This window comes from Yoonia sp. F2084L (assembly GCF_023015625.1).
GTDB lineage: Bacteria > Pseudomonadota > Alphaproteobacteria > Rhodobacterales > Rhodobacteraceae > Yoonia.
The window spans coordinates 342073-399743 of sequence record NZ_JALKAH010000005.1 but is presented as its reverse complement, the minus strand read 5'-3'; the positions used below and the strand labels follow the sequence as shown (position 1 = coordinate 399743).

Genomic DNA, 57671 nt, shown 5'->3' with positions numbered 1-57671 from the left:
CAAATTATCACTCACCGCTGCTATGGCGCTTGCCCTGACTGCAGGGCAGGCAACAGCCGCAGAGCTTGAGATTGAAGTCACTGACTATGATTTCTCTTTCGAGGGGCCATTCGGCAGCTTTGACCAAATGCAACTTCAGCGTGGCCTGCAGGTCTACACTGAGATTTGTGCAGCGTGTCACGGACTAGAGCTTGTCGCGTTCCGCAACTTGTCTGACGAAGGCGGCCCCGCGCTGCCAGAAGATCAGATGCGGGCGTATTCAGAGTTCTATGAAATCTTCGATCAGTCGTTGTTCGATGGTGAAGGCGACTTTCGGACTGCTACGCCAGCAGACAAGTTCCCGAGTTCAAGCCTGTCAAATGCACCTGACCTCAGCCTAATGGCCAAGGCGCGTGCAGGCTTTAGCGGCCCTTACGGCACGGGTATCAGCCAATTCGTGAACGGCATGGGCGGCGCGGAATATATCGCGTCCCTGATGACCGGCTACCACGAAGAGCCCGAATGCGCGCTGGAAGGCGAGCCGATGGACGGTTTCTACAACGTAGCTTTCGCTGCGGGCGGTTTTCCCGAAAGCTGTAAGGACGAACACGGCAAACACAAAGTGCCGGGGTCTTGGATCGCAATGTCACAACCGCTTTGGGGCGATGATGTGGACTATGCTGATGGATCTTCAACTGAGCTTGAAGCCGTTTCGCAGGACGTCGCTGCCTTCCTGATGTGGACAGCCGAGCCTAAGTTGATGGCACGCAAACAGGCTGGCCTGACCGGTGTGCTGTTTCTGACAGTACTGTCCGTATTGCTGTATCTGACCAATAAGCGTCTTTGGGCACCGCATAAGCACAAAGACTAGGATCAACAGATCAAACAAACAAAGGCCCGCTGTTGCAGCGGGCCTTTTGCGTTACGCCAGACGGTGCGCGACTCCTAGCCCAGATAGGCCGCCAGTGCGGGTGGTGGGTTGTCCAGCAAGCTGTCTGTCGCCACCGGCTGTGCGACCGTGCCGTCGGCGACCAGCGCTGCTTGATCCGCGATGCGCCGCGCATCGCTCGGGTCGTGTGTGACCATAATGATCGTTTTGCCTGCTGTCTTCAGCTTGGATCGCACAAGATCCAACATCTCATCCTTCAAGGCGGGACCGAGTGCGGCAAAGGGTTCATCCAGCAGCACAATCGGGCGATCGGCCACCAGCACACGGGCCAAGGCAACGCGACTTTGCTGCCCGCCCGACAACGCGCTGGGCTTGCGATCTGCAAAGCCGTCCAATCCGACGTCGGCCAATGCCGCCCCAACCTGTGAGTGCTGGGCACCGTCCAGCTTTAGATCAGGTCGCAGCCCAAGACCCACATTCTGTGCTGTACTGAGGTGGGGAAACAGGTTGTTGTCCTGAAATAGCACACTGACCGGCCGCGCGCCGGGTGCTGCGTCAGTCAGATTAGTGCCGTCCCAAAGCAACCGCCCAGAACTTGGCTGCAAGAACCCGGCAATCGCAGCCAAAAGTGTTGATTTCCCCGCTCCCGAAGGACCGATGAGCGCTGTCACCAGACCAACCTCAAACCCAACATTTGCTGTCAGCGAAAACAATCCCTGCTGCAAAACCAGCCTATCACATGTCAGCATTTGTGCGTCCTCCGCGGTCACATATCCAAAACAAGGCCAAGCTGAGCGTGACCAAAAGCAGCGCCGCACTTGCCGCTGTTTCCATCTGGTAGGCTCCCATTAAACGGTACATCGCAAGCGGCAGCGTTTCTTCGGCCTGTCCGGCAAAAAGCGCGATCACGCCCAGGTCTCCCATGGATAGCGCTGCGGCCAACCCCGTCGCAAACCCCAAGGGACGGCGGATGCGCGGCAAGACCACCAAACGCAGCCATGACCAGCCGGTCATATTCAGCGATGCCCCCAATCGCCCGTAATCCGTCTGCACCTGCGCCACCGCAGGCGCGATTGAACGCAGCGCGAAAGGCAGCGCCAAGGTTGCGTTCACCAGCATTGTAACAAGCAGGGCCACGTCAGATGGGCGCACAAATGGAAAGACGATCAAAAACGCGCCTGTTCCCACAACAAGCCCCGAAGCCGCCAAGGGCAAAACCCCGATCACGGCAACCATCGCACCTCCGCGCAAGGCCAGCGCCAGTGCCATCGCGATGCACAGGGCCGCTGATCCGATTGCAACGACAATGGATCGCGAGGCCGCCAGCCAGATTGTTGTCGGCATCTCAAAAAGGCCGGGTAACCCGCGCCACACCACCATCGCCAAAGGAAGAAGCAAGAAGAGGGCCGCACAGGTGATCATCGCGTAGTCGATGCTGGGTCGCCTCAGGTCCCAACGCTGCACAACCCGGTCCAGCCCGGCACCCATCATGTCTTCGCCAGTGACGCGCCACGCCAGAAAGGCAGCGGCGACGCAAAGGGCAAACTGAACACAGGCCAGCAGCGCGGCACGTCCCAGATCAAAGTCAAAGCGCACCGCTTGATAGATCGCCAACTCCACAGTCGTCGCCCTTGGCCCGCCGCCCATTGTCAGGGCGACGGCGAAACTGGTCAGACAAATCAGAAAAATCACCAGGAAGGTGCTGGGCACGACACTGCGCAACATCGGCCACTCCAACAGCCGCCCGACAGGTGCGTTCAAAGAGGCGGCGAGCCGAAAACGTTCAGCCGGAATAGCCAGCCAACCCTGAAGGAGAAAACGGATCGCCAATGGCATGTTAAAAAAGACATGGGCCAGGACAACGCCATGCAGCCCAAAGATCGAGATCGGCTCCAGCCCAAGGGCAGTGACAGCATCGTTGACGATCCCGCCGCGTCCAAAGACGGCAAGAAGTCCGAGGACGGCAACGATAACTGGTAAAAGGAAAGGTGCACCCAGAAGCGTGATCAATACCTGTCGCCCACGAAATTGGCGGCGTGCCAGAGCGCGCGCAACCGGAATGGCAAGCACGATGCTGATCAGTGCAGACAGTAGGGCTTGGATCACTGTAAACCGGATCGCGGCCCAATCCGCGGGGGCCAGGCCACCGCCCCATTCGGCACGCCAGGCAACAGCAACCAGCGTGCCAAGGGTCAGCACAAGCACCAGCGCCGCTGCCGCGGCGCTGGGCCAGCGCGCTGTTACTGGGACAGCGCTGTGCGCCATTCATCCAGCGCCGCGTCACGCTTTGCTGCGGCATCTTCGGGTGACAGCAGCAATGATTTTGCCGGTGTGACCAATGTCTCGAACCCCTCAGGCAAGCCGCCAGCGGGTGTCACAGCCGGATACATCCAGTTTGTCGTCGGGATCACGCTTTGGAACCCTTCGGACACCATGAAGGCAAGGAATTGGTCCGCAAGCTCTGGCTGGTCGGTGCCCGCTACTTTGCCTGCGACCTCGACCTGCATGTAATGGCCTTCGTCAAAGGCCCATGCGACCTTGCTGTCGTCCTCTTCGGCGATCAGGTGATAGGCCGGGGATGTGGTGTAGGAGAGAACGGCGTCAGCTTCGCCCTCAAGGAACATACCGTATGCTTCGGACCAACCAGATGTCACCGTGACGACGTTGTCGGACAGGTCCGCCCAAAGCGCAGGTGCTTCATCAGCATAGGCCGTCTTGACCCACATAAGCAGGCCCAAGCCCGGCGTGGAGGAACGCGGGTCCTGAATCACGATCTTGATGTTGCTATCGGCCAGCGCGCGCAATGATGCAGGCGCATCAGCGCCAGCATTGCCCACAAATGCGAAATAGCCCCAGTCAAATGGCAGGAAGTCTGCGTCTGTCCATGCGATTGGAAGATCAAGATCAGCGTCAACACCATGCGGTGCGAACAGCCCTGTTTCGCGTGCAGCAGCCGTCAGATTGGTATCCAGACCCAGCACGATATCTGCTTCGGTCCGTGGCCCTTCCAACTGCAACCGCGCCAGCAGGGCAGCACCGTCACCCGTGCCGACAAATTGCAGATCACAGGCACATTCAGCCTCGAACGCTGCCTCAATCGCCGGGCCGGGGCCCCATTCGGTGACAAAACTGTCGTAGGTCATAACTTGCAGCACCGGGGTCTCGGCCATTGCGCCTGTGGCACAAAGGGCAAGTCCCGCGACAGCTGGCAGATAGGTGGTGTTTCGCATCGTATCCTCCAAATGCGACGGGCGGATTGGGGGATAGCGGGGATGCTAAACCTTCCCTCCGCCGGTCTTAACCGGTTCAGGTTCTACGGGTCCGTGCGCAGCACATCTCAGCCAATGAATGGCCCCCCGAGGTACGCTTTAGCTATGCCGGATCGGGCAGGGACGCAAGGGAAAGCACTTGAGCCTGATTGTCACCCCCGCTAGACCCGTCTGGCAGAGGGGATTTTCATGTCGATCAACAGCTTCGGTCATTTGTTTCGCTACACCACTTGGGGTGAGAGCCATGGGCCTGCATTGGGTGCGACCGTGGATGGCTGCCCGCCCGGTGTTCCTTTGGAAGCGCCGATGATCCAGCAATGGATGGACAAACGCCGCCCCGGTCTGAACAAGAACACAACCCAGCGGAATGAACCTGATGCGGTGAAAATTCTGTCAGGTGTTTATGAGGGCAAAACGACCGGCACCCCGATCCAACTGATGATTGAGAATACGGACCAGCGGTCAAAGGACTACGGCGATATTCTGAATACCTTCCGGCCCGGACATGCGGATATTACCTACCACCAGAAATACGGGCTGCGTGATCCGCGTGGCGGCGGACGGTCATCGGCGCGTGAAACGGCGTCACGGGTCGCAGCCGGAGGAGTGGCACGTGAGGCAATCAAGGCGATTGCCCCCGGTGTGCAGATCAAAGGCTATATGACCCAGATGGGGACCAAGCAAATCGACCGGGCACGCGTTGATTGGGATCAGATCGACCAAAACGACTTCTTTTGCCCCGATGCAGAGGCGGCAGCCGAATGGAACGACTATCTGGCATGGCTGCGCAAGGATGATCACAACTCTGTCGGGGCGATCATTGAGGTCGTGGCGCGCGGCGTTCCCGCAGGTATTGGTGCCCCCGTCTATGCCAAGTTAGATACTGATTTGGCAGCAGCGATGATGTCCATCAACGCCGTGAAAGGTGTTGAGATCGGTGAGGGCATGGCCGCCGCAGCGCTCACAGGGCGCGATAATGCCGATGAGATTTTCATGGGACCGAACGGGCCAGAGTATTCGTCTAACCACGCCGGCGGCATTCTTGGCGGGATCAGCACGGGGCAGGATATCGTCGTGCGCTTCGCTGTGAAACCAACCTCGTCGATCCTGAGCCCGCGCAAATCCATCCGCATGGATGGCAGCCCGACCGAGGTGATCACCAAAGGACGGCACGACCCTTGCGTGGGTATCCGGGCCGTGCCGGTGGGTGAGGCGATGATGGCCTGCGTGATCCTTGATCACTTATTGCTGGATCGTGGTCAAACGGGTGGGGTGCGCGGGTCTATCGGCTAGGTTGGCTATTGCTTCGATAACTGCACCGCCAGAATACCGCCTGCGATAATTGCGACTCCGATCACGTCCAGTACGCCAATCGCTTCGCCCAAAAGTGCCGCTGCAATCGCGACACCCAGAAAAGGGTTGAGAAAGTGGAAGGTGGACGCCTTGACCGCCCCTATGCGCCCAACCAGCAAGAACCAGACCAAGGTCGCCGCAAGGCCCGGCACCAAGGTGGTGTAGATAAAGGCCACCACCAACTGCCAGTTCCAAGTGACGTCCCACACCTCCAGCGTCAGCGCAGGCACCCACAGCAATGCGCTGCCGACCAGCATCTGAAGGCCAACAATCATCAGCACATTGCCACCCGAGGATGCGCCCAGAACAGCCAGCGTCGCGATGGTCAGTGAGACAACGCCGATCACACATAAGATCAGCCCATAAATATCAACGCCGCCTTGCAGGCGCGCGCCCATGATCAGCACGACGCCAACAAGACCGGCAATCAGCCCTGCAATCCCTAACGGCCTGACCCGATTTCCAAAGATCAGCCACCCCGCAAGCGCGACCAAAAGCGGCATGGTGGACGCAATGATCGCCGCCAAAGATGCGGGGATCGTTTGCATCGCGACAAAATTCAGCCCAAGATATAGCGCGTTCTGACAGACCCCAAAAATCACGACACCAAGCCACTGTTTGCGGCTCAGCCGTGCGGTTTGTCCCAGCATCCACGCAATCGCAACGCCGATCAGTCCTGAAATCAGAAACCGCAGCGCCAGCGCGCTTAGCGGCGGGGCGTATTCGACAATGACCCGGGCCGAGGTAAAGGCCGAGGACCACATGAACGCGAACGCCAGCCCCATCGCGATTGCTTTGATATCCATGCCTGTTCCCCTTCGGATCAGCCATTACCCAATGCCAAGGGGGAAGCGCAACCAGCACCCGCGCATTGAAGAAATTGGTAGGCAACACGGATCATCGCCTTTAGGTTGTGAATACCTCAGAAGGCCCAATTGCATGACCCCAAAATTCGGAACCAGCGGCCTGCGCGGATTGGTGACAGAGCTGACACCAGCCCTTATCGCGGACTATGTCAGGGCGTTCTTGTCGGCTTGTCCGGTTGGGGCATCTGTCTTTATCGGCCATGACTTGCGCCCATCCTCGGGACCCATTGCAAGGATGGTGCTGGATGCGGTGACAGCGCATGGTATCGACGTCACCTGGTGTGATGCGGTCCCGGTTCCTGCCCTGGCTCTTGCCGCGTCACGGGCCCAAGCGGGTGCCATTATGGTCACAGGCAGTCATATTCCTGCGGATCGTAATGGGCTGAAGTTCTACACCACCCGTGGTGAGATCACCAAAGCGGATGAGGCGCAGATCATGGCGTCATTAGGTCAGGTCCCGGCGACTGACGCATCGCATGGCGTGATGCAGCGTATGGATGTTGGGCTGGCCTATGCGCAGCGCATGCTTGGGGCTTATGCAGATGCGCTGCGTGGCAAAAGGATTGGTCTTTATGAGCATAGCGCCGTTGGGCGCGACTTGATGGCGGATATCATAACTGATCTGGGGGCCGAGGTGATCCGCCTTGGGCGTTCTGATGTGTTCATACCGATTGATACAGAGGCTGTTTCACCCGTTTTACGTAAACAGTTGCAGGATTGGGCGCGGGCGCATGACTGCGATGCAATAATCTCAACCGACGCTGACGGGGACCGCCCTTTGCTGACGGATGAAACAGGCGTTGTCATTCCCGGTGATATCCTTGGGCAAATCACGGCTGCCAGCCTGAAAGCAGCCCATGTTGTCACGCCTGTATCGTCAAACACAGGTGTGGAAGCGCTGGAGTGCTTTGATCGGGTCACGCGCACCAAAATCGGCTCGCCTTTCGTGATTGCCGCGATGTCGGACGCTGGCAAAGATACCGTGGGGTACGAGGCGAACGGCGGTTTTTTGTTGGGATATGCAGCACAAGGTCCGGCGGCCAAGATCGCACCGCTGATGACTCGTGACGCGGTGCTGCCCATTCTAGCGGTGTTGTATGCAGCACGAGACGTTGGTGTCGCGGAGCTGGTCGCACAGCAGCCCGCACGCTTTACAGCGACGGACCGGTTGGAGGGTGTGGACCCAGCACAAGCAAAGCGCTTCGTCGAAACGATTGCCAGCGATGCGCAGGCGCGGTCGGCATTTTTGAGTGCGCTTTCCGATAAACCCGTGTCGGTGGATCGCACGGATGGAATACGTATCGCCCTCGCATCTGGCCGCATCGTGCATATGCGTCCATCGGGAAATGCGCCTGAGTTCAGACTGTATATTGAGGCTGAAAGCAAAGCTGCGGCGCAGGATGTGCTTGCACGCGGATTGGACGCCTTGCGTGGTGCACTCAGCGATGGCTGTTCACACCAAATTAAAAGCTAATCGCAATAGTGCAGATCATTGTGCAACTGCGGCGATCTGTCCTCTGCATTGCAGCGTGAAGCGACTTATCTGGTCAGCAAATAAAGGAATAGTTATGAGCTTTATCGACCCAGAAATGCTTCGCCCGCATACGGCTGCTTTGAAAGAAACGTTGCAGGACCTAAAAGGTCGCGTGTACCCGCTTGGTACGGAAGCAAAGATCGTTTTGTTGATCCTTGCAGTCGTCGCTATCTGGGGTTTTGCAATCGTCACATTTGGTGTGCCCGCTTTGGTCTGGCCGATGAAACTGATTGTACCGGGCTTGATCCTAAGCCTCGTTTTGCTGACATGGGGCATGTAAGCGTCAAATATCGCGACTGAGCCGATCAAACGTTGGGTCATTCCACTAACCTGACGCGCGCAAGCACTTCACAAAGCGATCAGACAGGCTAATCTCTTCCAAATGCTTTTGGGAGGAAGTCAGTGCAAGATCAGTCACACCCGTGGACGGCTTTTTATGGTCCGTCTGTCCGTAAGACCATTGATGCCCCCCAATATCGCACCATAGGTGATTTTATCAGCGCGATCGCCGAGGTTTACGGCGATTTGCCTGCCTTCACCACCTGCCTGCCCAATGGGATGAACGGCACGCTGACCTATGCCCAAGCCGATGAGATGTCGGATGCGCTGGCGGTCTATCTGCGTGAAACGGCAGGCCTGAACACAGGTGACCGTGTCGCCATTCAGGTGCCCAATTGCCTGGCTTATCCGATTGCCGCGATGGCGGTGTTCAAAGCGGGCTGTGTGTTGGTTAACGTCAACCCGCTCTATACTCCCGAAGAGATGGCAAAGCAGTTTGTTGATGCAGAGCCTGCCGCCATCGTCGTCGTTGATATGTTCGCAGACAAATTGGTTGAGGCGATGAAGGGCCATCCGATCCCGAATGTGATCGTAACGCGGGTGGCAGAGTATCTGCCCGCAATGCCGCGGGGCATTGTCGGTCTGGTCCAGAAATACTGGGACAAAACAATCAAGCCGATTACCTTGCCGCATATCCGGTTGCCTGATGCTGTCAAAGCGGGCCGCGCAAAGCACGCAGAAATGCACAACGCGTTGGATGGGTATCGCAGCACCATTGATCCCGATGATGTGGCGTGCCTACAATACACTGGCGGGACCACAGGCGTGTCCAAGGGCGCGATGCTGACCCACACGAATATCCTGATGAATATGGAACAAACGATGGAGCTGATCGAGCAGTTCGAGAAGGGCAAAGAAGTCGCCCTGACAGCACTGCCGCTTTATCATGTCTTTGCGTTTACCGTGAATTTCTTGGGCCTGTATTCGCAAGGTGCGCATAACATCCTGATCCCAAACCCGCGGCCGTTAAGTAACCTCAAGCGGGCGTTTGAGAACTATAAGATCACGTGGCTGAGCGGTGTGAACACGCTGTTCAACGGTCTGAATGGCGAAATCTGGTTTCAGGATACGCCGCCTAAACACCTCAAATTCGCATCCTCTGGCGGCATGGCCACGCAAGGTGTTGTCGCTGAGCGTTGGGAAAAACTGACGGGCAAGCCGCTGCTCGAAGGATACGGGCTGACCGAGTCTTCGCCTATTTTGACGTTTAACCCCTACGGAAAAAGCCGCCTGAACTCTATCGGTGTGCCACTGCCGTCCACCGTTGTGAAATGCGTAGATGAAGATGGGGCCGATGTGCCACTGGGAAAGCCGGGCGAGTTGATCGCCAAGGGGCCGCAGGTAATGAAAGGCTATTGGAACAAGCCAGAAGAGACCGCAAAGACGTTGCAGAACGGCTGGCTATTGACCGGCGACATTGGCGTCATGGACGACGATGGCTATTTTCGGATCGTTGATCGCAAGAAGGATATGATCCTTGTGTCCGGCTTCAACGTCTACCCAAATGAGATCGAAGACACGATCGCCGCCCATCCGGGCGTGGAAGAGGTTGCTGTAATAGGTGTGCCAGATGGTGCGTCAGGCGAAGCGGTGAAAGCCTTTATCGTCAAACGGGATGAGACACTCGATAAGGATGCAATCCGCGCCTACTGCAAAGAACATCTGACCGCCTATAAGGTGCCCAAAGCGGTCGAATTCCGCGATGAGTTGCCGAAATCGAATGTTGGGAAAATCCTGCGCAAAGACCTGCGCGCCGAAGAGCAAGCCAAAGTGGAGAACGCATAATGGTCGGACCACTTGAACAGGCCATTCTGGCACTGATGATTTTCGTGATCATGCTGGGCATGGGCGCATCGCTGACACCGCGTGACTTTACCCTGGCCTTGAAGCGACCATACGGGCTGATGATTGGAGTGATTTCGCAGTACGGCTTTATGCCCCTGATCGGCTTCGTGCTGGCAACGACGCTGCCAGTATCGGACCCGATCAAGATCGGCATCTTGATCATGGCCTGTATGCCGGGCGGGACGACATCGAACATCTTTACCTACTTTTCCAAAGGCAATTTGGCTTTGTCTGTGCTGATGACGGTCACATCCACGGTCTTTGGCGTGATCCTGATCCCGGTTGTGCTGGTGCTTTATGCCGGTGCGCTTGATCTTGATATCCCGCGCGAAAATATCATCGCGACGCTTGTTTTGCTGCTTGTTCCGGTTGCGATTGGAATGGTGCTGCGCAAGCTGAATGCCAATGTGGGTGCCGTGACTGAGTTCATGGGCTCAATGCTTGCGATCTTCTTTATCCTGTTCCTGATCGTGTCATGGATCCCCCGTAACTGGGAGTTCCTGCTCACGACGACATGGGCCACCTATTTTGGGTCTATCGTGCTGGGCCTCTTTGGGTTTGCGCTGGGCTACGGGTTTTCAATTCTGCTGCGGCTTCACCCACGCAACGCGCGGACTGTGGCGCTTGAAACGGGTATCCAGAACGGACCCTTGGCGATTGCAATCATCGCATTCACCTTCGCGGGGACTGAGGCGCAGGCGATCATGGCCGTACCGGTGCTTTATTCGCTATTCATCGTCATCACCTCGACCATGGTGACGCTCTGGTTCCGCCGGGTGAACACCGCGAATGAGCAACCTTTGCCCAACGGGCTTCTTTAGCGACAGTTTCTTGCAAGGCCCTGCAACTCCGACGATAAGGAGCCAACAAGAAGGCTGCGCAAGAAAGTGAGACGCAAATGAAGATTGCAATGATTGGGACCGGATATGTCGGTCTGGTCTCTGGTGTGTGTTTTTCTGACTTTGGCCATGAAGTCATTTGCGTCGACAAAAACCAAGAGAAGCTGACAAAGTTGCGCGCCGGCGAAACGCCTATTTTTGAACCGGGGTTGGATACGTTGATGGCGCGCAACATTGCCGCCAACCGCCTGTCTTTCACTGACGACCTCAAAAGTGCCACGCAGGATGCCGATGCCGTCTTTATCGCTGTCGGCACACCCAGCCGCCGTGGTGACGGGCATGCCGATCTGAGTTTCGTGTTTGGCGCGGTCAAAGAGGTGGCAGAGGCGCTGACACGCCCCACGGTCATTGTGATCAAATCAACCGTACCCGTTGGAACGAACCAGAAGGTCGCGGACCTTCTCAAAGAAACGCGGCCTGATCTGGACTGTGATGTTGTGTCCAACCCAGAGTTTTTGCGCGAAGGGGCAGCGATTGACGATTTCATGCATCCAGACCGCGTCGTAGTCGGCGTCCAGTCCGACCGCGGTGATGAGGTGATGCAAGAGGTTTATCGCCCGCTGTCGCTCCGCGGCTATCCTGTACTGACCACTGACCTTGAAACGGCCGAAATGATCAAATACGCAGCCAACGCGTTTCTGGCGACAAAGGTCACATTCATCAACGAAATAGCCATGCTCTGCGAACGCACCGGGGCCGATGTCAAAGACGTCGCCAACGGGATGGGTTTCGACAGCCGCATTGGGCCAAAGTTCTTGCAGGCCGGTCCGGGTTATGGTGGGTCATGCTTCCCCAAGGACACCAAAGCACTGGCACGTATCGGTCAGGACAATGCGGTTCCCTTGCAGATCGTCGAGACGGTCATCAAGGTGAATGAAGAGGTCAAACGCCTGATGATCGACAAGATTGTCGATCTTTGCGACGAAAAACTGCGCGACAAGACCATTGCCGTGCTGGGCCTGACGTTCAAACCCGACACCGATGATATGCGCGATGCACCCGCACTGACTGTGGTGCCAGCGCTGGTTGGCATGGGGGCAAACGTGCGGGTTGTGGACCCGCAAGCGTTCCGCGAGGCGGATGCCTTGCTGCCCAACGTCACTTGGTTCGAAGATGCCTATGAGGCAGTGGATGGCGCGGATGCAGTCGTTCTGCTGACGGAATGGAACGAATTCCGCGCGTTGGACCTGCGCGATATGGCGGGCCGCATGGCGTCGGCGCGTATGGCAGACCTGCGTAACATGTATTCCTGCGACTACGCGCTGGATGCCGGTTTTGAGGCCTACACCGGCATGGGTCGCAAATCAGCACTGCTGTTTGATAGCTAGGATAATGTTGGAAAATGACGACCCCGGCAGGATGTGAACCTGCAATCTGACCCTGGGTTGTGTTGACATTCAGGACTCCCAGAAGCGGTTGTTTGTGATTCAAGCTGGGTACTGGGTAGGAGGCCAGCATGATTGAGCAGACAGGAATTGAGCGGCAGAGTTTGGGCGAAGTTGGCACCGCATTTACCGGGCAAACGGACGGACCCGGGACGCAGCGGCCAAGATAACAGAAAACTCATGGAAGCCATTCTTTGGCTTGCGAGAACTGGAGCGCACTGGCGGGCCCTAGCGGACCACTTCGGGAAGTGGAATTCAGTCTATGTTCGCTTCAATCGCTGGTGCCGAGCCGGCGTGTTTGATTGCCTTTTCAATGCGATGGCGGATGATCCAGACTTTGAGTACGTCCTTGTGGACAGCACCATCGTGCGTGCGCACCAGCACAGCGCGGGCGCGCAAAAAGGGGGGCTGAAGCTCAAGCGTTAGGACGCTCACGTGGTGGGATCAGCAGCAAAATACACCTCGCAACTGACGCGCACGGCAACCCTGTCCGCCTGATCCTGACAGGTGGGCAACGCAATGACATCACCCAAATCGAGCCACTTTTGGATGGTTTGAACGCAGCATTTGTCTTGGCGGCTAAGGGCTATGACGGTGCCCGCGCGATGGAGGCCATCTGTGCGGCAGGTGCAATCCCGGTCGTGCCGCGCCGTTCAACGACCGCTTCATGGCGCAAATTCGATGCTGTCCTGTACAAGGACCGCAACGCAGTCGAGCGGTTCTTCAGCAAGATCAAGCACTTCCGACGCATAGCCACACGGTATGACAAACTGGCACGCAACTATTTAGGCTTCACAAATCTTGTCTGTGCCCTCAAATGGTGTACCTGAATGTCAACACAACCTAGGCAAACGGATCTTTGGGGTATTTCACCCCCGCCAGATATAGTCCGTGCGGCGGGCAAACCGGACCGCAAGCACTACGGTCCTTTGCCGCTAAAGCAGCCCCAACCTCATCCGGCGTCCAAGCCCCCGCGCCAACGCGTTCCAAGGTGCCGACAAAGCTGCGCACCTGATTGTGCAGAAACGACCGCGCCCGGACATGAAACCGATACTCCGTGCCATGGGTGCGCGGAACCACTTCGACCCGCAGCTCATCCAATGTCTTCACCGGGCTTTTCGCCTGACAAATCGAAGACCGGAACGTCGTGAAGTCATGGTTCCCGATCAACTGATCCGCCCCTGCCTGCATCGCATCCGCATCCAGCGGATGGTTCACCCGCCACATCTGCCCGGCCTCTGATGTCAGAGGCGCGCGGCGCGACATCAGGCGAAACAGATACCTTCGTTCCACCGCATCAAACCGTGCGTGCCAATCATCGGCCACCAAAGCGCAGTTCAAGATCGCCACTGGCGCGGGCTTGAGATGGAAATTCAACGCCTCGGACAGGCGAAACGGGTCCCATTCCCGTTCCATATCGCAATGCGCCACTTGGCCCGTTGCATGAACACCCGCATCGGTGCGCCCAGCGGCAGCAATCGTGTGTTCGCGCGGTTCCAGCTTGGCCAAGGCCGCCTCAATCGCGCCTTGCGCAGACGGCTGATCGCTCTGCCGCTGCCACCCTGCAAAGGGGTCGCCGTGATATTCAACAAGAAGGGCGTAACGTGGCATCCGCCCCGATTAGGGGGAGCATCAGGCAAAATCAATCCCTACACATCGCCGTGGCGGACCCCTATCTTGCTATAAAGCATTGAAAGGGCCCATTTTGGTCATCTCCGCCATCGCCGATCAAATCGCACGTACCGTCGAAGGTGTTAGCGACACACTCACCGCACCTTTCGCCGATCCCGTGATCCGTCTTGGCGTGACGGGCCTGTCGCGCGCTGGCAAAACGGTGTTCATCACATCGCTGGTTGCCAATCTGATGGACCGGGGGCGGATGCCGCAACTGGAGGCTGCCGCCAGTGGTGCAATCCGCACAGCCTATCTGCAGCCGCAGCCAGACGACACCGTGCCGCGCTTTAATTATGAGGCCTATCTGTCACAACTCACCGCGCCGGAACCCAGCTGGCCTGATGGTACGCGCCAAATCAGCGAGCTGCGCCTGTCCCTGCGCGTACAACCCAGCGGCCTACTGTCCGGCATCTCTGGCCCACGCACGGTGCATATCGACATTGTGGACTACCCCGGTGAGTGGCTGTTGGACCTTGGGCTTTTGGACCAATCCTATGCAGAATGGTCAGAGGCGGCACTGGATCGCGCAAGAGGCCGTCCCGGCGGTGACGACTACGCTGCACTTGTGGCGGGTGTTGACCCGACCGTGCGACTGGACGAACCCGAAGCACTGGTGCTCGCCGAACGGTTCACCGCACACCTGCGCGAGGCACGTGAAGCCGGATTTTCTGACTGCTCGCCGGGTCGCTTCTTGCTGCCCGGCGACCTTGCCGGATCACCTGTGCTGACCTTTGCCCCGCTTCCCTCAGCACGCTATCCACGCGGATCGCTGGGACGCGAGTTTGAGCGGCGCTTTGAAAGTTATAAACGCAACATCGTGCGGCCATTCTTCCAAGACCATTTCGCCAAGATCGACCGTCAGATCGTGCTTGTCGATGTGCTGGGCGCGATCCATGCAGGTCCTGCCGCATTAGATGATCTGCGCAACGCAATGGCGCGCATCCTTGGGGCTTTCCGTCCGGGCCGTAACGATTTCCTGACCCGCATTTTCCAAGGACGCCGGGTTGAGAAAATTCTCTTTGCTGCAACCAAGGCAGACCATCTGCACCACAGCCAACATCCGCAACTGACCTCGATCACCGAAGCCTTGGTGCGCGAAGCCAAGGATCGGGCCGATTTTGCGGGGGCGCAAACCGGGGCAATGTCCATTGCGGCCCTGCGCACCACCGTAGAGGAAACCGTCGACCACGCCGATGGACCGCTTGATGTCGTGCGCGGACGTCTGCTGGAAAGCAACAAGCAAGCCGCCTTCTATCCCGGCAAACTGCCTTCTGATCCCGCGCATTTGCTGGCACCGGCCCGCGAAGGCTCTGACAAGTGGCTCGATGCCGACTATAGCGTGATGAGCTTTGCCCCCGCCCCGCTTGACCGCCGCCCCGGCGACGGCCCACCACACATCCGGCTGGATAAAGCCGCGCAATTTCTGTTGGGAGATCGGCTATGACCCGCGGACCGGTTCTGATTGACCTTGAAGGCACCGAAGCGGCCCGGCCCGACAGCGCCCCCGCTGTGCAAGATGACATCGACGCACCGCAGGGCGTTGCGATGCAACAGGTCGCAGCGCTGGCCGCGCGCAGGCCGTCAAGGCTCGCGCGTTGGTTCTGGTCCGTCGCGGTGGCACTGGTTGGTTTCGTGGTTTCACTTGCAGCGTGGGATTATGTCACGGGGCTTTTGGCGCGCTCACCGATCTTGGGCGGCATCGCGACGGCGCTGATCGGGTTACTGATATTGGTGCTGCTGATCATCGGATTGCGCGAACTGGCGGCCTTTGGACGTTTGCGCAAGCTCGACAGTATCCAGCATCAGGCAAAAGATGCGCTTGTCTCGCATGACCTTAAACAGGCACGCCGTGTCATCGGCGACCTCGAAGCGCTTTATGGCAATCGCGAGGATACGGCGTGGGGGCGGGCAGAGCTTAAGTCGCGGCAAAGCGAGGTGCTGGACGCCGATGGGCTGTTGGGCCTTGCTGAAACCACATTGCTGACCCCGCTCGACGCGCGCGCCCAGCGCGAAGTGGAAGCCGCAGCACGGCAAGTCGCCACCGTGACGGCGATTGTCCCACTTGCCCTGGCTGATCTGTTCACTGCCCTGACCGCAAACCTGCGGATGATCCGGCGGATCGCCGAGATTTATGGCGGGCGATCCGGCACCTTGGGCAGTTGGCGGCTGACACGTTCTGTCCTTACGCATCTGGTTGCGACCGGTGCTGTGGCCGTGGGTGATGATCTGATCGGATCAGTCGCCGGTGGCGGGGTCCTGTCCAAAGTATCCCGCCGCTTCGGCGAAGGTGTGATCAACGGGGCGCTCACCGCGCGCGTCGGCGTTGCCGCGATTGAGGTCTGCCGCCCGCTCCCGTTTCATGCATCAAAGAAACCATCCGTCAGCGGTCTGGTCGGCCGGGCGATGAGCGGTCTTTTCGGACGCAGTTAGTCAGGGCGTTGCGCAGCGGCCGCGGGTAAACTCAGTTGCACCGCCAATCCGCCAAGGTCCTCATCCTGCGACAGAATGATTTTGCCGCCATAGGCATGCACCAGATCAGAGGCGATCGCCAACCCCAGCCCCGTTCCGGGCTTGGATGTATCAAGGCGCTGACCGCTATCCATGGCGCGTGATCTTTCCTCTTTCGGGATACCCGGACCGTCATCGCTGATTGTGATCATTACCGTGCCTTGATCCGCTTGCGATGCGCTCAGGCGCACCTGCGACGCAGCCCATTTCAGCGCGTTATCCAGCAGGTTGCCCATGACCTCTTCAAAATCACTTTGGTCCATGCGGACACGCAAGCCTTCGTCAAACGTGGCTGAAAAGGTTTTGTCGCTGTTACGCGACAACGCTTCAAACGCACGTTTCATCCGGCCAAGGGCTGTGTCCAACTCAGTGACCACGCCAACCGCCCCATCGGTTCCGTCTGCACGCATCCGGGCAAAGGATCGTTTCAACTGCGCATCAAGCCGATCCAGCGCATCAATGGAATCCTGCACCGCGACACCCTTGGACCGCAGTGTATCCAACTCGTTGCGCATAATGGCCGACGGGGTCTTGATCGCATGGGCAAGGTCGGCGGCTTGCCGGCGCGATCTGCTCATGATTTCGCGGTTGCGATCCATCAAACTGTTGATGTCTGTGACCAGCGGGGCCACCTCAATCGGGTAGCTGTCGACGCTCAGGCCGTTCTCGTGTTCCCAGCGGGTCGAGACTTCTTTTCGCAGGGTATTGAGCGGTTGCAGGACAACGGCAACCTGCGCCAGCGCACCCAAAACCCCGACAAAGGCGATAATCGCAAAGGCGGTCAAAAGGGTCTGGCGCAGCTCTTGGGTGTCAGCTTCAAGACTACGCAAGGATGAGGCCACCTGAATATGCCACAACGACCCGTCGGGTAGTGTCAGCCATTCGGCAATGCCGAAAACCGGGTCGCCATTCGGACCACGATACTCGCGGGCAACGCGCCCCCCCTGAGTGGTATTGGGGCGCGGCAAAGATGCATCCACCAGCGAGGGTGATCTGTAAAGCTGGCCTTCGCTGCCCTCCACCTGCCAATACTGGCCTGAAAACGGACGTTGATAGACCGGATCGCCAATGGCGCGCACCAGATTGACCGCGCTGGCGCCGTTGTTTGAGACGGCAACCACCGCCTGACTGTGGCGGGCTTGCACAAGATCAGTAAAACGCGCCTGCGTCTGTGCCGTCATATACGATGAGATACCCGCCAGGCCGAGCACAATAATCACGACCGCCCACAGGATGCCGCCCGACACCGCCCGGGCGCGCAGCGACGTCATGCAGCCGCTTTGATCACATAACCACGACCACGTACCGTTTCGATCAGGTCATTGCCCAGCTTCTTGCGCAACCGGTTCACGAACACCGCAATCGTGTTGGAATCGCGATCGCCTTCATACTGATAAATATGCTCGGACAGTTCCGTGCGGGACACCAGACGGCCCGCGTTGTGGAACAGATAAGACAGCACCGCGATTTCCTGCGCGGTCAGGCTTGCCGGAACGCCGTTGACCATGACCTGATTGGTGCGGCTGTCAAAGCTGACCTCATCCTTGGTGAACACCGGGTTCGACTTACCTGCCTTGCGCCGGATCATCGCGCGCACACGGGCCGACAGTTCAGCCATGTGGAACGGTTTGGTGACATAGTCATCCGCACCCGCATCAAGCCCGTCAACACGGTCAGTCCAGTCATTGCGCGCTGTCAGCATCAAGATCGGCACATCATTTCCACCTGTCCGCAGGTTTCTAAGAACCGTCAGACCGTCCCGTATCGGCATGCCAATATCAAGTATGATCAGATCATAGGGCTCTGTTTCACCAAGATACTGGGCCTCCGCCCCGTCCGAGGCAATATCAACGGTCAGCCCTTCGGACTTCAACGTGTCCCTGATTTGGCCGGCGAGCACAGGCTCGTCTTCTGCAAGCAAAATACGCATGCGTTTGGGCTACTGCTGTCAGGTGGCAGAAATTTGGCGAGACTAAGACAAGGAGCACCTCTTGCGCCTGTTTTTCGTGAACAGTTTGGATGCATTGTTTTCGCTGCGAGAACAGATTGACAGAAATGTAATCATCGTTGACCCTTAAGGTGAAATGCTGACTAAATTCCCGACCATCTCCGAAACATCAGCCCGCTTTGCATGGGATATCCCTGAGCAATACAACATCGGCGTCGATATCTGCGACCGGCATGCAGGTCAGGCCCCCGACAAACCCGCGATCATTGATGTCGGTGAGGACGGCAGCGTCACCCAGACCAGTTTCGGCCAATTATGCGATTTGTCGAACCAACTGGCCAATGTACTAAAGAAAACGTCCATTCGCGGTGACCGGATTGCTGTACTGCTGCCACAGACCTTGGAAACAGCGGTGTCTCATATCGCGATCACCAAAATCGGGTGTATTTCACTGCCGCTGTTCACGCTTTTCGGCCCTGATGCACTCTTGCACCGCTTACAGGATTCGGGAGCAAGCACTGTGATTACAAACCGTGATGGGGCCCGTGTTCTCAGTAACCTTAGGCACAAGCTACCAGCGCTGAAACGGGTGCTTTCCATCGACGGTGCTGCTGAGAGTGTCGAGGATCTCCATGCGGCTTGCGCAGCACAATCAACCGCGTTCACACCCGTCGACACAAAGGCCGACGACCCCGCGATCCTGATCTACACCTCTGGCACAACCGGCGCGCCCAAAGGTGCGCTGCACGCCCATCGCGTCTTACTGGGCCATTTGCCCGGCGTCGAAATGAGCCATGATTTCTTTCCGCAACCGGGCGACAAAATCTGGACGCCCGCAGATTGGGCATGGATTGGTGGCTTGCTTGACGTGTTGATGCCCGCGCTGCACCACGGTGTGCCGGTGGTCGCCTGCCGCTTTCGGAAATTCACCGCAAAGGCCGCATTCGATCTGATCCGCGATCACGGCATCCAAAACGCTTTCCTGCCGCCTACGGCACTTAAACTCATGCGCCTCGACACACCAGATCAGCCCGTGCCCATGCGCTCGGTCGCCAGCGGAGGCGAGACCTTGGGCAAAGAACTGATCGCATGGGGCCAGCAGGTATTCGGAACAACGATCAACGAATTCTACGGCCAGACCGAATGCAACATGATCGTGTCGTCCTGTGCAGCACTGGAACCGGCGGAACCGGGGATCATGGGGTTCGCCGTCCCGGGCCATATCGTTGATATCATTGACGAAGATAGCGCCACGCTTTGCGATACCGGCGAGGAAGGTAGCATCGCCGTCCGCGCACCCGACCCGGTGATGTTTCTGGAATACTGTAACAACCCTGATGCCACCGCCGCGAAATTCATCGAAATCGCAGGTGAAAGATGGCTGCTAACCGGCGACAAAGGCTGCAAAACGCCTACAGGCCGCATTCAGTTCATCGGACGCGATGACGACATCATCAGTTCCGGCGGCTACCGCATTGGCCCGGCTGAGATCGAGGATTGCCTGCTGGCCCATCCCGCCGTGAAATTGGCGGGCGTAGTTGGCAAACCTGATCCAATCCGTGGGTCTGTCGTGGCCGCCTACATCCAGCTTGCGGCAGGTTTTGAGGGCTCGGACGATCTGGCGTCCGACATTGCGGCTCACGTCAAATCCAAACTCGCCGCTTACGAATTCCCCCGTGTCGTCCGTTTCATCGACGATATGCCGATGACCACAACTGGCAAGATTATCCGCGCCGACCTGCGGGCGCGCGCCGAAAAGGAAGCTGAAGATGAACAATGAAGTTGTCCTCTACCACGCTGCAAACGGCGTCGCGACGGTCACACTGAACCGTCCCGATCAACGTAACGCGATCAACCCTGAAGTCTGTGACGCCATCCGCGCGGCCTTTGATCAGGTCGAAACAGACCCGGACGTACGTGTTGCAATCCTCACCGGGGCTGGCACCCTGTTTTGTGCAGGGATGGATCTGAAGGCTTTCGCGGGTGGCGCTGGCGATACGATCCTGTTCGGCAAATACGGCTTTGGCGGCTTCGTCAAACGCCCACGCACCAAACCCGTGGTCGCCGCCGTTGAAGGTGCCGCCCTTGCTGGCGGGTTCGAGATGATGCTGGCCTGCGACATGGTCGTGGCCGGAACCTCAGCGCAATTCGCCTTGCCCGAGGTGCGTATCGGCCTGATCCCCGGGGCCGGTGGTGCGGTGCGCCTGCCGGTCTCAATCCCGCGTGTGCGCGCCAATGAAATTCTGCTCACTGGCAAACCCTTTAGCGCACAAGACGCCGCAGATTGGGGCGTGATCAATCGGGTGACAAATGACGGAGAGGCTTTGCAAACAGCCACCTCTATTGCCGCTGATATTGCCTCCAACGCACCACTTGCCGTGCGTCATACGCTGGCTATCGCCACTCGCGCCCATGCAGAAAACGATGCCGCTCATTGGTCCGAGAATGATCGTATCATCGCCGAAATCGGGCAAACCGCAGACGCCGCCGAAGGCGCGCGCGCCTTTATCGAAAAGCGTAAACCTGTCTGGCAAGGCAAGTAACGCCACGGCCCATTTGACAACCTGACCCGCACCGCGAAGATGAACGCAACGGAGGGCGTTCATATGCAAAGTGATGTCGTAATCATCGGGGCCGGTCTGGCCGGGCTTGTCGCTGCTAATGAGCTGATCGCGCGCGGCAAAACCGTCACGATCCTTGATCAGGAAGGGCGTCAGAACCTTGGCGGTCAGGCGTTCTGGTCGTTGGGTGGCTTGCTCATGATCGACAGCCCCGAACAGCGCCGGATGCGGGTGAAAGATAGTGTGGCACTGGCGACAAACGACTGGATGGGTTCGGCCCAGTTTGACCGCCCCGAAGACCACTGGCCGCGGCAATGGGCGCAGGCTTATCTGGACTTTGCAGCAGGCGAAATGCGGCCTTGGCTTTATAAGTTGGGGATGCGCTGGTTTCCGGTGGTCGGCTGGGCCGAGCGCGGCGGCAGCTTCGCCAATGGACACGGCAATTCCGTGCCGCGATTTCACATCACTTGGGGCACCGGACCCGGTGTGCTGCGTCCCTTTGAACAGCGCGTGCTTGAGGCCGAAAATCAAGGCAAAGTCACCTTCGGCTTTCGCCACCGCGTCACGGGGTTCGACATCACGAACGGCAAGATCGCTGGCATCACCGGCGACATCCTCGCCCCGGATAACGCCGCGCGCGGGGCCGCGACAAACCGAGACGTCATCGACAGTTTCGATATCCGCGCGACCCAGGTCATCGTCACCTCGGGCGGGATCGGCGGCAATTTCGATCTGGTGCGTCGCAACTGGGATGCTTCCAAATCAGGGCCATTGCCGGACAAGATGGTGTCGGGCGTGCCCGAACACGTCGATGGTCTGCTGCTGGATATCGTCAAAGACGCCGGGGCGGAGCTGATCAACACCGACCGTATGTGGCATTACACCGAAGGCGTGCAAAACTGGGATCCGATCTGGCCGCACCACGGGATCCGCATCCTGCCCGGTCCGTCCTCCATGTGGTTCGATGCAACAGGCGACAGGCTGCCTGCCCCCTGCATGCCGGGGTTTGATACCATGTCGACCCTGCATGAGATTTGCAGGCGAGGGCATGATCATACGTGGTTTGTGCTGACCCAAAAGATTATCGAAAAGGAATTCGCTTTGTCAGGGTCAGAGCAAAACTTCGACCTGACAGAGGGGGGCTGGAAGGACGTTCTGCAAGCCCGGTTGGGCAAGGGTGCAACGCCAGCAGTTGAGGCGTTCAAGGAAAAGGGTGAGGACTTTGTCGTCGCCAACGACTTCGACACGCTCGTCACAGGCATGAACCAACTTGGCGGTAACCTGATCGACGCGGGCAAACTGCGCGCGCAAATCGAAGCGCGGGATGCGCAAATCGACAACCCGTTCACCAAGGACGTGCAGATATCGGCGATCCACACAGCGCGGAACTACCTGGGCGACAAACTGATCCGCACCGCGAAACCGCACAAAATCCTTGACCCCAGCAAAGGCCCGCTAATCGCGGTCAAGCTGCATGTGGTCACACGCAAAACGCTGGGCGGTATCCACACCGATCTGGACGCAAAGGTCTTTGCGCCGGGCGGCCAAACGATCGACGGGCTTTTTGCAGCAGGCGAAGCGGCAGGGTTCGGCGGTGGTGGCTATCACGGCAACAACGCGCTGGAAGGGACGTTCCTTGGTGGGTGCATCCACTCCGGGCGGCGCGCTGGGCGGGCAGCGGGTTAGACCTAGGCTTGCCAATCGCGTGACACACCAATGATGTGCGATGTTTACGATTTAATGCACTGATTGAACGACGCCGCCTGAGCTTCCGAGACAAGCCCACCAGCTTTCAAGCCTTCCGCCTGAGCAGGCGTCAAAAACTTGTATAGATCACCGGATATTCCGGCATTCTGCCAACAAGTCTCGATCTTTGCGCGATCCGCAGGGCTGGTGGGGGTCGGCCCACCGCAACCCGCGAGCAACAAGACAATCGGCAATCCAACAATAGAAAATTTGTGCACGTTCATTCTCCTGCAATCACTGTGTCCTCGGTAACTGCCCGAAAGTTTCCAAGCAACCCACACTTTTTCGTTTGTCTGTGCGCAAAGTCACTGACGCTAGGTCATGTCGTGCATCATGCCTACGCAAAAGCGCGTGATATTAGGATCGCAATTTTCATGGAACCGTTGATCGGTCAGATTATTCTATACGGTGGCAACTTCGCCCCCCGGGGCTGGGCCTTTTGTGATGGGCAAGCCTTGGAGATTGCCGAAAACCAGTCATTGTTTGCAATCCTTGGCACAACCTATGGCGGCGACGGGCGCACAACATTCTGCCTGCCCGATATGCGGGGACGGGTCCCGATGCATGCAGGCGATGGACAAGGCCTGACACCACGCGACATCGGGCAGAAAATGGGGGCCGAGAGCGTCGCACTCACCGCCACCCAATTGCCCGAGCACCGGCACGAAATCTTTGTCTCTGACAGCGCTGCTGACACCGATCAGCCGTCAAACGCGTCACTCGGTGCGGCCAAGACATATGTGAACGCCTCTGACGGCACACATCGCCAAAAAAGCGAACCTAAAACAGCGTTGAACAGCAAGACAATCGGCCTTGCGGGCGGCAGTGCGCCGCATGAAAACATGCAGCCGACACTGTGCATCAATTACATCATCGCTGTGCAAGGTGCGTTCCCAACGCGCAACTAGGGCAACTCTGTCCTGCGGTGCCCGACGAAGATCACCAATCTGCCCCATTTTCGCTAAATTGTTTCGATTGTGTTAAGTCACACAGTTGACGATCACAATCCAGTTTAAGCTGGGTAAAATCGCTGATCGCACATTTACGAGTAAAGGCTCTTTTCCATGTTTGAACTTGCACCTGCCCAACCTTCCCGCGGCGACCTAGACTGGTGCTGGTACCTGCGGCGTCTTGGTAAGGGCGGCGAAACACTTGAACGCGCGTTGCACGACATTGGCGTGCTGCAGCCAGGCGGTTGGGCCTATTGGCAAGACAGCAAAATGACCGATACAGGCGCGCCGGTTGAGATGATGTTCATCGCAAACCAATCGTCGCTGTCACTGCGGACCGAGGTTGAAGACCCTGCAAAGGATCCTGCAGGCCGCGTCGCAAAAGCCTGCGATCTGATGATGCAATTCGGTGGCACACCCCCACCCGCCGCCTTGCGTGATGTGATCAGTGCTGTGCAAGGTGCTGGCCCGCTGCGGTTTGGCGCATGGTTGGGGCTTCACAGCGGCCCGGATGGGCTTGCCACGACGCTTTATGCCGAAGTGCCCGCAGAAGCCGCTGATCTGAGAGGGCTGATGCTGTCCGATCTTATTGCGCCTGTTTTTGATGATCTGGGCAGCGGCACCCGCATTACGATGCTGGGTTATCACAGCCAGACGGGTGAAGTGACGTTGTATTGCGAGACGGATCACGACTTTGCCGATGCCATTCCAAAGCTGGTCGCGCCGGCCGAAGTGCCCGCAGAACCATTGGTCTTTGAAATAGGGCTGATGTTGGACGCGGGTGTTGCTGATGCGCGCCAGAAAACAACGCTGCAATTCAACTACGCGCTCCACGACGGAAACGTGCCGCCAACCTTAACGCTGCTCCTGTCGTCAAAGGCGATCTTTGAGCACGACACAGTCATCGCAGACCGCGTCAAGAACTTCCCCGGTGACCACGTTGCGGCCTATACCGCACTGACGGATCAATTATTGCCTGCATCGCCAGGCAAAGCCCATCACGGTGATGTTGGATTTCTGGCTCGGAAAACACGGGGCCCGCTGGTCTCAATCGGGGTGGCGGCGCCTTGGGCCTGCCCTTTCGAAGACGGATAGTGCCGTGCAATGGTCACTTGCATCACGCAACTCTGTCGCATTCACGTAAAACTTTTGACAAATTGCTCGCACACAACCTATGCGAGCAAATCTTAAAGATGGCTAAAGCGGGAGTGTTCACGGGTGTCTGACAAAAAGAAAGTTGCCATTATCGGCGGGGGCGTCGGTGCCATCACAGCCGCCTATGCGATTACACAACAACCCAACTGGCAGGAAGACTATGATGTCACGCTTTATCAGCTAGGCTGGCGGCTTGGCGGCAAAGGTGCCAGCGGTCGCAACATGAAGCACGCGGGCCGGATCGAAGAACACGGTCTACACATCTGGGCCGGTTTCTATGAAAACGGCTTTCGTCTGATGCGCGACTGCTATGACCAACTGAACGCAACGGGTCTGCGCAGCCCTGATGCACCGCTTGGGACGCTGGACAAAGCGTTCACAGGGCTGAACCGCTTTCTTCTGGCCGAAGAGATCGAAAAAGACGGCGTGAAAGAGGTCCACCCCTGGTTCCTCGAATTCCCGCCCAACGACGAAATCCCCGGCACAGGCGGCGTGCTGCCAACCCCCTTTGCCTATTTCCAAATGGCCACAGAGGCGCTGATTGGCTTTATCGAGAAAATCCTCGAAGAGTTGGAAAAAGACGTCCCGCATACTTTGCCACCGCGTTTTGAAGGACCACTGAAGGCGCGAGGCGTCGCGCTCAAGAACCGCTCGCCACTGCACCACCTGCGTGACTATGCCAAGGCACTGCCAAAAAATGCCTTTGACCATACTGACAGTCAGACACAAACACTTGGCGGCATCGCAGATCATGCCCAGCAGTGGTTCGACGACCAGGCATTCCCCGAAGGTGTGCTATCGGACGAGGCGCGGCGCGCAAAATACCTGATCAGCCTGTCGCTTGCCTTTTTCCGGGGCACTTTGGACAGTGGACTCTTCCGCCACGGCTTTGACGCCATCGACGACTGGGAAATCAGCCAATGGCTGCTGAACTACGGGGCCAGCCCCGATGCCGTCTATTCGGCTGTTTTCCGTGGCTGCTATGACTACGTCTTCGGCTATCCCGGCGGCAACACGGACGAACGCAGCGTGGGCGCAGGCACAGCCATTCGCGGGCTTTTGCGGCTGGCCTTCACCTACAAAGGTTCGCTTTTCTTCAAGATGATGGCGGGCATGGGCGATACGATCTTTGGTCCCTACTACGAGATTCTCAAACATCGCGGCGTGAAGTTCAAATTCTTCAATGCGGCCACGCATTTGGCGCTGGATGACACGAAAACCTACATCGACCGGATCGACATGGTTGAGCAGGCCGCGACAAAATCCGGGGGTTACGACCCGTTTGTCGTGGTCAAAGACCTCAACTGCTGGCCGTCAGAACCGCTTTGGGATCAACTGGTTGACGGGACCAAGCTGGAAAAGTCCGGCGTCGATTTCGAATGCGAGAAAGAAGCGCCAACAGGCAAAGCCTATAGCCTGAAACGCGGCACCGACTTTGATGAGGTCATTCTGGGCGCATCGCTGGGATCGCTTCCCTATATGGCGAAAGAGCTGATCGCCGCCAGCAACCGCTGGAAGATGATGACCGAAAAGGTTGGCACAGTCGCCACCCACGCAGCCCAATTCTGGCTGAACCAAACCGCGTCCGAAATGGGTTGGAACGATCTGGTTGCCAAGCACAACATCGGCGACATCCCCGCCGACCTGAAAACCGTCATCACCAGCTTTGTTGAACCGCTCGACACTTGGGCGGATATGTCGGACCTGATCGGACGCGAGGATTGGCAAGACCCCGGTCCCAAATCCATCGCGTATTTCTGTAGTCCTGCCAAAGACGCCGGGACTGAGCCCGGTACGTTTGAAGACCGGGTGCTGGACTGGGCCAACAACGACCTGACACGCATGTGGCCCGGCGCACTGAAAAACGGCAAGTTCGACACGTCCCTGCTGGTTGCAGAAGGGGCCAAAACCGGCCCAGCCAAGTTCAAAGCGCAGTATTTTCGTGAGAACTTCTACGGCTCAGAACGCTATGTCCTGTCCGTGCCCGGATCAGTAAAATACCGCCTGCCCGCTGATGGCACCGGGTTTGAAAACCTCTTTATCGCGGGCGACTGGACACGATGTGGGATCAACGCGGGCTGCGTTGAAGCAGCAACCATCTCGGGTCTGGCTGCTGCGCGTGGACTGACAGGGGCCGACATCGAAATCGTCGGCGAAGGTGACATTGCACCAGATGCGGGTCCAACAGATGCAGCCAAACTGCAAAGCCCCTACGCGCAAAACGCCAACTGGCCGCTGACACCCTTCTTTGGGGTCGGTGAATTGGACGGCTTCTTCAGCTTCCATGCAGTTGACGCCAAAGAACTGGAAAAATGTCTACCCGCAGGCATGAAACTGCACCCGCAGTCGATCACACCCGAAGGCACGCATCCGGTGTCGATCCTTGCCAATCAGCAAATGGGCGTGCGGCCAACAATCATGCCCAAGCTGTTTGGGTTCCGCGACTATTATGAGGCGATCATTGCGATCAACTACGTACAGGTTGAGGGGCATGAAGGCGCTTATGCCTATCTGCCCAACCTCTATCTGAACAGCAAACTGCCGCAACTCGCCGGTGTCTGGTTCTACGGCTACAACAAACGGATGGGGCAGCTGGAGATGGGCAATAACCGCTATTCTGTGAAATCCGCCACAGGATCGCCCATCTGGTCTGGCAAATACGCCCAGCGCGACATGGCCCGCCCAATGACGGACTTTGCGACATTGGGGGCTGTTGACCGGCTTGCCAATCAAGTGGTGGTCACCAAGAACAAGCTTGGCAAATGGCAATTTTCCAATCTCGATTTCGGACTGACAGCGGCACATGGTGCTGGAATCCATGCACAAATTGATGTTCAGGATGCAGGCCTTGCCAATCTGCCAGCGGGGAAAATGATTGCCCAACCGCTTCAGCTACGCAATGATGCGGCCTCTGAAGGGCACGCGCTGCCCGGCGCGTTTCGTATCTGGACAAGCTGGACCCTTTCCAACCCATTCGACAGCGGGCGCATTGCGCGCTTGGAAGCTGCGAAAACACGCATATAGTGATCTGCGGGAGTAGGGGTGTAGCGATGAGCGAGCCAAAGGCAGGCAGCGCGACAACCGGCGGTGGAGAACGCAAGCAGATCACGGCGGTCTTTATGGACGTCGTGGGCTTTAGCGATATCGCCAGCACGGCTGATGCCGAAGACCTGCAGCAGTGGCTGGAAGAGTTCTATGCCCAAGCCAAGACAATCGTTGACGACCACGATGGCGAGGTCACCGAATACCTTGGGGATGGCATCGTCGCACTCTTTGGTCTGGCACGCGCGGATGAGCTTTCGGCCTCTAAGGCCGTGAACGCCGCGATGACGGCGATCCGCGATATTGACGCAGGCCGCAGCAAAGGTATCGACCTGAAACTGCGCATTGGCGTGGCAACGGGTGAGGTCGCTGTGCGCGCAAATGCGGGCCGTGAGAACCTGCCGCGCGCCACAGGTATGGTCACAACGCTTGCCCAACGCATTCAGGAACAGGCCACGCCGGGCACTGTCATGATTTCGCACAGCACCAAGCGCCTGTTGCGTGGTGTGATGGCGATGCAACCTTTCCCAGATCAAAAGCTTAAAGGCTTTGCCGAGGCGCAAACGCTGTTTCAGCCGCTGGCCGAAAAACCACGCACCGCACCGACCCAATCCTTTTTTGTCGGGCGCGATACCGAATTACAACGGATCAACGACAGCAAAGACCCCGTGCTTGTCATCGGACAGGCTGGCATAGGGAAATCCGCGCTGGCCCGGCATCTGGCCCAGCAATGCGGACAAGCGGCGATTTTTGCGGCTGATGGGGTGCACATCCGCGCCAGCTATCAACCCTTTGCGCAATGGCTGATGCAACTGACCGGCAGCACGCTGCCCGATTTCAGCGATCTGCAGGCCAGGTTCGCGGGGCTTTCCGACAGTGCCCTACATGCGCTGGCGCTGGTCTTGGGGCTGGCGGAAGGTCAGCGACTGCTGGCTGAACGCAGCAACGTGGCCCTCAAGGGACTGATCGAAGACAGCCTGTGGCAAGCAATCCGCGCGACCCAGTCAGACGGGCTTTTGGTTTTTGAAGACCTGCACTGGCTCGACAACGCAAGTTTCGGCGTGTTGGTTCATATCCTGCAAAGCGATGCGGCAAGCGACTATCAGATCCTGATGACCAGTCGTGAAGACACCAAAATCGGCAGATATCTGGGGCGACTGCCCGTGACGATCATTTCGCTCGAGGCGCTGACCGACACCGAAGCCGGGGTGATGCTGGACCGGCTGACCGAAGGAAGACCTGCCTCTGAAGACCGCGCCTTAGTGATTGAGCAGGCAGCAGGCATTCCGCTGTTCATTGAGCAACTGTTCAAACGCGCGGCGTCTGACCCGGCAAAGACCACCCAAGTGCCAGGCTCTTTGATGGATTTGCTGGCCGATCAGATCGACGCAACGGGTGCAGCCAAACCCGTGCTGCAATGCGCCGCCGTTATCGGCAAAACGTTCGACCTTGATATGCTGGGGGCCATCGCAACCGACCATGCCCCGCTTGCGGATCACCTGAAAGCTGCGTCCCAACAAGGCGTGCTGGAACAGGTCGATGACCACAACTGGACCTTCGCACATGCGCTGCTGCATCAGGCCGCTTATCAGGGCATGTTGCGCCGCACCCGCGAGACCTACCACGGCCAAATTGCAGCGCATTTGCAGGAAAACCACGCCGATGCAGTCATGCGCAACCCCGCTTTGCTGACCGATCACCTTAGCCTTGCGCAACAGCATGTTCCGGCCATCCAGAACTACTTGACCGTCAGCCAATGGGCCTTATTCCAAGGGGCTTTCGACGATGCAGAGGCGCATGTTCTCGCCGCCATCTCGCTTTGCGAACAAGCCCCTGCCGATGTTGACGTGCGTGCACTTGAAATCGCCTGCTACACAGCGCTCGGGTCCATCCGCATGCAAATTCAGGGGTTCACCGCAGAACCTGTGAAGGAGGCCTTTGAAACGGTGGCGACACTGGCAGCGGGGCAAAACGCCTATTCAGCGGCAAACGGTCCTGCCTTCTACGGCTGTTTCACCCATGCCATTATTTCCGCAGACAAAGCCGCCGCCAATCAATTCAGCGAGATGCTGCGCGAGGCGGCAGCGGCCGTCCCTGCGGAAGAAACCAACAATGAGCTGCGGCTTGCATCGCAGAACGTCGACACATCCTTGCATTTCTACGCCGGGGATTTTGACAAATCATCTGCCGAGTTTGCCGCACTGCGCGATATCTACGACATCACCAAGCACGGGGCGATGATCTCAAGCTACGGGGTGGACACCTTTGCCGCAGCACAGATGTTCGAAAGCGTCACACGGGCCATTTGCGGCGATGCGCATCTGATCCCGGACCTGATTGCCGAAACCGATGCGCACCAGAAACTGCTGAACATCCCGGTCATGCTGCCGTGGGCGCAAATCTGGGGGGCGGTCCCCCTCTATTATACCGGCCAGACGGACGCAGCCATCGCACGGGTAACATTGGGTTTGGAGACCGCAACCAGCCAGACAGCCGCCTTTTGGCAGGTTACAGGGGCGGCCTGGATGAACGTGATGAACCCTGCGCAAAGAGGCAGTCCGACAGGTCTGGCAGGCTTTGATCAGGTCATCAAAACGCATGAGGCGATCGGTGCGAATGTCGGGCTGCCCTATTTCCGGGCACATTACGCGCTGGCCTTGGCAGAGCACGACAAGGTTGATGCGGCCTATCAGGCCTCGCTTCAGGCGACACGCGAAAATGAGGCAAGCGGTCTGCACTGTTGGTACGCTGAGGTGCTGCGGATCCACGCGCAGATGTGCCTGTTGTCCGGGCGGCGTGACGATGCGCGCCGCTACCTGACAGAGGCGGTGGCCGTGGCCAGCGACCAAAACGCAAAGCTTTGGCATCTGCGGGCGCGGTTGGACCAACATCACGCAGGCCAGATCGGGCTGCAAGACCTAGAGGCGTCGCTGAACCAATTTGATGCGGCCGCCATGCTGCCTGAAATCAGTGAAGCACGGCAACTTTTGGCAAGCGCATGACACCCGAAAAACTGCTCAGCTACGACCTGCCGCTTTTTGACGGGCTCACGCCGTCTGACTTGGCCGATATTCCATTGGCCGCAAGCGAGCAAAAGCTTGATCCGTGGCAGACGATTTTTGATCAGGAAGACAGCTCATACGATCTGTATTTCTTGCTGTCGGGATCGCTGCTTGCGGTGTTTTGGACCACGCAAGGTCGCGAGATTGTCTTTTCAAGGTTCCCTATCGGGGCCTATTTCGGCGAATTGGCCGCCTTTGATGGCACCCCCCGATCCCTCGCGGTTGTCGCCAAAACGGATGCGACTGTATTGGCAATGAAACGGCAGTGTTTTCTGCAACTCTTCAATGAAGTACCGGTCATCAGGCAAGGGATCACGCAAAATCTGGTGGACCGCATCCGCACGCTGACGCGTCGCAACATGGAAATGACAACGCTGTCGGTGGAAGAACGGGTGTGCAAGTACCTGCTCCGATTGGCCGCGGAAGAGGGCAAGCTGACGCAAGGGGCCGTGATCGAGAACGCGCCAACGCATTCGGAAATTGCCGCATCCGTGGGCGCAAATCGCGAGATGGTCAGCCGGTCGATCAGCAAACTTTCCAAGCGGGGCGTGATCAAATCAGCGCGCCAAAGGATCGAGATTGTCGATCCAGAAGCGCTGTCAGATGAACTTGGCTAAATTAATCAGATTTTCATTTGATTTTGACAAAACTCATCCTTATTCGTAGTGACGTAAGGATGTGACAAGTGAAAGTAAGCGGTTTGGCACGCATTTTTAACATACTGGGTGGTGAAGTGACGTTGATGTTGGTCGGTGGCACCATCGGCCTTGTTTTTTTGATGATCAGCTAGTCAGGCACTGCTCGACAGGTATCTTCTGAACGTAAGATATCAGCTACTGAAACTATAGTTTCAGAGCAATTACGACATTTTCAAAAAATTCCCTTGGGGCAACACGCAGCCTTGGGTTAAACCACCGCCATTCGATTCCGAATCAAGGAGACTGCAATGACAAGAAAGGTTCTCACCCACCTCTGGTGCTAGTCGCCAGCTTGCAGTGTTGCTGCGCCCATGGGTGCTGCGCAAAATTCTCCAAAAGATTGTAGATCGGATACTTCAATGCATCCCCCGTTTTTCACTGTCGATCATAAGATCGGCCCCGATATTCATCACCAAAGTGACAGTAAACCTGTCATCCGGCGCAGCTTGCCTGACCGGCTGTCATTGCGGCCCAGCGCTTTGGGTTGGCCACCTGTGCCATTGTCAAACGCAGCGTTCACCGACAATGGTGCGTTGCATTTACCCAGCGGTGCCACACTGCAACCCAAGGCAATTCTGCGGGTTGTGCCACCGCCAGAGCGGACATGGCGCAACTTTGTCGGTCGGTTATTGATCCGCGTCGGGCAACGCATGATCATGGAAAACCGCGCCTGAGGGAATTGACCCTCGGCGCGGAACCCTTACCTAACAGGGACATGATTATATAAAGGATGGCGCATGTTCCTTCGTTTTGCCGCAACGCTTCTTTCCACGCTCGCCGCATTGCCCGTCGCCGCAGCCTGCGTCGGTGAAAGCTATCTTGATCGCATGTCGGACGCGCAACGATCCGAACTTTCCGCAGCCGTGGCAGACATGCCCTACGCTGAAGGGCTGATCTGGACTGCCGCAAAAGATGACGCGACAATCACTGTCGTTGGCACCATGCATATCTTTGACGAACGGCTTGAAAAGTTGCGCGCGCAGCTGACTGAGACCGTCACAAACGCTGATCTGATCATACTCGAAGCAACGCCCGAGGAAGAGGCCAAACTGCAAGAATTGCTGGTCTCTGAACCCGATCGCTTGTTCATAGTGGACGGACCAACCCTGCCTGAACTGCTGGATGAAGACACTTGGCAAATGATCGCAGCAGCCGCAACGGAACGTGGGATTCCATCATTCATGGCCGCAAAAATGCAGCCTTGGTACCTGTCCCTGACACTCGCCATTCCGACCTGCGCGATGGCGGACATGATGGCGGGTGTGCGCGGGCTTGATCATATGATCATTCAGGATGCAGAGGCCGCGGGAATCCCGATGCAAGCGGTTGAGCCCTACACCACGCTTTTTGATATCTTCAAAGATGACAGCTTTGACGAACAGGTCGATATGCTGCGTGTCGGAATGCTGGTCCCTGACCTGCAAGAACAGATGTTTGTGGCGATGCTGGACCGCTACTTTGCCGAAGATGTGGGTCGCCTGTGGGAAATGTCGCGCATCGCCGTCAGTGATGTGCCAGATCTCGACCCCGCCGAAGGTGAAGCGATGTTCGCCGAGATGGAAGAAGCGCTGTTAAACGAACGTAATCGCAACTGGATCCCCGTTATCGCGGAGGCCGCGGCAACAAACAACGACATTGTCGTGGCGGTCGGTGCGGCGCATTTGATCGGAGACGAGGGTGTCTTGCAACTGCTGGAAAACGAAGGCTGGACGCTGACACGTGAGGCGGTGCAGTAGCAAAGGAATTTCCAGAAATTCCTTCGTCCAACCAACAATTTTCGCCGAAAATTGTTGGTTTCAAACATCCCCGTAGTCTGCCAACCCCTTGTGCCCCGCATCGGTCAATGAATAGACCCCGCGCGACACCCGCATGAACCAACCATAATGGTCCGCTGCCATGATCTGCGTCGCCTGCGGCACCTCGGCCCATGCCTTGACCTGCGCGCCCTTCGATGGCCCATGCACCGCCAAAAACCGCGCACAGCGCAGCGCATCCTGCCGGTACCCGGTGACGATACCGTGCCGTGTCGCACCCCCTTCATTGGGGTCGCCCTGCAAACGATCAAAGGCCCGCAAGAGCCGGGTCTTTTTCTTTTTCGATTGCCGGGCAGCGTAGGGGCCCGGGTCGGCCAGCACCTCAACATGTCCATCGCGCAAGCGCACGGTCATCACACCAAGGCCTGCGCGCCGTGCCAGTTTGACATTTGCCTTCAGCGCCTTGGCTTGCCCGCCAGCAGGGACAGCCAGATAAACATGATCCGTGGTCAAAAGCCGCTCAACGCCCTGATGAAACAGCGCCAGTGAAAACCCAAGCTTGAGCTCCACCACCACCAGATCATCGCCACGGCGGCCCACGACATCCGCCGCACCGACCTCGCCTTTCACCGCATAGCCCTGTCGCTGCAAATAGGCCTTGATGGGGGGATAAAGATCAGCCTCGCGCGCTTTGGTCATTCCGGCAAACGCTCTGATTTAACAGAGTAGCAAAACGTAGCCTTGCACCCCGAAAACCGCTTTATTGTTGTATCCATTGACCTTACGCTCATGGGAACAACATGCTTAACGGACAGGTCATATTCAAATGAAAAACGTCTTTGCACTTGGCACAATCATACTGACACTCTCAGCCTGTGGTGGAGCCGGAGACGGCGACGATGTTACACGAGCACAGGCCTCAACCGGATTTGCCACCGGACCGGGCGACGATCCAAGGGACGTCACCTTCAACGCGGTCAACACGCCGGTCATCACATTGAGCGGATCAGAGGTCAGCAGTGCCTTACAAACAGTTGCGGTTCGGCTTTCTGCAGACGGTCAGACACTGTTCCTGGAAGCCAATGGCGCGCAATTCGAACTGGCACGCCAAGTCGACGATGAAGGCGATATCGTTTATGGCGACGTCGATGCAGACGGCGCTATCGCAAGCGTTGTTGAGCAATCAGCCGTCTTACCGGTCAACATTTACACCATTGGCGTTAACAACGGTTCCGGTCAGGCGGCTGTTGGCATTGTGCCCGTTGGTTTTGATACGGACCCCGCAACAGTCGCGGCTACTGGCGGCTCGGTCGAATATACGGGCGGCGCCCTTATGATCGCAGCCCAAAATCAAAATGGTGCCATTGAATCCACCACCCTTGACGGGGCCTTCAGCCTGACCGCTGACTTTGACTCTGCCCGATCTGTCAGTGGTAATATCGCATTCAATGCAACCGACCCCGGTGACGGAATTGAACTGCCCGCCTTTGCGGTGGATCTGCGCCCCGGCGCGATAGATGGCAATCGGTTCAGCGGTCTTGTAACACTGCAACCCGGTGAAGACCTTGGCGGCTTTCGCGCACTGGAGCTGGCAGAATATAACGGCCGGTTCTATGGTGTCGCAGCGGATGATGTTGCAGGCACCTTGACCGGGCGCATTGTTGAAGCGGGCCAAGCGCCGATCCAACTGCAAGGTATTTTTGTCAGCTCCGACATACCGTAATCGCCACAGGTAAGCCCCGCCGCCAATGGCAACGGGGCCTTTCACTATCTGCCTCCTAAACGGCCCGGAAACTTCGGTGGTCTGCGATCAAACCGCTTGTCGCGGGTCACGCCGACAGGCGCACGCGGTGGTGCACCTTTTGGGTCAGGCCGCCCAGCGCGGCGGTTTTTTGTTGCAGGCATAGGGTTCAGACCCGGCTTGCGGGGTTTTGGGGTTTTATGGGGCATCTTGTGCACCTCTCATCTGAAATTGGTCATCGGGCCAAACGGCCAAGCGGTTCGCCAAAACGGCGTTACGGCGTCATGTCCATTGTCAGGGTGCTCCTCTGTCGGAATGCGTGCGGGCTGTCACAGCCACGGGTCAATGCGAGCGGGTTAAACTAGCTTGTCCATTGTCAGCGTCCTCCTTTTGAGTGGCCGCATAATACATAATCGCCTCTTTCGGTCAAACGGACGGGATGGGGTGACAGTCAGAACCCGCCCTTCTATATACGGGGCCAAGTTTGATCCCATTGAAAGTGACGCACATGACAACCCTTGTATTTGGCCACAAATCCCCTGACACCGACAGCACCGGGTCCCCGCTTATTTGGGAATGGTTTCTGAACCACACCGGGATCGCGGCGAAAGCGGCCCTGCTGGGTGCGCCAAACACAGAAGCGGCATTCGTGGCCAAACGCTGGGGCTTTGATCTGCCAGAGATCATCAAGGACGTCGAAGACGACCAGTCCTGCGTCATCGTCGATACCAACAACCCCGCTGAGTTGCCTGCCAACATCAACAACGCCGATGTGCTCGCAGTCATCGACCACCACATGCTGGCTGGTGGCCTGCAAACCAAGAAACCGATCAACATGACGATCCGGCCCCTGGCCTGCACCGCCACGATCATGCATCAGATGATGGGCGATCATGCCGGCCACATGCCCGAGGGGATCAAAGGCCTGATGCTGTCTTGCATCCTGTCCGACACGCTCGCGTTCCGCTCACCCACTACAACCGAGATGGATAAGGACGTCGCCGAAGCATTGGCCAAAGACCTCAAGATCGACATCGAAAAATACGCAGGCGAGATGTTTGAGGCAAAATCAGATGTCTCTGCTTTCTCTGATGCAGAGCTTTTGCGTATGGACAGCAAGGAATTCGACATCGACGGCAAGAAATTCCGTGTGTCCGTGCTGGAAACCACAGCGCCCAAGATCGTGCTGGACCGCAAAGCATCGTTGATGGAAGCCATGCCAAAGGTCGCCAAGGAAGATAAGGTGGACGAAGTCCTGCTGTTCGTCGTGGACATCATCAAGGAAGAAGCCACGCTGCTGATCCCCAATGACATGGTGAAAACAGTGGCCGAAAAATCCTTTGACGCGACAGTCGAAGGCGACAGCGTGGTCCTGCCCGGCGTGATGAGCCGGAAAAAGCAGATCATTCCGGCGCTCAAAGTCTGAACCGATGCAGTCCCGGGCCTGAGCCTGGGGCCCTCGTTTGCAGCGAAGCCGGACCGTTCATAAAGGTTACCAAATGACCCAGATTATCGACCAATTCTCCGAAATCTCGGGGCAGTATGACGCGGCTTTCGTGGACCTTTGGGGCTGCATGCACAACGGGATCGAAGCTCTGCCCGGTGCGGTCTCTGCCATGCAAAAGTACCGCGCCGCCGGTGGGATTGTGGTGCTTGTCACCAACTCCCCCCGCCCTTGGGATAGTGTGGCGCGGCAGATCAACGGCTTTGGCGTGCCGGATGATGCATGGGACGCGATTGCCACGTCGGGCGACAGCGCGCGGGCGGCCATGTTCCGTGGCATTGTGGGCGAAAAGATCTGGTTTATGGGCGAAAGCCCGCGTGACGATGATTTTTTCAAGCCACTGCAAATCATCGAGAACCCGGTGAATATCCAGAAGGTTCCACTGGATCAGGCCGAAGGCATCGTATGTTGCGGCCCCTTTGATCCATTGGCGGATGTGGATGTGAACCGGCCCGAATTCCTCTACGCCAAGACCAAGGGGCTAAAGCTATTATGCGCCAACCCCGATATCGTCGTGGACCGTGGTGAGGTGCGCGAGTGGTGTGCGGGCGCATTGGCTGCGCTCTATACGGAAATGGGCGGCGAAAGCCTCTATTTCGGCAAACCACACCCGCCCATCTACGACCTCGCGCGGCGCAGGCTTGCGGCATTGACCAACGCGCCATCGGATCCGCGTATCATCGCCATCGGTGATGGGATCGGGACCGATATCCTTGGCGGGGTGCAAGAGGATCTGGACGTCTTATTCATCTCTGGCGGATTGGCCGCCGCTGAAACGAAGACCGATACGCAGCCTGACCCAGAGGCATTAACCAGTTACCTCAATTCTCAGCAAATGAGCGCGACCTACACAATCGGGCATCTTCGCTAGAGGAATCACTTGATTTTTCTGCATCCGCAAAGTAATAAAATTTCAATATCGTTGTGATACTGGACTTTTTGTTACCTTATGGAGCCTGACATGTTGGATAACGCACCCCGCGGCACGATCTGCATCGAAGATATCGAAATCGGCATGACACGGTCGCTTCGCAAGGTGATCACCGACCGCGATATTGAGATGTTTTCTGAAGTTTCGACAGATCGGAACCCGGTGCATTTGGACGAAGACTATGCACAGGACACCATCTTTGGCGGGCGCATCGCGCATGGTATGCTGACCGCTGGTCTGGTCAGCGCCGTGATTGGCGAACAGCTGCCGGGGCATGGCACGGTGTATCTGGGGCAGAGCCTGAAATTCCTCGCCCCGGTGCGCCCCGGTGACATGGTTCTGGCGGAGGTTGAAGTGACCGAGATCGACCATTCCAAGCGTCGGGTGACAATGAACACGCGCTGTCTGGTGAATGACAAAAAGGTGCTGGTTGGCGATGCCACCGTTCTGGCACCATCACGCAAATTCGACTAACGCTCATCAAGCTTTCAGCTTTCTTCGCGAAGAAGCCCGGAAGGGCTGATAAGCGGCGCTTGCACGGCCCCGCAGCGTCAGCTACCCAAAGCTATGCGCATCATTCGTGACACCGTTTATATTGACCCAACCGACCGTGGTGCCGCTGCGGCGATAGGGAATTTCGATGGTGTACATATCGGGCATCAAGCTGTGATTGATCTGGCGCGCAAGGCGGCGAAAGAGGCGAAAGCGCCTTTGGGGATCATGACGTTTGAACCGCACCCGCGTAGCTATTTCTCGCGCGATCCTAACCCCTTCCGTCTGATGAATGCCGAGGCGCGCGCAAATCGTCTGGCGAAACTTGGCGTCGAAAAACTCTACGAAGTGCCCTTTAACGAAGCCCTCGCCAGCCTGAGCCCGCATGACTTTGCACAAACGATCATCGCCGATCAACTGGGCCTGAAACACATCGTGGTCGGCGCTGATTTCTGCTTTGGCAAAGGGCGCTCCGGGACGGTTCAACACCTACAAGCCTTCGGCGCTGAAATGGGCTTTGGCGTCACCATTGCCCCTATCGTTGCCATCGACACTGCCAACGTTTCATCCACCGCGATCCGCCAAGCGCTGAGCGATGGCAAACCGCGCGATGCCGCCGCAATGCTGGGCCATTGGCACAGAATTGAGGGTGAGGTGATCCGCGGCGACCAACGTGGCCGGGATCTGGGGTATCCGACTGCCAATATGTCCATCACTGGTCTGCACCCGCCCAAGTTTGGCGTCTATGCCGTGAAAGTAGACGTGTTGGATGGCCCCCACAAAGGCACCTACGACGGTGCCGCCTCCATCGGTGTCCGACCGATGTTTGGCGAAAACGTCCCCAATTGCGAAACCTTCATCTTTGACTTCAAAGGCGATCTTTACGGGGCCACTTTGTCGGTTGCCCTCGTTGATTTCCTGCGACCTGAACTGAAGTTTGACGGTCTCGATGCGCTCATTACCCAGATGGACGCCGATTGCGTCACAGCCAGAGGGATCCTTGCTGATGTCAGCTGAAATCCCGCGCGATGGTCTGACGCCTCGGTTTTGGGAAACCAAACCGATGGCCAGGCTGAACCAGCAGGAATGGGAAGCGCTGTGTGATGGTTGCGGCAAATGCTGTCTGAATAAGCTTGAAGATGACGACGGCACCGTGGCCATGACCCGGATTGCCTGCCGCCTGCTTGATGATGAGAGCTGCCTTTGCGGCAACTACCCCAACCGGCACAAGTATGTGCCCGAATGCATTGTGTTGACCCCCAAAACTATCGTCGAAAACCTGTATTGGCTGCCACTGACCTGCGGCTATCGCTTGGTGCATGAAGGCCGCCCGCTTTATGATTGGCACCCCTTGATCTCTGGTGATCCTGCGTCGGTGCACAAGGCCGGTGTGTCTGTCAAAGGCATGACCATCCCTGAGATGAACGTCGATGAAGACGACTGGGATGACTATATCATCGAGGAGCCGCTTTAGATGTATTTCGCCTCAGACAACGCCGGTCCCGCGCATCCACGCGTGATGGAAGCACTGATCGCTGCCAACGCAGGCTATGCCATGGGCTATGGCGCGGACCCGATTATGGACGAAGTGCGCGCACAGGTGCGTGATATCTTTGAGGCACCGGAGGCCGCCGTTTACCTGATTATCAATGGCACTGCGGCGAACTCTGTTCTGTTGGCCTCAATGACGCAGCCTTGGGAAACCGTCTTTTGCAGCGACTGCGCGCATATCCACGAAGACGAATGCAATGCACCGGAGTTCTTTACCGGGGCGAAGTTGACCCTGGTGCCGACAACCGACGGCAAGATGACGCCCGGCGGATTGCGCCAGAAAATCCTTGGAGAACAAAATCGTGGTGTGCATGGCCCACAGCGCGGCCCCCTTTCGATCACGCAAGTGACTGAAAAGGGGACGATCTATTCCCTTGATGAAATCCGCGCGCTGACCACCACCGCACAAGAGTTTGGCATGCAAACCCATCTGGATGGCGCGCGCTTTGCCAATGCGCTGACGGCCCTTGATTGCACGCCTGCGGAAATGACGTGGAGGGCGGGGGTTGATACGGTCAGCTTTGGTGGTACCAAGAATGGTCTGCTCGGCGTCGAGGCTTGTGTGATCTTTGACCCGGATATTGCCTGGGAATTCGAACTGCGGCGCAAGCGTGGCGGACACTTGCTGTCCAAGCATCGTTACCTATCTGCGCAGATGCAAGCCTATCTGGCGGACGGCCTATGGCTTGATATGGCGCGCGCGGCCAATGCGCGTTGTGTCCAACTGGCCGAGGGGCTGCGCAAGCACAACACCGCCAAAATGCTGTTTGAGCCACAGGCCAATATGATCTTTTTCGAGATGCCGCGCCGCGAACACAAGCGGATGCTTGATGCGGGCGCAGTTTACTATGTGATGAATGGTGATCACGAGGTTGGCGACCCGGATGAGCCACTGATCGGGCGGCTTGTCTGCGATTGGTCAATGACCAAGGATGGCGTCAGCCAGTTTCTTGATCTGCTGCACGGATAATCGCCGCGACCTCTTCGACATGCGTGATTGGCACCATATGGGCTGCGCCTGCGATCACATGATCGGTTGCGTTGGGGATCCGCGCGGCCAAAGCGTCGTGAATGGCTTTCATCACTGGCTGCGTGTCCGCACCTCGGATCAAAGTTACGGGGATACCTAGCGCATCAAGGCGCGCGGCAGATGTGATCCCAGCGGCGTCCTCTTCGATGGCACCTCCGCCTGCGACAATCAAATGGATGCGCTGGGTTAGCCTTGCTTGCATGCGTGCAGGGATGTCCGCCCAAGGTGTAGCCCCCCAAAGCGCGTTGAAAATTTCGGCAGCGCGCGTCTCATCCCCTGTCAACATCGCACCCACAAAAGGACGAAAGACCTTTGCGTGCATGGCATGTTCGGCTGTGCCTTTGGCGGCGGCGAAATAGACCGGTTCAATCAGCGTCAGGCGGTTGACCAGATCAGGACGTTCGACAGCCAACCGCAGGGCCGCTGTCCCCCCAAAAGAGTGTCCGATCAGATGGGTTGGACCATCACAACAGGCAGCGGCGGCATCTACCACAAGCGTCTGATAGTCGTGTTTGCCGTCCCAATCATCACTACGTCCATGCCCGGGCATATCGAACAATTTGACCTGGCCGCCTACGGCTTCGGCCAAGGGCAGCAGGGCGTCATGGCGTGACAAGGCACAGTGGATCATCACAGCGGGCGTACCGCTTCCCACCGTGACAGCATGCACGCGATGACCAGAAATCTCAGGCACTAGAGCTTGCCAGAGAGATACGCGTCCAGATCGTCAATGCGGTCTTCACCCCAGAAACGTTCATTCGTGTCAGTGATAAAGAAGGGCGCACCAAAGGCACCCGCACTGACCGCATCTTCCAGGTTTTTGGCAAATGTATCGGCGGCGGTCAGCATATCCTTGTCGGCCAATGCCGGATCAAACCCGCATTTTTCCAGACAATCGCGCACCACGTCATCCTGACTGATATCACGCTCTTCTGCCCAGCAGGCCGCACCAAAAGCTGTCACCAGTTCCGCGACATCGTGCCCCGCGTTCTGCGCCGCGATGATCGCATAGGCTGAAGGCGCGCCATTCGTCGGCCAGAACATCGGTTTGGGGTTCAGCGGCTTGCCCAACAACTTGGCCCGGCGCGCCATGTCCTGCAGGCGGTATTCTTGCCGGTTGGGGTGGCGGTCCTTGGGTGGCACACCGCCGGTCCGGCCAAACAGCGCCATGATATCCAGCGGCTTATAGGTGATCGTTGCCCCATGTTTGTTCGCAATTTCTGCCGGGCGTGTCCCGCTGAGATAGGTAAACGGCGACAGAGTGGCAAAGTAATAGTCGATATGGGGCATTTTGCGGCTCCTTTGGCTGCTGAATTCTTTGCGAGACGGTAAGCTTGTGCTACCCGGTGTCAACGCCACGAATCTGTTACATCTGCGTAACGGCCCCTTGCTGCCAAAGGACCCCTTCCCATGCCCACAATGATCGAGCCCAAGCTGATTGCAGGTAACGCTAATCCGCCACTGGCCAAAGCGATTGCCCGCCGCATGTCGATGCATCGCGGTATGGAAGTCGGGCTATGCGATACCCGCGTTGAGCGGTTTAACGACGGTGAGATTTTCGTCGAAGTGTACGAAAACGTACGCGGCGAGGATATGTTCATCGTCCAGCCCACATCAAACCCCGCCAACGACAATCTGATGGAACTGCTGATCATCGCGGATGCTCTGCGTCGGTCCTCCGCCGCCCGAATTACGGCCGTCATCCCATACTTCGGCTATGCCCGCCAAGATCGCCGCTCCAAGGCGCGCACCCCGATCACGGCCAAGCTGGTATCGAATATGATCGTAGAAGCCGGCATCGAACGCGTTTTGACCCTGGATTTGCACGCTACGCAGATTCAGGGTTTTTTCGATATTCCAGTGGACAACCTTTATGCTTCACCGATCTATGCACTGGATGCGATGCATAACTTCCGTGGCAAGATGGATGAGGTGATGGTTGTTTCCCCAGACGTTGGCGGTGTGGCCCGTGCCCGTGATCTGGCACAGCGCATTGGCGCGCCTTTGTCCATCGTTGACAAGCGTCGTGGGAAACCCGGTGAAGTGGCCGAGATGACCGTCATTGGTGACGTCAAAGACAAAGTCTGCGTGATTGTGGACGATATCGTGGATACCGCTGGCACGCTGTGCAAGGCGGCCGAAGTGCTGATGGAAAATGGCGCGAAAGAGGTCCACTCTTACATCACGCATGGCGTGTTATCCGGCCCGGCGGTCGAGCGTGTTTCAAAGTCTGTGATGAAAAACCTCGTGATCACTGACACCATTCAGGCGACTGAGGCGGTGAAGGCCTGCAAGAACATTCGCATCGTGCCAACCGCACCGATGTTTGCGCAAGCAATCCTGAACACATGGAACGGCACATCTGTTTCATCATTGTTCGATCACAAGACGCTGGGGCCGATCTATGAGGGGCTTTATGCCGCCGAATAAGCGGGCGCTAGTAAAGCTCCCACCCATCATCGTGTGACAGTTCACCAAACGAGGTCCAGGCGACACGCACGCGTGCGACTTGTGTGTCGGCCCATGTCCGAAAGACGATGTCGAATCCTGTTTCGGTGATCTTTTCAGCCTGCACATCCGCCCGGATATTGGTGTTGTTCGAGATGTCCCACATCGAGATCGAGACCTGAACATGCGGCGGCTTGGTGTAGCTTTGTGCAAAGACAACGGCGGCGCGAGACTGACGCGGGCCTTCACCGCGCCACATCTGACCATCGTCTTCAAAATCGGAAAATAGAACCACGTCACCGTGATCAATACCGATTGTACCGTTCTCAAACTTACGCATTAACAAACTCATCTTTTCTTAAACCATAATAACACTTGGTTAAGGACTCACTGATAACTCATCCTTAACTTTTTTAAAATGTTAGGTGTGCTTTATGGTTATACGGTCTTGCTCGAAGCTATTGGGATATGGTGCAGTACTGTTGATGTTGGCATCATGTGGAACCACCACCACCGGGGTGGACGCACTGCCACCCGATGATGGCGGAGGCGACACGGGCGGAGGCGATAGCGGTGGTGGTGACATGGGTGGTGGAGATACGGGCGGCGGCGATCCTCCTGCGCCGACGAGCCCCTTCAATCTGGTGACTGCCGAGGAAAGCGCGTACTTCCAAGGCGCGTTTCAGGACGATTTTGCATTTGTCAGAGACACCGCGCGGGTCGGCGGGACAGCTACTTTGGCAGACCTGCCCGGCTCTGGCGTTGTCAGTTACGATGGCTTTATGGCGATCAGTTTCTTCAGCAGCTTGGCCGCAAACATTCGGGGCGAGGCGACGCTGACCGTTGATATGGCAACCGGGGCGACCGGTGGCGGCGCGACGGGCTTTATGGGTGCCGTCTTTGACGAAACAACTATGACAAGCCCTATTGTCCATTACGAAGGCGACATTACGTTTTCCGGTGGCAGCCTGACCGCAGGGTCGAATGGTGCTGCCGCTTTGGATATCCAGATTGACGGGGCCTTTAACAACGGTGTGCAAGACCTGAGCATCACAGGCCATATCGATGGTTATGTTTATGGGCCGGGGGGCGAGGGTGTTTTTGCCTCAGGCAGCAATTTTATCGCACCCAAGGACATCACGACTGTTGTGGACGGCACCGAGGTCAACGGCGTTGCCACACTTTGGGCCTTGAAACAGTAGCCCACAAAAACAAAAGGCCCCGCTATCGCGAGGCCTTTGTTTGCGATCATCACGCGCTTAGGTCTTGGCGGTCAAACCGATGTGCCCACCGATCGCTACCATGTCTGACAACAGCTTGGCTGCGTCATCAACGGGGCCCGGTTCGTTCTTGAACGTCTCTTGTGCACGCCCGTAAGCCGCTTTCGCATCTTCAACCATCTGGTCGTAGATATCCTGCGTCACTTCTGCCTGCGGCAAAGCTTGCTCGGCCAGAACCGAAACGCCTGTCGCTGTGATCTCGGCGAAACCGCCGGAGACCACATATGCGTCAGACCCGCCGCTGTGCACCACGGTCAAAACGCCGGGGCGCAGCGTTGTGATTGTAGGCGCATGGTCAGCCATAGCTGTCATATCACCATCTGCGCCGGGGATTTGCACCTCAGTCGCCTGTACCTGTGCCAGGCGGCGTTCAGGCGAGACCAGATCGAATTGTAGGTTTGCCATGATGGCTTCTCCTTAAGCTGCGTCTGCAGCCATTTTCTCGGCTTTGGCTTTTACGTCTGCGATGCCGCCAACCATGTAGAAAGCGCCCTCTGGCAGGTGATCGTATTCACCAGCAACAACCGCTTTGAACGACGCAATTGTTTCTTCCAAAGGCACCTGAACACCGTCAGAGCCTGTAAAGACTTTGGCCACGTCAAACGGTTGGGACAAGAAACGCTCAAGCTTGCGTGCGCGTGTCACGGCCAGTTTGTCGTCTTCTGACAATTCGTCCATGCCCAAAATCGCGATAATATCCTGCAAAGATTTGTAACGCTGCAGAACCTGCTGCACGTCTGTCGCCACTTTGTAGTGCTCTTCACCGATGATCTGTGGGTCAAGCAAACGCGATGTGGAACCAAGCGGGTCCACAGCAGGGTAGATGCCTTTTTCAGAAATCGCACGATCCAGAACGGTTGTCGCATCAAGGTGCGCAAAGGATGTCGCTGGTGCAGGGTCGGTCAAGTCATCGGCAGGAACATATACGGCCTGAACGGATGTGATGGACCCAGATTTCGTTGACGCAATACGTTCCTGCATCGCACCCATGTCGGTGGCCAGTGTTGGCTGGTAACCCACCGCAGAAGGAATACGACCCAAAAGCGCAGACACCTCGGAACCGGCTTGTGTAAAGCGGAAGATGTTATCAACGAAGAACAACACGTCGGAACCTGTGTCATCGCGGAACTGCTCGGCCAAGGACAGACCTGTCAGCGCGATCCGCATACGGGCACCTGGAGGCTCGTTCATCTGGCCATAGACCAGCGCAATTTTGGATTCTTCAAGGTTATCAGGAACGATAACGCCAGATTCGATCATCTCGTGGTAAAGGTCGTTACCTTCGCGTGTACGCTCGCCCACGCCCGCAAACACGGACACACCAGAGTGCACTTTCGCGATGTTGTTGATCAATTCCATAATCAGAACTGTCTTACCAACACCGGCACCACCGAAGAGGCCGATTTTACCACCCTTTGTGTATGGCGCCAGAAGGTCGATGACCTTGATGCCTGTCACAAGGATTTCTGTCTCGGTTGACTGGTCAGCAAATGCCGGCGCTTCACCGTGGATCGAACGACGCTCAGTTGCTTTCACAGGGCCCTGTTCGTCAACCGGGTCGCCGGTCACGTTCATGATGCGGCCCAATGTGCCAGTACCAACAGGCACAGAAATCGGCTCGCCAGTGTTGGTCACTTCCTGACCACGTACCAGACCCTCGGTTGCGTCCATCGCAATCGCGCGGACTGTGTTTTCGCCAAGGTGCTGGGCCACTTCAAGGACCAGTTTCTTGCCACCGTTATCCGTTGTCAGCGCGTTCAGGATCTCTGGAAGATCATCACCAAACTGAACGTCTACAACGGCGCCAATCACCTGCGTGATTTTGCCTTTTGCATTAGCCATGTTTCGTCTCCGGTTCTGTCAGTTCTAGAGCGCTTCCGCGCCCGAAATAATTTCAATCAGCTCGTTGGTAATGACGGCCTGTCGCGAGCGGTTGTATTGGATGGTCAGCTTGTCGATCATTTCGCCGGCGTTGCGTGTCGCGTTGTCCATTGCGGACATCCGCGCGCCTTGCTCGGACGCTGCGTTTTCAAGCAGGGCTGAGAAGATTGCGGTGGCCACGCCACGTGGCAGCAAATCCGCAAGGATTTCTTCTTCGCTTGGCTCGTAATCGTACAAAGTTGCTTCTGCATCCTCAGTGGTTTCAAATTTGGCCGGGATGATCTGCTGAGCAGTCGGATGCTGTGTCACAACATTCTCAAACCGCGCGAAAAAGATCGTCGCGACGTCAAATTCCTCACCGTCAAAGCGCGCAAGCACATCCTTGGCGATCCCTTGTGCATCTGCGTAACCCAGACGCTTTACCGCCGATAGGTCAACATGGCCGACAAAGTGGTCACCCAGATCGCGTTTGATCGCATCGCGGCCTTTTTTGCCAACGGTCAAAACCTTGACGGTCTTGCCTTCAGCCAACAGCTTGGCGGCATGCGCTTTCGCAAGCTTTGCGATGTTGCCGTTAAAGCCACCACACAAACCACGCTCTGCGGTCATCACGATCAGCAGTTGCACCTGATCGCTGCCCGTGCCGGACAGCAGTTTTGGTGCCGCTTCTGAGCCTGCTGAACCCGCCGCGAGACCCGCCATCACAGCGTTGAAACGCTCTGTGTAGGGACGCGAAGATTCAGCTGCGTCCTGGGCGCGGCGCAGTTTTGCAGCCGCGACCATCTGCATGGCCTTCGTGATCTTGCGGGTCGATTTGACCGACGCGATCCGGTTTTTCAGGTCCTTAAGATTAGGCACGTGTTCGTCTCCTTACCTTAAGAATTAAGCGAAATCAGCAGCGTAAGCGTCCAAAGCGGCTTTAATCTTGGCCTCTGCATCACCTTTGATCTTTGGATCTTCCTTGGTGATCATGTCCAACACGTCAGACGCGTTCGTGCGCAAATGCTTCAACAAACCAGCCTCAAACCGTGCCACATCAGTAACGGCCAGTTTATCGAGATAGCCCTTTGTACCTGCATAGATCACGCAGACGATTTCAGCATTGGTCAGTGGCGAGTACTGCGGCTGCTTCATCAATTCTGTAAGGCGGGCACCACGGTTCAGCAGCTGCTGTGTGGCGGCATCAAGGTCAGAACCAAACTGCGCAAAAGCAGCCATTTCGCGATACTGCGCAAGCTCAAGCTTAACAGGACCAGCAACAGATTTCATTGAGTTCGTCTGAGCAGATGACCCAACACGCGAAACAGACAGACCTGTGTTCACCGCAGGGCGGATACCTTGGTAAAACAATTCTGTTTCCAGGAAGATCTGACCATCCGTGATCGAAATCACGTTTGTTGGAATAAACGCAGACACGTCACCACCTTGGGTTTCAATGATCGGCAGCGCGGTCAATGACCCGGATCCGTTATCTTCATTCAGCTTTGATGAACGTTCAAGCAGGCGGGAGTGAAGATAGAAAACGTCACCAGGGTAAGCTTCACGCCCTGGTGGGCGACGCAGAAGCAAGGACATCTGGCGGTAAGATACGGCTTGCTTGGACAGATCATCATAGATGATCAGTGCGTGGCGGCCATTGTCGCGGAAGTGCTCGGCCATTGTTGTGGCAGCATAGGGTGCAAGGAACTGCATCGGTGCTGGGTCAGAGGCTGTCGCCGCAACAACGATGGAATACTCAATAGCACCCGACTCTTCGAGCTTCTTCACCAACTGCGCAACAGTTGAACGCTTTTGACCGATCGCCACGTAAACACAGTACAGCTTGTCATACTCTGTTTCGGCTTTGTCGTTGTAAGACTTCTGGTTCAGGATCGTATCAAGCGCCACAGCAGTTTTACCTGTCTGACGGTCACCAATGATCAGCTCGCGCTGGCCACGGCCAATTGGGATCATCGCATCAACGGATTTCAGACCAGTCGCCATCGGCTCGTGTACCGATTTACGTGGAATAATGCCCGGTGCTTTGGAATCGGCAATCGCGCGGTTCTTTGTTTTGATCGGGCCTTTGCCGTCCAGCGGGTTACCCAGACCATCAACAACGCGACCAAGCAGTTCGTCACCAACAGGCACGTCCACGATGGATTTTGTGCGCTTGACGGTGTCGCCTTCTTTGATGTCGCGGTCGGAACCGAAGATAACAACACCAACGTTGTCGCTTTCAAGGTTCAGGGCCATTCCGCGGATACCACCGGGGAATTCAACCATCTCACCGGCTTGGACGTTATCAAGACCGTAAACACGGGCAATACCATCGCCTACGCTCAATACGCGGCCAACTTCGGCCACTTCGGCTTCTTGACCGAAGTTTTTGATCTGGTCCTTCAGGATCGCAGAAATTTCAGACGCTTGGATCGCCATTTATCCGACCTCTTTCATTGTGTTCTGGAGTGCGTTGAGCTTGGAGGCGATCGACGTGTCGATCATCTTGGAGCCCACTTTGACAATAAGACCGCCGATGATGCTTTCATCGACGGTTTCTTTGATGGTGACAGATTTGCCCACTTGGGCCTTGAGTGTTTTCGCCAGCTTGTCCGCCTGCGCCTTGGTCAGCGCCTTGGCGGTTGTGACTTCGGCGGTCACTTCGCCACGCTCTTCGGACAACATGTCCTGAAGCACAGCGATAAGCTGTGGCAACACAAACAAACGGCGCTTGCTTGCGAGCAGCGCCAGCACATTGCTTGTGGTGTCAGAGAGTTTCATTTTCTTGGCGACAGCCGCGACTGCGCCAGACTGTTCTTCGCGGCTATAAAGCGGTGAAGTCAGCAAAGTACGCAGATCGGCGCTTTCGCCCATTGCGGCCTCTAGGGCGGCAACATCTGATTCGAGCGCTTTGATCGCCTTGCCTTCTTTGGCGAGGTCGAACACAGCCGTTGCATAGCGCGTGGCGATGCCTGTCGAAATACCAGCAGTTTCGGACACGTGGAGCCTTCCGATATCTTGGGCCCGGTCCCACAGGTCCCGGGAGTGACCGGACAGCAGGAGGGCAACTTCTTTGGCCCCCACGAATGCGAGAGCGGCAAAATCTTGCGCGATGTAGCAGAGCCCTTGGGGTGTCGCAAGCACCCTGAGACAAGAATCCACTACGTTTCCTTGCATATGGCACGATGGTTTGGAACGAACAGTGATTTCGCACGAAAAGACCACCTGTTTTCGTATTTTCGCCGTCAAACACAAAAGAGCGCGCAACCTTACCAAGGTTGCGCGCTCTTTCTTGATACCCTGCGGCCATACCGCCGAGAATCGTTAGTCTGGATTTAGTGCAACCAGCGTCGCCCAGGCCCCGCCGGTAAAGACTTGCAGCGCAGCAGCATCCTTCACCCAGGCCATCCATCCTTCACGCAGGGCGACAAAAAGCCACCCCCCACCGCGCCATGTTGCGATCTGACCACCCTGCCCGGACCAATCGCCCGACGGTGATGTGCCCAGCGCCCAAGCCTGTCCTTCCATAGGCGCGCCGGGCGGCACGTTTGCCGCGATGCTTTCAAGCGTAAGCTGGACAATCATATCCAGCAGCTCAATTGCCTCATTATGGGTGACATGTTTTTGCGCCTGTGCCGGCATGATAAATGGCAAAGACAGGTTCGGGGTTTGATCTGGCATGGTGTTACGCGCCTTCCGCTAGGGGTGAACTCGCGCGCAGTATCCCGGGACCAGTGTCAATAAAATCTTACACCACCGTCTGTAAGTTAAGACAACCTTAAGATGTTGCGACCCATGAATAGTTAACGGAAGCTTTATGAGTCGCCTTAAAACCAATGACCAAACGTGCGCTAATCACCGGTGTGACCGGACAAGACGGATCCTACCTTGCAGAACTCTTGCTCGACAAAGGGTATGAGGTACACGGCATCAAACGCCGGTCATCCTCGCTCAATACTGAACGTGTCGATCACATTTATCAGGACCCTCAGACCGACAATGCAAGGTTTATCCTGCACTACGGTGATCTGTCCGATGCGTCGAACCTGACACGCATTATCGCGCAGGTGCAGCCCGATGAGGTCTATAACCTTGGCGCACAAAGCCATGTTGCTGTCAGTTTCGATGCGCCTGAATATACCGCTGATGTCGATGCGCTGGGGACCTTGCGGCTGTTGGAAGCCATCCGGTTTCTCAAGCTAGAGACCAAGACGCGTTTCTATCAGGCCTCTACTTCGGAACTCTACGGTCAGGTTCGCCAGACCCCGCAAACCGAAACCACGCCCTTCCACCCGCGCAGCCCTTATGCCGTGGCCAAGCTTTATGCCTATTGGACCTGCGTAAACTACCGCGAAGCCTATGGCATGTATGCCTGCAACGGCATCCTGTTTAACCACGAAAGCCCCCGCCGGGGTGAGACGTTTGTGACCCGCAAGATCACCCGTGGATTGTCGAACATTGCCTTGGGGCTGCAAGATTGCCTCTACTTAGGCAATACTGCTGCCTTGCGCGATTGGGGACACGCCAAGGACTATGTCCAGATGCAGTGGCTGATGCTGCAACAGGACCGGCCCGAGGATTACGTGATCGCGACAGGCGTCCAGCATTCGGTCCGCGATTTCGTCAATTGGACAGCGGCCGAATTGGGCATGACCTTGGAATTCTCAGGCAACGGCGTGCAAGAGATTGCAACTGTCGCCGCTGTAAACAGCAACCGCGCGCCAAATGTGCGTTGTGGTGATGTCGTGATGCGCGTTGACCCACGCTATTTCCGCCCTGCGGAGGTTGAAACGCTACTGGGTGACCCATCCAAAGCAAAGAAAGACCTCGGGTGGACCCCGACGATCACCCCGCAGGCGATGTGTGCGGAAATGGTCGCCGAAGACCTTAAGATCGCCCAGCGCCATGCCCTGCTCAAAGAACACGGCATGGAAATGCCAATCGCGGTCGAGGCGTAGAAGATGCGGATTTATCTGGCAGGACACACAGGCATGGTCGGCGGCGCAATCCTGCGCAGCCTGATCGCAGAGGGGCGGCATGATGTGATCACCGCACCGCGCAGCGCGTTGGATCTGACAGATCAGCGGGCAGTTCGGGGCTTCATGCGGGCCAAAGCACCCGAAATGGTAATCATCGCTGCCGCAAAAGTCGGTGGGATCATCGCCAATAATGCGCAACCCGCCAACTTCATCCATGACAACCTGATGATCGCGAGCAATCTGATACATCAGGCCCACGCAGTGGGCGTGCGGCGTCTAATCCAACTTGGATCATCCTGCATTTATCCCCGCAACGCACCCCAACCAATCCCGGAAAGCGCCCTGCTAACCGGGCCGCTGGAACCCACAAACGAGCCTTATGCCATCGCCAAGATTGCCGCGATCAAACTTTGCGAAAGCTACAACAGACAACACGGGCGGGACTATCGGTCGCTCATGCCAACGAACCTTTACGGACCAGGCGACAACTTTCACCCCGAACACGCCCATGTGCTACCCAGCTTGCTGCAACGCTACGACGAAGCTGCGCGCACCGGTCAGCGCACCGTCACGCTTTGGGGGACGGGCACACCGCGCCGCGAGTTTTTGCATGTAGATGATCTGGCGGATGCGGTGATGTTTGTCATGGGGCTGGACCCTTCCCGCTATGCGGCTGCGACGACACCAATGCAAAGTCATCTGAACGTCGGGACCGGCAAAGATATTCCGATCAGCGAACTGGCGCAGCTTATCGCGCAGCTTACGGGGTTTCGCGGTCAAACACTCACCGACCCATCCAAACCAGACGGCACCCCACGTAAACTGCTGGACACCGCCGTTATGCAAGGGCTTGGCTGGCAACCGCAGATTTCTCTACGCGACGGGCTGGCGCAAACCTATGACTGGTACTGCGCTGCAAAGGAGGCAGGCGAAACCCTGCGCGCATCATGACAACACCACAAATCACACCTGTCATCCTTTGCGGTGGGTCCGGCACGCGGCTTTGGCCGCTCTCGCGCAAAAGCTACCCCAAGCAGTTTTCGTCTTTCATCGGGGCCGACAGCCTGTTTCAAACCTGCGCCAAACGGCTGGGGACGGACGCCTTCACTGCGCCTGTTATCGTCACCGGCGACCCATTCCGCTTTATTGTTCTACAACAACTTCAGGATGCCGGGATCGAACCCGACACGATCCTGATCGAACCTGTAGGCCGCGATACTGCACCCGCCGTGATCGCCGCTGCTTTGCAAGTGGCCGAAAGTGATCCTGACGCACTGCTGCTGGTCGCCCCCTCTGACCATTTGATCCCGGATGAAGCCGCTTTTCGCGCAAGCATTGACGCGGCTATTCCAGCCGCGCTTGCTGGACAACTGGTGACCTTTGGGATTGCGCCGGATCATGCCGAAACAGGCTATGGTTATCTGGAGCTGGCCGAAGCTTGCCCAACAGATGCCCAGCCTCTCGTACTGAAAAGCTTTGTCGAAAAACCCGGCGTTGCGCGGGCGGAATACATGCTGCGCGCGGGCAACTATCTATGGAACGCCGGGATATTTCTGTTCACGGCAAAGGCGATTATCGCAGCCTACCGCGATCATGCCGCCGATACATACACCCATGCCAAAGCGGCGCTTGATAACGGCGTGACCGATCTGTCGTTCCTGCGCCTTGCACCCAGCCCTTGGGGCGAAACAGACGCGACTTCAATCGACTATGCCATTATGGAAAAGGCCGATAACCTCAGCGTCGTGCCATACAACGGCGCGTGGTCTGACCTGGGCGATTGGGCCGCTGTCTGGCGTGAAACGCAGACAGATGGTGTTGCCATCGCTGGTGATGCCACAGCGATTGATTGCAAAGACGTACTGCTGCGATCCGAGGTCGAGGGGCAAAGCATTGTGGGTATCGGGCTGGAAGATATCGTCGCCATCGCGATGCCCGACGCGGTTTTGATCAGCCACAAAGATCGCGCGCAAGACGTCAAAATCGCGGTGCAGGCGCTGAAAGACAAAGGGGTTGCACAAGCTGAGGTCTTTCCCAAGGATCACCGCCCTTGGGGCTGGTTTGAAAGTCTCGCCCTCGGTGATCGGTTTCAGGTCAAACGCATCGTTGTAAACCCCGGCGCGTCGCTTTCGTTGCAATCGCATCACCATCGGTCTGAACACTGGATCGTCGTGCAGGGCACCGCCAATGTGACGGTCGGCAACAACGTCGATCTGGTGACGGAAAACCAGTCTATCTACATTCCGCTTGGCACCCGACATCGGCTGGAAAACCCCGGCAAACTGCCGATGGTCCTGATTGAGGTACAAACCGGGGCCTATCTGGGTGAAGACGATATTGTCCGCCACGAAGACATCTATATGCGCGCCTGAGTGGGCAGTTGATCCTACCTGCCTGACTGCCTAGAACCTCTGCAACACGATTTGGAGGACGCCATGCGCGTATTGGTCACGGGCGGCGCGGGATACATCGGCAGCCACACATTGCTGGAACTGATGGCGCAGGGGCACGAGGTTTGCGTGCTCGACAACTACAGCAATGCAACGCCCGAGGTTCTGACCCGGGTGCGCGCCCTCTCGAACGGGATCGTCCATGACTATGTGGGCGATGTGCGTGATGCCAACAAACTGGATGAAGTCATGCAGGACTTTCAACCAGAGGCGGTGATCCATTTTGCGGGGCTCAAAGCCGTAGGCGAAAGCACCGAAAAGCCGCTTTACTATTATGACGTGAACGTTGGTGGCACGCTGACCCTATTGCATGCGATGGAACGGGCTGGCTGCAAGCGGCTGATCTTTTCGTCCTCTGCGACAGTCTACGGAGAGCCTGTATATCTGCCGTATGATGAAGCGCACCCGACCAACCCAACATCGGTTTATGGCCGGTCCAAACTGATGGCCGAACACATTCTGACCGATTGGATCGCGGCCCATCCCGACCGCACCGCTGTGTTGCTACGCTATTTCAATCCGGTCGGTGCGCACCCCTCCGCGCAGATCGGTGAAGACCCCAAGGACATCCCAAATAACCTGATGCCCTTTATCGCACAAGTGGCGGTCGGCAAACGCGATGCGCTGCAAATCTTTGGCGATGACTATGACACGCCGGATGGTACTGGCCTGCGGGACTATATTCATGTCGTCGATCTGGCGCGCGCGCATGTTGCAGCAATCAGATATGCCGAGCAGGCAACGGGCGCACGGCATTTCAATATCGGCACCGGGCAAAGCTACAGCGTGCGCGATATGGTCGCCGCGTTTGAGCGTGCCTGCGGTAAAACAATTGCAACCAAACAGGTGGCCCGCCGCGCCGGTGACATTGCCGCGATGCAGGCCGACGCAAGCCGCGCAAATGCAGAGCTTGGATGGAAGGCGACGCATAATCTGGATGACATGACGGCAAGCACATGGGCCTGGCAGTCGGCTAACCCTGACGGATATGGCGAAGGGCAGAAGTAAAAGTGCCTTGCACCTGAAGGCACAAGGCACAATGAAGAAAATCGTTAACCGTCACTACTAGTACTTCCCCGGCAACCGGATTAACGGACAAGTCACCCAAGCTCTGTGCGTTTTGTCACAATGACGAAAAAACGTTGGATAATTTCACCGAACGTCCGGCCTTGTTCGTAAGGTTGATGCTGCGGAAACCTTAAACACCATCTGTTTTTGACGAAATTCTCTACCAAACACGCTCATTTTTTGAAGAAATTCGCGACCAAGCTTCATTCTTGTGCCGCATTTGCGTCATCGCCAGACCAGCCCTGCAAAGCATCCACAAAAGATAATTTGTCGACACACGGTTCCGGGGGGTTCCAGCATGTCTACCTTGTCTTTTGCGGGCTATGTCACCGATCCCGGTGACGTGGGTCATTCGCGCATCACCGATCTTGCGATCGTTGAGGTGGATGGCGCCGCACATCTTTACAGCACCACCCGCTATGACGGTGTCTTGCGCCAATGGACCATCGCCGATGGGTCCTTGGCAATTGGGTCAGACCAAAGCTTTTCCGGCGATGTGATCGCGGGTGGGGTCGGTGGGATCACGCTGGTAACACTTGAAGGGGCGCCGGGCCTTTTGGTCGGCGGCGGCGCCGGTGGCGACCTGCAAACGATCGCGCTTGATCCCATGGGCGGTTTCGGAACGGCCACGCCACTGATGCCGCTGTCTGCTGCCTTTGACGGGTTTCAACATGGCACGGCAGTGACGCTGGCGGACGGCGGGCAGGCCGTCTTTGGCGCGCTTGCCGGGCAATCCGGATTAGCGCAATTGCGTTTTGATGAAAATGGGCTGTTGGCGGATCAGGCCGTTCTGCAAGGTATCCAGCCAGAAACCACCACACGCATCGCGGCCACCGCTGCGATCACGATTGATGGCCAAAGCTTTCTTGTCACCGCCAGCGGGCAACATAATGGTGTCACGACCCACGCCATTGACGCGGCAGGCAATATCATCGCCGCCCAGAGCGTCAGCGCCGATGACGGCCTTTGGATCAGCGCGCCAACAGCGCTTGAGCTCGCAACCATTGGCGACAGCACTTATGCGGTTCTGGCATCCGCCGGGACAGACAGCCTCAGCGTGATTGAGATCGCGCCTGACGGCAGCATGATCGTGCGCGATCACATCCTTGATAGTCGCGACACACGGTTTGGCGGTGTCACATCGCTTGAGATCATCGAGGCGGACGGCAAAACCTATGTCATCGCGGGCGGCGCAGATGACGGTATCTCGGTCTTTGTGCTGCTGGAGGGTGGGTTGCTTGTCCATCGTGCATCCATCGAAGACACAGTTGATTTCAGCCTTGATAACATCAGCGCGCTTGCCGGATGGCAGCGGGCCGGCGGGATCGACATCTTTGCCGCCAGCAGCAGCGAACCGGGTGTCACGCAACTGCGGCTTGAGACCGGACCCGCCGGGATCACACAGACCGCAACATCGCAGGGTGGCGTGCTGAACGGGACAATAGGCGGTGACGTTTTGCAAGGTCATGACGGCGACGACATTATCATTGCCAGCGCTGGCAACGACATTCTGCGCGATGGATTGGGCAGCGACTTTTTGTCAGGCGGTACCGGGGCAGATCTGTTTATTATGTCCGCCGATGGCGAGACCGACACGATCACCGATTTCACTGTCGGCGAGGACAAGATCGACCTGTCGCTTTGGCCCTTGCTGCGCGACATCAGCCAGCTTTTCATCACTATCCAAGACAATGGAATGCGCATCACCTACGGGCAAGAGGTGTTGAATGTGCAAAGCGCAGACGGCAACCCCATAGACTACCGCTTCCTTTCAACAGACGACCTGATCGGCGCATCGCGCCTGCCTGCGGGCATCACGCCCGGCTTTCCCGGCCCGCAAACACCGACACCGCCTTTGGGGGAACCCCCGACAGAGCCGCCAGCCGATCAAGGTGGTCCCAACAGCATGCTGACCCCCATTCAGATGATCAAAGCAGGAAACCTTGACCAACTGCGGGGCGCAATGAACGACCCCGACGGAGGTATCCTTGCGGGGGTGCTCATTGATGGGCAGGATAGCGCTGAAATCCTGATCGGCAGCGACGGTTTTGATCTGATATTTGCAGGCGGCGGTGATGACATCGTGCAAGGGCTTGGTGGCGACGACACAATCCTTGGCCGTGCGGGCGATGATACACTGGTCGGCGGTGATGGGGCCGACACGCTTTTGGGCGGCAGTGGTGCGGACACGCTAACCGGTGGCAACGGGCAGGATATGCTTGACGGTGGCACGGGCGCTGATCAGCTTGATGGCGGTGCCGGTGACGATGTTCTGTTTGGGCGCGGGGGCGCAGATACGTTCATCTTCAACAGCGGCACCGACGTGATTGGCGACTTCGAACAGGGCCTCGACCAGATCACACTTGATCCCAGCCTGTGGACCGGCCTGACGTCAGCCGCGGATGTTCTGCGCGTCTACGGCAGCTTTGAAGGCGACCGCGCGACGATTGACTTTGGCGACGGGAACATCCTGCAAATCGAAGGCATCACCGATCCTGCGACTTTGGCGGATGACATTACCCTGTTCTGATCTAGGGTCCGGACCCTAGTTCGCGTTGGCAGTCGCCACCAAGGAATTGCCAAGATTGAACAAGGTCAAAGCCGGACCAAGCGCGCTTTCAGTGCCATAGATCAGGTCATCGCCTTCCAGCATGAAGTTACCGGCTGAGAACAATCCATCGGCTGAGGTCAGGTCAATCGTGAATATGACCCGCTCTTTCGGGGGGCCAGCGATCCCGTCGGCAACAGCACTGGCCGGATATTCACGCAGGATCAGGATACCCTCTGGGTTTGCGGTGCCTGCGTTAACACCACCGATAAAGGATAAAGCTTCAAGCGCGGAAAACTCAATCTCAGGGAAGGCACTGATCGCCTGTGTGCC

At 57.2% G+C, this 57671-nt stretch carries 52 protein-coding genes and 1 riboswitch (2 of these 53 only partly in view); of the genes, 34 read left to right on the top strand and 18 right to left on the bottom strand.

The genetic code is table 11. The features are described from left to right. A protein-coding gene (locus MWU60_RS16050) for a cytochrome c1 (RefSeq protein WP_247228392.1) crosses the window boundary here: on the top strand, positions 1-850 show its 3' portion. The gene continues 8 nt to the left of window position 1, outside the view; the window shows 850 of its 858 coding nt (coding positions 9-858); its start codon lies off the left edge, out of view; the stop codon is at positions 848-850. Positions 851-924: 74 nt separating this feature from the next. Here MWU60_RS16050 and MWU60_RS16045 read toward each other — a convergent pair whose 3' ends face one another. From MWU60_RS16045 to thiB, 3 genes are read right to left on the bottom strand one after another with little or no spacing between them, the layout of a single operon-like run. Further along, positions 925-1617 carry an ATP-binding cassette domain-containing protein gene (locus tag MWU60_RS16045; RefSeq protein ID WP_247228391.1) on the bottom strand — a complete coding sequence of 231 codons (693 nt, stop codon included), beginning with the start codon at positions 1615-1617 and terminating at the stop codon, positions 925-927. Continuing rightward, a complete protein-coding gene (locus tag MWU60_RS16040) occupies positions 1604-3133 on the bottom strand; it encodes a thiamine/thiamine pyrophosphate ABC transporter permease ThiP (protein ID WP_247228390.1) in 1530 nt (509 codons plus the stop codon). Before MWU60_RS16040 ends, MWU60_RS16045 begins: the two co-directional genes overlap by 14 nt. After that, a complete protein-coding gene (gene thiB, locus MWU60_RS16035; RefSeq protein ID WP_247228389.1) occupies positions 3109-4098 on the bottom strand; it encodes a thiamine ABC transporter substrate binding subunit in 990 nt (329 codons plus the stop codon). Before thiB ends, MWU60_RS16040 begins: the two co-directional genes overlap by 25 nt. A gap of 36 nt (positions 4099-4134) precedes the next feature. Next, positions 4135-4237: riboswitch (TPP riboswitch) on the bottom strand. Positions 4238-4326: 89 nt separating this feature from the next. Between thiB and aroC the strand changes: the two genes are divergently transcribed. After that, the gene (gene aroC / locus MWU60_RS16030; RefSeq protein ID WP_247228388.1) at positions 4327-5430 is read left to right on the top strand and encodes a chorismate synthase; all 1104 of its coding nucleotides are present in this window, start codon (positions 4327-4329) and stop codon (positions 5428-5430) included. A 5-nt stretch (positions 5431-5435) separates the two neighbouring features. Here the strand turns inward: aroC and MWU60_RS16025 are convergent, their stop codons facing one another. After that, entirely contained in the window at positions 5436-6296 is an 861-nt protein-coding gene (locus tag MWU60_RS16025; protein ID WP_247228387.1) for a DMT family transporter, read from the bottom strand. Between the two features lie 133 nt (positions 6297-6429). Between MWU60_RS16025 and MWU60_RS16020 the strand changes: the two genes are divergently transcribed. From MWU60_RS16020 to MWU60_RS15995, 6 genes are all read left to right on the top strand, one after another. Continuing rightward, positions 6430-7830, top strand: a complete 1401-nt coding sequence (locus tag MWU60_RS16020; protein WP_247228386.1) for a phosphomannomutase — start codon at positions 6430-6432, stop codon at positions 7828-7830. A gap of 94 nt (positions 7831-7924) precedes the next feature. Beyond that, the gene (locus tag MWU60_RS16015) at positions 7925-8170 is read left to right on the top strand and encodes a hypothetical protein (RefSeq protein ID WP_247228385.1); all 246 of its coding nucleotides are present in this window, start codon (positions 7925-7927) and stop codon (positions 8168-8170) included. Positions 8171-8292: 122 nt separating this feature from the next. Then, the gene (locus MWU60_RS16010) at positions 8293-10014 is read left to right on the top strand and encodes an AMP-binding protein (RefSeq protein ID WP_247228384.1); all 1722 of its coding nucleotides are present in this window, start codon (positions 8293-8295) and stop codon (positions 10012-10014) included. Next, entirely contained in the window at positions 10014-10895 is an 882-nt protein-coding gene (locus MWU60_RS16005) for a bile acid:sodium symporter (protein ID WP_247228383.1), read from the top strand. The genes MWU60_RS16010 and MWU60_RS16005 overlap by 1 nt, the downstream gene beginning before the upstream one ends. 77 nt (positions 10896-10972) lie before the next feature. Then, the gene (locus MWU60_RS16000; protein WP_247228382.1) at positions 10973-12301 is read left to right on the top strand and encodes a UDP-glucose/GDP-mannose dehydrogenase family protein; all 1329 of its coding nucleotides are present in this window, start codon (positions 10973-10975) and stop codon (positions 12299-12301) included. A gap of 132 nt (positions 12302-12433) precedes the next feature. Next, positions 12434-13188 (top strand): IS5 family transposase gene (locus MWU60_RS15995; RefSeq protein WP_247228381.1). Its coding sequence is split into 2 segments (ribosomal slippage): positions 12434-12767 and positions 12767-13188, totalling 756 coding nucleotides; the frame shifts between segments, so codons are not numbered across the junction. A 13-nt stretch (positions 13189-13201) separates the two neighbouring features. On the opposite strand, the gene truA is transcribed toward MWU60_RS15995, so the two are convergent. Beyond that, positions 13202-13969, bottom strand: a complete 768-nt coding sequence (gene truA, locus MWU60_RS15990; RefSeq protein ID WP_247228380.1) for a tRNA pseudouridine(38-40) synthase TruA — start codon at positions 13967-13969, stop codon at positions 13202-13204. A gap of 94 nt (positions 13970-14063) precedes the next feature. On the opposite strand from truA, the gene MWU60_RS15985 reads away from it, so the two are divergent. Next, positions 14064-15476, top strand: coding sequence for a YcjX family protein (locus MWU60_RS15985; protein ID WP_247228379.1), 1413 nt, complete (start codon positions 14064-14066; stop codon positions 15474-15476). Beyond that, on the top strand, positions 15473-16462 hold the full coding sequence (locus MWU60_RS15980) for a TIGR01620 family protein (protein WP_247228378.1): 990 nt from the start codon (positions 15473-15475) through the stop codon (positions 16460-16462). Before MWU60_RS15985 ends, MWU60_RS15980 begins: the two co-directional genes overlap by 4 nt. Here the strand turns inward: MWU60_RS15980 and MWU60_RS15975 are convergent. Both MWU60_RS15975 and MWU60_RS15970 read right to left on the bottom strand, forming a co-directional pair. Next, positions 16459-17811 (bottom strand): ATP-binding protein, encoded by a 1353-nt coding sequence (locus MWU60_RS15975; protein ID WP_247228377.1) that lies wholly within the window; start codon positions 17809-17811, stop codon positions 16459-16461. The genes MWU60_RS15980 and MWU60_RS15975 overlap by 4 nt on opposite strands. Next, entirely contained in the window at positions 17808-18470 is a 663-nt protein-coding gene (locus MWU60_RS15970) for a response regulator transcription factor (RefSeq protein WP_247228376.1), read from the bottom strand. The genes MWU60_RS15975 and MWU60_RS15970 overlap by 4 nt, the downstream gene beginning before the upstream one ends. Before the next feature lie 154 nt (positions 18471-18624). Here MWU60_RS15970 and MWU60_RS15965 point away from each other — a divergent pair, with 154 nt between their 5' ends. The 10 genes from MWU60_RS15965 to MWU60_RS15920 all read left to right on the top strand — a co-directional run bounded on the left by MWU60_RS15965 (position 18625) and on the right by MWU60_RS15920 (position 33438). Further along, positions 18625-20268, top strand: coding sequence for an AMP-binding protein (locus tag MWU60_RS15965; RefSeq protein WP_247228375.1), 1644 nt, complete (start codon positions 18625-18627; stop codon positions 20266-20268). After that, positions 20258-21031, top strand: coding sequence for a crotonase/enoyl-CoA hydratase family protein (locus tag MWU60_RS15960; protein WP_247228374.1), 774 nt, complete (start codon positions 20258-20260; stop codon positions 21029-21031). The genes MWU60_RS15965 and MWU60_RS15960 overlap by 11 nt, the downstream gene beginning before the upstream one ends. Positions 21032-21070: 39 nt before the next feature. Continuing rightward, positions 21071-22735, top strand: a complete 1665-nt coding sequence (locus tag MWU60_RS15955; protein ID WP_247228373.1) for an FAD-binding dehydrogenase — start codon at positions 21071-21073, stop codon at positions 22733-22735. Between the two features lie 434 nt (positions 22736-23169). Further along, entirely contained in the window at positions 23170-23703 is a 534-nt protein-coding gene (locus MWU60_RS15950) for a tail fiber protein (RefSeq protein ID WP_247228372.1), read from the top strand. 156 nt (positions 23704-23859) lie between these two features. After that, the gene (locus MWU60_RS15945; protein WP_247228371.1) at positions 23860-24840 is read left to right on the top strand and encodes a hypothetical protein; all 981 of its coding nucleotides are present in this window, start codon (positions 23860-23862) and stop codon (positions 24838-24840) included. Positions 24841-24963: 123 nt separating this feature from the next. After that, positions 24964-27924, top strand: a complete 2961-nt coding sequence (locus tag MWU60_RS15940) for an NAD(P)-binding protein (protein ID WP_247228370.1) — start codon at positions 24964-24966, stop codon at positions 27922-27924. A 26-nt stretch (positions 27925-27950) separates the two neighbouring features. Further along, positions 27951-30944, top strand: coding sequence for an adenylate/guanylate cyclase domain-containing protein (locus MWU60_RS15935; RefSeq protein ID WP_247228369.1), 2994 nt, complete (start codon positions 27951-27953; stop codon positions 30942-30944). Further along, the gene (locus MWU60_RS15930) at positions 30941-31621 is read left to right on the top strand and encodes a Crp/Fnr family transcriptional regulator (protein WP_247228368.1); all 681 of its coding nucleotides are present in this window, start codon (positions 30941-30943) and stop codon (positions 31619-31621) included. Before MWU60_RS15935 ends, MWU60_RS15930 begins: the two co-directional genes overlap by 4 nt. A 440-nt stretch (positions 31622-32061) precedes the next feature. Further along, positions 32062-32376, top strand: a complete 315-nt coding sequence (locus MWU60_RS15925; protein ID WP_247228367.1) for a hypothetical protein — start codon at positions 32062-32064, stop codon at positions 32374-32376. 63 nt (positions 32377-32439) lie between these two features. Then, on the top strand, positions 32440-33438 hold the full coding sequence (locus MWU60_RS15920) for a TraB/GumN family protein (RefSeq protein ID WP_247228366.1): 999 nt from the start codon (positions 32440-32442) through the stop codon (positions 33436-33438). A gap of 60 nt (positions 33439-33498) precedes the next feature. On the opposite strand, the gene MWU60_RS15915 is transcribed toward MWU60_RS15920, so the two are convergent. Then, positions 33499-34155 carry a DUF2161 family putative PD-(D/E)XK-type phosphodiesterase gene (locus tag MWU60_RS15915; protein WP_247228365.1) on the bottom strand — a complete coding sequence of 219 codons (657 nt, stop codon included), beginning with the start codon at positions 34153-34155 and terminating at the stop codon, positions 33499-33501. 127 nt (positions 34156-34282) lie between these two features. Here MWU60_RS15915 and MWU60_RS15910 point away from each other — a divergent pair, with 127 nt between their 5' ends. The 7 genes from MWU60_RS15910 (at position 34283) to MWU60_RS15880 (ending at position 40645) form a co-directional block, all read left to right on the top strand. Further along, entirely contained in the window at positions 34283-35179 is an 897-nt protein-coding gene (locus MWU60_RS15910) for a transferrin-binding protein-like solute binding protein (RefSeq protein WP_247228364.1), read from the top strand. 526 nt (positions 35180-35705) lie between these two features. Continuing rightward, complete coding sequence (locus MWU60_RS15905) at positions 35706-36623, top strand: manganese-dependent inorganic pyrophosphatase (protein ID WP_247228363.1); 918 nt, start codon at positions 35706-35708, stop codon at positions 36621-36623. 73 nt (positions 36624-36696) lie between these two features. Beyond that, positions 36697-37572 (top strand): TIGR01459 family HAD-type hydrolase, encoded by an 876-nt coding sequence (locus tag MWU60_RS15900; protein WP_247228362.1) that lies wholly within the window; start codon positions 36697-36699, stop codon positions 37570-37572. 90 nt (positions 37573-37662) lie between these two features. Beyond that, a complete protein-coding gene (locus tag MWU60_RS15895; RefSeq protein ID WP_247228361.1) occupies positions 37663-38106 on the top strand; it encodes a MaoC family dehydratase in 444 nt (147 codons plus the stop codon). Positions 38107-38199: 93 nt separating this feature from the next. After that, positions 38200-39141 (top strand): bifunctional riboflavin kinase/FAD synthetase, encoded by a 942-nt coding sequence (locus tag MWU60_RS15890; RefSeq protein WP_247228360.1) that lies wholly within the window; start codon positions 38200-38202, stop codon positions 39139-39141. Beyond that, on the top strand, positions 39131-39598 hold the full coding sequence (locus tag MWU60_RS15885) for a YcgN family cysteine cluster protein (RefSeq protein WP_247228359.1): 468 nt from the start codon (positions 39131-39133) through the stop codon (positions 39596-39598). Before MWU60_RS15890 ends, MWU60_RS15885 begins: the two co-directional genes overlap by 11 nt. Further along, entirely contained in the window at positions 39599-40645 is a 1047-nt protein-coding gene (locus MWU60_RS15880) for a beta-eliminating lyase-related protein (protein WP_247228358.1), read from the top strand. Here the strand turns inward: MWU60_RS15880 and MWU60_RS15875 are convergent. After that, entirely contained in the window at positions 40614-41399 is a 786-nt protein-coding gene (locus MWU60_RS15875) for an alpha/beta hydrolase (protein ID WP_247228357.1), read from the bottom strand. The two genes, MWU60_RS15880 and MWU60_RS15875, sit on opposite strands and share 32 nt — an antisense overlap. After that, on the bottom strand, positions 41399-41995 hold the full coding sequence (locus MWU60_RS15870; protein WP_247228356.1) for a 2-hydroxychromene-2-carboxylate isomerase: 597 nt from the start codon (positions 41993-41995) through the stop codon (positions 41399-41401). The genes MWU60_RS15875 and MWU60_RS15870 overlap by 1 nt, the downstream gene beginning before the upstream one ends. A 120-nt stretch (positions 41996-42115) precedes the next feature. Here MWU60_RS15870 and MWU60_RS15865 point away from each other — a divergent pair, with 120 nt between their 5' ends. Then, complete coding sequence (locus tag MWU60_RS15865; protein WP_247228355.1) at positions 42116-43135, top strand: ribose-phosphate pyrophosphokinase; 1020 nt, start codon at positions 42116-42118, stop codon at positions 43133-43135. 7 nt (positions 43136-43142) lie between these two features. On the opposite strand, the gene MWU60_RS15860 is transcribed toward MWU60_RS15865, so the two are convergent. Continuing rightward, a complete protein-coding gene (locus MWU60_RS15860) occupies positions 43143-43493 on the bottom strand; it encodes an H-type lectin domain-containing protein (protein WP_247228354.1) in 351 nt (116 codons plus the stop codon). Positions 43494-43671: 178 nt separating this feature from the next. Between MWU60_RS15860 and MWU60_RS15855 the strand changes: the two genes are divergently transcribed. Further along, positions 43672-44355 carry a hypothetical protein gene (locus MWU60_RS15855; protein WP_247228353.1) on the top strand — a complete coding sequence of 228 codons (684 nt, stop codon included), beginning with the start codon at positions 43672-43674 and terminating at the stop codon, positions 44353-44355. Positions 44356-44412: 57 nt separating this feature from the next. On the opposite strand, the gene MWU60_RS15850 is transcribed toward MWU60_RS15855, so the two are convergent. From MWU60_RS15850 to MWU60_RS15825, 6 genes are all read right to left on the bottom strand, one after another. Next, positions 44413-44838 carry a F0F1 ATP synthase subunit epsilon gene (locus MWU60_RS15850; protein ID WP_247228352.1) on the bottom strand — a complete coding sequence of 142 codons (426 nt, stop codon included), beginning with the start codon at positions 44836-44838 and terminating at the stop codon, positions 44413-44415. Between the two features lie 12 nt (positions 44839-44850). Next, the gene (gene atpD / locus MWU60_RS15845; protein ID WP_247228351.1) at positions 44851-46275 is read right to left on the bottom strand and encodes a F0F1 ATP synthase subunit beta; all 1425 of its coding nucleotides are present in this window, start codon (positions 46273-46275) and stop codon (positions 44851-44853) included. Positions 46276-46299: 24 nt separating this feature from the next. Beyond that, on the bottom strand, positions 46300-47172 hold the full coding sequence (locus tag MWU60_RS15840) for a F0F1 ATP synthase subunit gamma (protein ID WP_247228350.1): 873 nt from the start codon (positions 47170-47172) through the stop codon (positions 46300-46302). A gap of 24 nt (positions 47173-47196) precedes the next feature. Then, positions 47197-48732, bottom strand: a complete 1536-nt coding sequence (gene atpA, locus MWU60_RS15835) for a F0F1 ATP synthase subunit alpha (RefSeq protein ID WP_247228349.1) — start codon at positions 48730-48732, stop codon at positions 47197-47199. After that, complete coding sequence (locus MWU60_RS15830; RefSeq protein ID WP_247228599.1) at positions 48733-49293, bottom strand: F0F1 ATP synthase subunit delta; 561 nt, start codon at positions 49291-49293, stop codon at positions 48733-48735. Positions 49294-49617: 324 nt separating this feature from the next. After that, positions 49618-49974 carry a DUF2793 domain-containing protein gene (locus MWU60_RS15825; RefSeq protein ID WP_247228348.1) on the bottom strand — a complete coding sequence of 119 codons (357 nt, stop codon included), beginning with the start codon at positions 49972-49974 and terminating at the stop codon, positions 49618-49620. Positions 49975-50129: 155 nt separating this feature from the next. Between MWU60_RS15825 and gmd the strand changes: the two genes are divergently transcribed. The 5 genes from gmd (at position 50130) to MWU60_RS15800 (ending at position 57320) form a co-directional block, all read left to right on the top strand. After that, positions 50130-51251 carry a GDP-mannose 4,6-dehydratase gene (gmd, locus tag MWU60_RS15820; protein ID WP_247228347.1) on the top strand — a complete coding sequence of 374 codons (1122 nt, stop codon included), beginning with the start codon at positions 50130-50132 and terminating at the stop codon, positions 51249-51251. Positions 51252-51254: 3 nt separating this feature from the next. Continuing rightward, positions 51255-52223 carry a GDP-L-fucose synthase gene (locus MWU60_RS15815; protein ID WP_247228346.1) on the top strand — a complete coding sequence of 323 codons (969 nt, stop codon included), beginning with the start codon at positions 51255-51257 and terminating at the stop codon, positions 52221-52223. Continuing rightward, positions 52220-53644 carry a mannose-1-phosphate guanylyltransferase/mannose-6-phosphate isomerase gene (locus MWU60_RS15810; protein ID WP_247228345.1) on the top strand — a complete coding sequence of 475 codons (1425 nt, stop codon included), beginning with the start codon at positions 52220-52222 and terminating at the stop codon, positions 53642-53644. Before MWU60_RS15815 ends, MWU60_RS15810 begins: the two co-directional genes overlap by 4 nt. 63 nt (positions 53645-53707) lie before the next feature. Then, on the top strand, positions 53708-54730 hold the full coding sequence (gene galE, locus MWU60_RS15805; protein ID WP_247228344.1) for a UDP-glucose 4-epimerase GalE: 1023 nt from the start codon (positions 53708-53710) through the stop codon (positions 54728-54730). Positions 54731-55088: 358 nt separating this feature from the next. Beyond that, positions 55089-57320 carry a calcium-binding protein gene (locus tag MWU60_RS15800; protein WP_247228343.1) on the top strand — a complete coding sequence of 744 codons (2232 nt, stop codon included), beginning with the start codon at positions 55089-55091 and terminating at the stop codon, positions 57318-57320. Positions 57321-57335: 15 nt separating this feature from the next. On the opposite strand, the gene MWU60_RS15795 is transcribed toward MWU60_RS15800, so the two are convergent. Beyond that, positions 57336-57671, bottom strand: partial view of a polysaccharide biosynthesis/export family protein gene (locus MWU60_RS15795; RefSeq protein WP_247228342.1) — the 3' end only. Its footprint extends 777 nt past the window's final position; the window shows 336 of its 1113 coding nt (coding positions 778-1113); its start codon lies beyond the right edge, outside the window; its stop codon occupies positions 57336-57338.

What these genes read in the sequence shown, in the direction of transcription:
- MWU60_RS16045 (WP_247228391.1), bottom strand. Translation starts at nt 1,617, where the DNA reads ATGCTGACATGTGATAGGCTGGTTTTGCAGCAGGGATTGTTTTCGCTG.
- MWU60_RS16040 (WP_247228390.1), bottom strand. Translation starts at nt 3,133, where the DNA reads ATGGCGCACAGCGCTGTCCCAGTAACAGCGCGCTGGCCCAGCGCCGCG.
- thiB (WP_247228389.1), bottom strand. Translation starts at nt 4,098, where the DNA reads ATGCGAAACACCACCTATCTGCCAGCTGTCGCGGGACTTGCCCTTTGT.
- aroC (WP_247228388.1), top strand. Translation starts at nt 4,327, where the DNA reads ATGTCGATCAACAGCTTCGGTCATTTGTTTCGCTACACCACTTGGGGT.
- MWU60_RS16025 (WP_247228387.1), bottom strand. Translation starts at nt 6,296, where the DNA reads ATGGATATCAAAGCAATCGCGATGGGGCTGGCGTTCGCGTTCATGTGG.
- MWU60_RS16020 (WP_247228386.1), top strand. Translation starts at nt 6,430, where the DNA reads ATGACCCCAAAATTCGGAACCAGCGGCCTGCGCGGATTGGTGACAGAG.
- MWU60_RS16015 (WP_247228385.1), top strand. Translation starts at nt 7,925, where the DNA reads ATGAGCTTTATCGACCCAGAAATGCTTCGCCCGCATACGGCTGCTTTG.
- MWU60_RS16005 (WP_247228383.1), top strand. Translation starts at nt 10,014, where the DNA reads ATGGTCGGACCACTTGAACAGGCCATTCTGGCACTGATGATTTTCGTG.
- MWU60_RS16000 (WP_247228382.1), top strand. Translation starts at nt 10,973, where the DNA reads ATGAAGATTGCAATGATTGGGACCGGATATGTCGGTCTGGTCTCTGGT.
- truA (WP_247228380.1), bottom strand. Translation starts at nt 13,969, where the DNA reads ATGCCACGTTACGCCCTTCTTGTTGAATATCACGGCGACCCCTTTGCA.
- MWU60_RS15980 (WP_247228378.1), top strand. Translation starts at nt 15,473, where the DNA reads ATGACCCGCGGACCGGTTCTGATTGACCTTGAAGGCACCGAAGCGGCC.
- MWU60_RS15975 (WP_247228377.1), bottom strand. Translation starts at nt 17,811, where the DNA reads ATGACGTCGCTGCGCGCCCGGGCGGTGTCGGGCGGCATCCTGTGGGCG.
- MWU60_RS15970 (WP_247228376.1), bottom strand. Translation starts at nt 18,470, where the DNA reads ATGCGTATTTTGCTTGCAGAAGACGAGCCTGTGCTCGCCGGCCAAATC.
- MWU60_RS15965 (WP_247228375.1), top strand. Translation starts at nt 18,625, where the DNA reads ATGCTGACTAAATTCCCGACCATCTCCGAAACATCAGCCCGCTTTGCA.
- MWU60_RS15960 (WP_247228374.1), top strand. Translation starts at nt 20,258, where the DNA reads ATGAACAATGAAGTTGTCCTCTACCACGCTGCAAACGGCGTCGCGACG.
- MWU60_RS15955 (WP_247228373.1), top strand. Translation starts at nt 21,071, where the DNA reads ATGAACGCAACGGAGGGCGTTCATATGCAAAGTGATGTCGTAATCATC.
- MWU60_RS15950 (WP_247228372.1), top strand. Translation starts at nt 23,170, where the DNA reads ATGGAACCGTTGATCGGTCAGATTATTCTATACGGTGGCAACTTCGCC.
- MWU60_RS15945 (WP_247228371.1), top strand. Translation starts at nt 23,860, where the DNA reads ATGTTTGAACTTGCACCTGCCCAACCTTCCCGCGGCGACCTAGACTGG.
- MWU60_RS15935 (WP_247228369.1), top strand. Translation starts at nt 27,951, where the DNA reads ATGAGCGAGCCAAAGGCAGGCAGCGCGACAACCGGCGGTGGAGAACGC.
- MWU60_RS15930 (WP_247228368.1), top strand. Translation starts at nt 30,941, where the DNA reads ATGACACCCGAAAAACTGCTCAGCTACGACCTGCCGCTTTTTGACGGG.
- MWU60_RS15925 (WP_247228367.1), top strand. Translation starts at nt 32,062, where the DNA reads ATGCATCCCCCGTTTTTCACTGTCGATCATAAGATCGGCCCCGATATT.
- MWU60_RS15920 (WP_247228366.1), top strand. Translation starts at nt 32,440, where the DNA reads ATGTTCCTTCGTTTTGCCGCAACGCTTCTTTCCACGCTCGCCGCATTG.
- MWU60_RS15915 (WP_247228365.1), bottom strand. Translation starts at nt 34,155, where the DNA reads ATGACCAAAGCGCGCGAGGCTGATCTTTATCCCCCCATCAAGGCCTAT.
- MWU60_RS15910 (WP_247228364.1), top strand. Translation starts at nt 34,283, where the DNA reads ATGAAAAACGTCTTTGCACTTGGCACAATCATACTGACACTCTCAGCC.
- MWU60_RS15905 (WP_247228363.1), top strand. Translation starts at nt 35,706, where the DNA reads ATGACAACCCTTGTATTTGGCCACAAATCCCCTGACACCGACAGCACC.
- MWU60_RS15900 (WP_247228362.1), top strand. Translation starts at nt 36,697, where the DNA reads ATGACCCAGATTATCGACCAATTCTCCGAAATCTCGGGGCAGTATGAC.
- MWU60_RS15895 (WP_247228361.1), top strand. Translation starts at nt 37,663, where the DNA reads ATGTTGGATAACGCACCCCGCGGCACGATCTGCATCGAAGATATCGAA.
- MWU60_RS15890 (WP_247228360.1), top strand. Translation starts at nt 38,200, where the DNA reads ATGCGCATCATTCGTGACACCGTTTATATTGACCCAACCGACCGTGGT.
- MWU60_RS15885 (WP_247228359.1), top strand. Translation starts at nt 39,131, where the DNA reads ATGTCAGCTGAAATCCCGCGCGATGGTCTGACGCCTCGGTTTTGGGAA.
- MWU60_RS15880 (WP_247228358.1), top strand. Translation starts at nt 39,599, where the DNA reads ATGTATTTCGCCTCAGACAACGCCGGTCCCGCGCATCCACGCGTGATG.
- MWU60_RS15870 (WP_247228356.1), bottom strand. Translation starts at nt 41,995, where the DNA reads ATGCCCCATATCGACTATTACTTTGCCACTCTGTCGCCGTTTACCTAT.
- MWU60_RS15865 (WP_247228355.1), top strand. Translation starts at nt 42,116, where the DNA reads ATGCCCACAATGATCGAGCCCAAGCTGATTGCAGGTAACGCTAATCCG.
- MWU60_RS15860 (WP_247228354.1), bottom strand. Translation starts at nt 43,493, where the DNA reads ATGCGTAAGTTTGAGAACGGTACAATCGGTATTGATCACGGTGACGTG.
- MWU60_RS15850 (WP_247228352.1), bottom strand. Translation starts at nt 44,838, where the DNA reads ATGGCAAACCTACAATTCGATCTGGTCTCGCCTGAACGCCGCCTGGCA.
- atpD (WP_247228351.1), bottom strand. Translation starts at nt 46,275, where the DNA reads ATGGCTAATGCAAAAGGCAAAATCACGCAGGTGATTGGCGCCGTTGTA.
- atpA (WP_247228349.1), bottom strand. Translation starts at nt 48,732, where the DNA reads ATGGCGATCCAAGCGTCTGAAATTTCTGCGATCCTGAAGGACCAGATC.
- MWU60_RS15825 (WP_247228348.1), bottom strand. Translation starts at nt 49,974, where the DNA reads ATGCCAGATCAAACCCCGAACCTGTCTTTGCCATTTATCATGCCGGCA.
- gmd (WP_247228347.1), top strand. Translation starts at nt 50,130, where the DNA reads ATGACCAAACGTGCGCTAATCACCGGTGTGACCGGACAAGACGGATCC.
- MWU60_RS15815 (WP_247228346.1), top strand. Translation starts at nt 51,255, where the DNA reads ATGCGGATTTATCTGGCAGGACACACAGGCATGGTCGGCGGCGCAATC.
- MWU60_RS15810 (WP_247228345.1), top strand. Translation starts at nt 52,220, where the DNA reads ATGACAACACCACAAATCACACCTGTCATCCTTTGCGGTGGGTCCGGC.
- galE (WP_247228344.1), top strand. Translation starts at nt 53,708, where the DNA reads ATGCGCGTATTGGTCACGGGCGGCGCGGGATACATCGGCAGCCACACA.
- MWU60_RS15800 (WP_247228343.1), top strand. Translation starts at nt 55,089, where the DNA reads ATGTCTACCTTGTCTTTTGCGGGCTATGTCACCGATCCCGGTGACGTG.